We start from the raw sequence: 43,851 nt of genomic DNA, 5'->3' as shown, positions 1-43,851 counted from the left end.
GTGTCTTCTTCATCGGAATCTCCTCGTTCATCCTGCCGAGAAAATTCTACTTCCGCATCCCCTTAAGATCGGGGGGGATTACCATTGCGGGCGGTAGCCGTCCCTCGCCATGCCCCGAGCGAACGACCCTAGGGCGCGTCCGCTTGGCGCGTCGCCTAGGTCAGGCAGCAGAGCGCAGTGGCAAATTGACGACACGGCGCCCCAATTAAGAGGCGACGTTAGAAATGAATGCGCCCGACTCACCTAGGTTCAGGAAGTAGTTGGCTTATGCATCATGATAAATTCCTCTAAGATAGCACAATATTCAGGCAGTGCTTCAGCGCATCTCGGACTTCTCGATCCTCATAAGGCATCTGCTTATCCATTTCCGACAGCTGGCCATGATACTCGCGACACACACGTTTAGCATCTTCCGTCCGATTCCATGCGATAAGAGCCCTAGTGTGGGACATAGCAAGCGCGACTAATGGGTACTCATCTTCGGCGTTAGCCCTTGTCACAACTTGCGTCTTAAGCTCAGCAACACCTTCGGCCATCAAGGCCTCAAGGTATGGTGTCGGTTCTTTGAACTGGGAGCAGAGAATCAACTTTTGCTGCGCAAGCGAGTGCCTAGAGTAAGAGTTGTCGTATGCTTCAACTGATCTATTTAGGAATTGAAGCGCGGTCTCTTGGTTCTCTCTGCCGCCCGCATTGCGGTAGAACTTACCTCTCTGAAGCCAGTAATGGCCGTCACTTTGAAAATCATACTCAAGCTCTTCGTAGAGCTTTGAAACTAGATCATGATCCCCCCTGAATACCTGAGATAGAAACTGACCGCGCATCATGAACTTAAGAATGTTTCCTTTAACCTTCCCGGCATTAATCACAAACGGAACCTGGTATATGGTGAAGCTCCTGAATATCGCAAGGCACGCATCAAATATCGTTTGCGAATCAGCAGTGGCTGAAATTACGTGATTAAGATAGCTTTCATGCCTTCCTATTAGCATGCCTTGACCAGAGATCTCAACGATCCCCTCGAGCTGTGTCAAACAAGCAGCAAGTGACGACCGTAGGCCGAATTGGCTGGTGATCGCATGATAATCGGAAATTGAAAGCCTGGATCTGGTCATGGTAATTAAAGAAACGATACACAAGAAGGATCTAGCGGCTTCATCATCGATAGAAAAATATTCACTTTCGATTATTTCTTCAAATGGACGTTGTTTGGTGGCTTCGAGCATCAAAATAAGAAGTTGAGCTTTAGAGGCTTTTAACTGCTTGACTTGGTCCTTCCTGCTCATCTTTCTAAACTCTGGAGCCGTAGCAAAATTTTCAATTGCTTGGGCTAGCGTGTCGTAATCGGAAGTCATTAACCTCCCTAACTCTATGACTTTATCAGCGACCCTATGCTTGCGAAAGAAGCGACCAGACCAATCACTACTTCTCAGCTCACCCACAATTATACAGTTCGCAGACTTAGAAATTCTGGAGATCTTCTCAAACTCATCCGCATAAATCTGAATGTCGGGGAGCCATATCATGCAAGATACACCTGTCCAATCCGCGGGCTTCAGGTCTCGCAACGCCGATTCTAAGTCTTCTAGACCGCTGCCTATAAATTCGAACACCCTGCAATCGTCTTTCTCACCAATCGAGTAGAGTGAGCTCATAATGCTGGTTGTCTTTCCAGACCCCGCCTGCCCAACGACTACGCACAGGCCTTTCGAACCAGCCTCCTGAAAGCTCTTAATTGCAGACAGACAGGAGGAAATTACGGAAATTGGAGCTGGCCAATTTGAAGCTACACACTGCCAAGTGGGGTATACACCAGAGTAGAAATTTCTCCTGAGTCGGGTTGCTGTGAGCGCTGACTTGTCTATGTTTTTTGATATCCACTTAGGGCTTCCGACTTCGATAAGAGCATCATTTAGTGTTGCAGCGTCTCTACCAAATCGAAGCTTATTCCTCTGAAGCCAACGGATGAAATCTGATAGAGTTGACTTCTTGAATGTGATATTCAAGTCGCGAAGCTCCTCCTCATCCCGCTTGGCAATACTGCCAGGGGTTATGAGGAAAGACCTAGCAAAGGTCGAAACATCTTCTAACTCTTCCACATAAGCTTTAAATATTGGCTCATCAAGCTCGGTTCCGATAAAGACAAAAGTCTTGCTTGCATAGTCCGCTGCGCACCTCTCGTACCAAGGGTTTCTCTTTCGGATGCCGGAGCGAAATTCCTTATCCGTTAAAACTATTCCCTTCTCATACTTCAGGATAGATCCATTCAAATGGATAACCTGGAGTTCCTGCTCGCCGTGATTTTCCTCCACCTTTTCGGTGCTGCAAAAGTATTTGTGACGCTGAGCCCTACCCTTCCTTGGCACACCTTCAATTGTGTCATCGTAGTTGAGAGTGTAGCATCTGTTCCAGCTGTAGGAGAAGAGCTCTATCAAATCTTGAGAGGGGCGGGTCTCCATAAACTTGCCTTCCAGCTTTTTCTTGAGACCGTCATCCCCATAAATACGGCGAACATCTTTCCCCAACTGATCAAGACGTAAGTTCTCATCAGATTCACCGATAATTTCTCGGAAAAAGGAAGCCAGATCTTTGCCCAATGGGATATTGTCGCCAGAAGATGTTTCTGAACCATAGGAGGCCCCCGCACCAAGAAACAATACTACGTTATTCTCGCGAATAGCGCGGATCAAATACTCTTCTTCCGAAGCCTCAAACATTGGGCCTAGCCCTCCATAATATATCGCAACGGCGACCTTACCTTTTAAATGTGAGATGTCGAGGCAAACTTTATGGTAGACTTGGATCAACCGAGAGTTGCCATCGTGATTGTGCGATTGACTAAAGCCAATTCGTTTCGCGACTGGTGCATTTCCACCTTGCGCCGTAGGCTTCTCAAGCCTGCATCTGATGGCTGTCGCACAAAACCCTACCTCGCCGTTCATCTAGATCTGTCGCTGATCGTGGTGAGATCCAATAGAGGCAGGCAGCAACGGGCTGGTTGCTGCGGCTCTCCACTCTTGAGCATACGTTGCCAGAAGGGGCCGGTATGCATCTGGCCTGCCAATCGCTATAGGATGCTTGAGTGAGCTTCTGGGAGTGCCCGTAGGCTTTCTAATCCGTTCAATTGCTTCGCCAGGCTGTTGGTCAGGGCAATACGAAACCGACCATCCAGTGTTGTCTCACCACGCCGAAAATACACTCGCTTACAGACATTTCTTACCCAAGTATTTGACTAGAGTATGGGGCCCATGTTGGCGTGCTACACCATTAAATGATAGCAAATTGTACCTAACTTACTTTGGGAAACCAAACGCCGCTTTGGATTGGCTCCAGTCATCCGCTACACTTGACGCGATAGTCCGCCAGGACCGTGCGTGTCTCGACTGCGGGTCTTGGTACTTGACTTTGCAAGGTCAGGTTTCTGCGCTTCGCTGCCCCTGGAGCTGACCGCAGCATCAGCCAGGGCCGCCACCACCTGCAGAACGGCGGCTTTCGGGAAAGCGCTCGCGCTCGCAGCAGCGCCTTCGCTGCACCCTGCATGAATGTCGTGATTGGGCTGCTGGCGTCACCTGGCGGCTTGGATCCGGTGCGGGCTCGCCGCCACCCGGCTGCCGCAGCGCCGCAAGGCGGCTCTGAGCCCAAGTTGACCGATGCTGCGCGGCGCACAAAGGTCTGCTATGATGAAAAAATCGAAAAACTGCCTTTCTTCGTGGTTGGCAGTAGAAATTTCTAAGGGGCCGAGGATGCACGAACCGAAGGGTCGTCTGACCGACATATTCAGCCTTCCCAACGATGGTTCTGGGCAACCTCAGTCGGTTCTTATGCTTGATCAACTTACCCACGTTCCCGTGATTGGGGATGTGCTTCAGGTGGCAGATCGTAACTTGTCGATTGCACAAGTTGATAGACAGCGGATGCGAAGCTGCCTTACAGGTTGGCCGCTGATTGGCCTTGGCAGTATCGCAGTAATGGTCAACGAGCCAACGGAGGAATTGAAACCCTTAGCAAGGCATCCAAACCGTCTTTGGGTAACTTGGAAACCAAAAGCGGATTTGCCATGGCATTTCAAGACTGACGACCTCCCCAAGTTCATCCGACTGAATGATGACTGGAACGCTCATCCGAATGATGTGGATCTCAGGCTTGAAGAGCGCGGAGATGAGTTGATTGCCCGCATGAAACCAAATCCTTACGCCTATCGCCAATATGAGAACATCCCCGAAATCGCTGTCAGCTTCGTAAACTGCTCTAAATATCGCGTGACTTCAGTAAACGACGAAGGCTGGTATTCAGGCCAGTGCCGCTTCAGTGGGCTTGCGCCAGAATGGGGTGAGTTCTACGAAATATCAGGCAACGTCCAAGACAACATGAACTCTACGCCTTGGATTAAGATGGAAGGCGTCGGGGCAAAGCATTTTCATTTCTATTTGAAAGATGAAACCCTCGAAATCAAAGCACAAGATTGGGTGTTGAAGTCCGAAAGCTGACCTTCGGACGGCGACGTCCTACGGCAACAAAGTCTCGCATCCCTTCCGTCCGATGGTGCTTGTCGGTTGCACCTGCGGCGAAGGGCGGCTTTTGCGTTTGCGTGTGCGGCGTTCAGCCTAAGCCGTGCCGCCAGATCCCGCGACTTTGCAAATGGTGCTTTCTGCGCTTCGCTGCCGCTGGAGCTGACCGCAGCATCAGCCATGGCTGCCACCGCCTGCTGAACGGCGGCTTTCGGGAAAGCTCTTGCGCTCGCAGCAGCGCCTTCGCTGCGCCCTGCATGAATGTCGTGATTGGGCTGAACCGCCGACTGTTGCGGCATCCCCGCGCGGTCGGTTACGTCGGTCTGCGGGAGTTTAGGGCTTTTGATGCGAACTTAGAAATGACCTGACTTCGCGACGTCCACAAATGAAACTTCGGGAGGAATGCTCTCTTGGCAGAACATCCGTTGCCTGGCCAATTCTCGTACAAGTGCCAGAGCTTGTTGCGTTGCGGGTGAGCCTGCCGGAACCTGTGCTCCCAAAGGCCCTTTGAACTTATCTGGTCTCGTCCGGGCCTCTGCGATTTCAGTGAACCTTTCAGGATTTGCGAATATGAGAATTTTGATTTCGCCTACCAACACCCGCACAGTGTTGCGTCCGAAATGCTGCCGGTGTCATGCCCATGCGCCGCTTGAACTGCGTGTAGAAGTTGGACTTCGACCCGAATCCTGCGGCGTACATAATGTCTAACAGCGCGCGGTCCGGATCTTCGCTCATGAGGCGAGTGGCCAGAGCGATCCTTCTGTCATTGAGCAAATCAGAAAAGCTCTGACCGGTAACCCTGTTCACTGCAATGCTGATCGCGCGGGCCGGGACGCTCAGGCGTTTGCTCAAACGGCTGAGCGTCAAGGCATCGTCTGCAAGGATAGTCGGGTCCTCAAGGAATGAGTTGATGCGCTGGAGAAGCGCATGATCGGCGGGGCCGGGGGCCGACGTTGCGTCTGGCTCGTCCGGCAGAGGCGCCCGGTCAACGACTATGTCATACACATGCTCGAAAAGAGAAGGACGTCCCATTGCCCCAAGCAAAGCATATGACACGAGGCCAAAGAAGAGCGCGGTCGAGAGCAGGAGAGGCCGAGACGCCTCGATAGTCCCACCCCCGACCAGTTCGGTAAAGATCGCCACCTCAAGCGCCAGGCTGGCGCAAAGTACTGCGATCACGATGCGCAACCAGATGAGCGTCGTTGCCACGTCGGAGCCGAGACTACGGAAGTGGTGCGCACCGCGACCATGCAGGCGCAATAGGGCCCAAAGATATCCGCCATAGGTCATGAGCAAAATTGGGTCGATTGCCCAGAATGCGTTGACCAGAAGGGATGTTGCGACAGCCACCATCGGAACTATGTGAAGCAATTCTGCAGAGCGCGGGCGACGCCCGGGGTCCGACCCGAAGACGAAATGCAGGTAGAGCGCGGGGAGCGACGCTGCGCCCAATACAGCACGCCATTGTCGTAGAGACGTGTCCGGCCAAAGCAGCGTGGCGAGGAGGAGGCCTGCAGAGACGGTTGTGAGCCCGAAAAAGACGCCGAGCGCTGCTGAGGAGGCACCATAGCGCTCGGCCACAGCGATGCGGGCCATGAAAAGTGTCATCACGGTACTTAGGGACATTGTCGCCGCAAGAATTGCGATGTGCAGCACCGGCTTCCTCCTTTTGTCCGGCCCAGTCCGGCTGCGTTCTGGATCGCAACACAGAACCACAAAGAGCCGTCCTTGATCGCGTTTCAGGACGCCGGGTGATCGGTGTCCCTGTTAGGCCACTTGTGTTTCAAAAAAAAGGGCACCAACCATGAAACCTCTCTATTCACTTGCCATTTTGATCCTCGGCCTGACGTCTGGTGGCGTTCAGGCACAAGAGCATATTCCAGTCGCAGCCCAGCAGTATGAAGCCGGATTGAGCACGCTTACTGTTCTTGACGACCGACGCGACCGGGGCCTCGAAGGACTGATTTGGTATCCGACTGACGCCGCCGAACCGAGGCAGGAGGACTTCGAGAGCGCGGTTTGGGTTGGTGCGGAGGTCATCCGCGATGCAGACGCAGCCCCGGGGCCTTTCCCGCTCATTGTTCTGTCCCATGGCATGTTCGGAAACGCCCGAAACCAAGCATGGTTCGCTGCCAAGATGGCCCGGAGAGGATTCGTTGTGGCCGCAGTCGATCACCCGGGAACCTCAACCTGGTCGCGCGACGCGGACCAGCGGCGTGCGCTTTGGGAACGTCCGGGCGACATCATTCGGTTGATAGATTTCGCGGTCATGCCGGGCTCATTGCCGGTGCAGGTCGATCCCGATCAGGTCTTTATGGCGGGGCATTCACTTGGTGGCTTCACCGCGCTGGCGCTGGCGGGTGCCCGATATGACGCTCAGCGCCTTGAGCAGTTCTGCGATACCGCGCCAGGCGAATTGGCCTGCGGGATCTTTGCGGATTGGCAAATCGCGCAAACACCTGAGGACAGGGAACAGATGCAGGCCGATTTGGCGGATGAGAGAATTCGCGCATTCGCAATCTTCGATCTGGGCGGGACCCAGAGCTTTTCAGACGAAAGCCTGAATAAGATTGACAGGCCGCTGCTTGTATTCGGAGCCCCGATCATGAATTCGGGTTTGACGCTTGATATCGAGTCCCGCGCGCTGGTCAAAGAGCTGCCCTCAGAGACATTCCGATACATTGAGCCAGCCACTTTGAGCCATTTCGATTTCTTCAATCTGTGTAAACCAGCTGGCTACGAAATCCTGCTCAAGGAACTACCGGGAGACGAAGTCGTTTGTGAAAATGGTGGCGCCCACCGGGCTGACATGCATAATCTGATCCTTGATGAGGTGACAGCATTCTTTGTGCAAGTCCTTCAATGACTTAGCCATGAGCTAATAGACCGGTCCCGAGAAATTTACTTTTCATGGATGCTACTGGCCAACGATGCGCCCCAATGGATAGGCACATCGAAGCGCAGTACACTGCGCTTCGATGTCATCTGTGCCGCTCGAAGGTCCTCTCATGGGAAACCTTTGCAGATGCAGCAAAGCCTGTGCCGCAGGCTGAATGAATGTCGAGTTTGGGCTGGCTGGCGTCATCTGGCAGCGGAGACTAGGCGCGGTATCGTTGCAACTATGGTGCCGCAGCACCGCAAGTCGGCTTCGAGCCCACTTTGACCAATGCTGCGCGCTGTATGTCTGTCCGCTTTCAAGCCAAGTTCCACCGTAGTATGCAGAGGTTTAGAGTTCGACATTTTTTGGAAAAAGTAGTTGCTAGCACCACAAAGCCACGTCTTCCCTTTGTTCCTGACAACCGGCGCGAAGGAAGGGAGCAAACTGCCCTCATATTTGCTGAACAAGCAAATGCACATTCTTCTGGAGGCCGGTGTTTCATGGGACCGTCTCAACCCTGACCTTCGCGCCGCATTTTTACTCGGCTATTACCTCGGCAATGTTCGCAATGGGGGCCACAGCCAGTTCATGGGCAATGCCCGCAGTTACTATGACGGGGATCCCGGACGGTTTCTTAGCTGGGCGATGAAAGCTGCCGAACGCTACGAGATGCAGGAAACCTTGGCCATTATGCGTGAAGTACTGATCTGGATGTCGGATAACCCAGAAGAGGCCGCAACACAGACGGGCTTTACCCCCCACGTTTCTCCTGCACTCAAACCCTATGACACAGCCTTATTTTCGGCCGATACGGTGGACGAGCAGGCCTGGCTCGCCCGTGTAAACTCCTTGCCTGCGTGCCATGCACAAACATTCCTACGCATGTGCAGCTATGAGAAAGGATCTGTGCGTTTTCCCGCCATAATCTCCGAGATTGAAGAGCTCCGGCTTTTGGCCAATTTCGAGCCGGTGGCGATCGTTTCCGAAGACTCATTTGAGGCGGGGGTAAAGGCTGCTGCTTTCGCTGATCCGGTTGCAAAGGCAGCCCGCATGATTGCCCGCCTGGCCGACCTGGCGCAGTCTTTGCCTAAACCCGCAACATGTGCTGCCCTCAGTCTATTCACTGAAGGCGCGCACCTGCCACCTGCAGAGTGTTTGCGCGCAGGAGCCGCCAAGACCCGCCGTCCCAAGAAAACTGGTGTGCTGACAACAACAAGCGGCGATCAAGCCTTCATTGCAGAACTCGGAAAAGACAGCATTTCTGTCTTTGAAGCTACCGGCGACCCAGACGGTTTGCTTGAACATGGGATTGATTTTAATAGCTATGCTGCCAACCCTCCGCGTGGGCTCATCGCCAGCCTGCTCTATTTTACCGCTTCCAAATACCGCTACAAGCGGGCAATTAAACGCGCAATCCGCAAGCGCGCCCTTCGTAAAACGCGCATTCTGGGTAAGGTCTCCAAATCTGTCGGAGACGAAATAGCAGCGCTCAACAGGCGTTTTCACCTCCCAGAGGCTTTGGCGCTGTGGATGGAGCAAAGACAGGACAGTACTGCTCCGGCTAATTGGCGTCTCGATTTGGTCGAAGCCGACCGCATTTGCTGGCGCTTTAAAGTCAGCGGAACTCAACTGCGCGTCGTCGCCTCGGCGAAAGAGATACAGATTAGCTCAGGAGACAACACAATAGTGTATCCCTTTGAAGACTTGCACGCGGTGCGTCAAAGCTCAGGAGTCATGGCTTAAAGTATGTGCAGGGTGTAAATCGTTCCCGGAATTTTTTTCCGCATCTGAACGGTTCACAAAGGTGCTTGGAAAAGGTCTGTAACACGCGGGTTTACTGCAGTTTGTATCAAGAGCGTCAAAGTCTGCTCCGTCCCGCATCCCTTCCGCTCGATGATGTTTGTCGGTTGCACCTGCGGCGAAGGTCTGCTCCTTCCACTGCTCTTGCAGCGTGGGACCGCCGCCAGACTCGCAGGTGTCGCGACTTTGCAAATATCGCTAACTGCGCAAAGCCGCCATCGGCTCATCACGCGGCATCGGTCACATGGGCTCTTCGGTTGCATTAGCTGCAGACGACACGAACGGCTGCAATGCACGCTAGGTTCTTTCAATCAGGCCAGCACAGAAAAAGGGGAACCATGGCCCCACGGCTCCCCCTTCAGTGCAGATCGTCTAATCTCGTGCGTTGATCATGCGACCAGCGACAGACCACCACTCGCATCCCGATCCTGCTCACCGCTGTCGAAGAACGGGATGATCGAGAAGGTCTGACCACCGCGCTGTTCTTCGTTCTGCACGGCGTTGACGCGCAGGTCGCCATCGGGCGTGTTGATCAGCAGTGAAAGGTAGTCATTGCCCGTGCGGCTGCTCTTTGCCATCCAGGCCGAGCCAACGCGGATCGGCTTGCCCCGGGGCGAGCTGACCTCGATCCGGTAGTCGGGGTGGGTCTCCTCGGTCTTGTAGCTGTTCTCGATCAGCATGAACTCCAGATCGAACATCATGTTGGCGATGTAGCCGGTGAAGGCGTTGTCAGCGTCCATGGCGGTGAGCTCGCCCGAGATCGAGCCGAATTTCATCAGGCCGTTCGAGACCAGCGGGATGATCTCGAACGCGCCGCTTTGGGCCGCGCGCGCCTCTTTCGTCTGCACCGCGTTGACACGGAACGGGCCCAAGCCGACATCGATCTGCATCGAGATATACGGGTTGCCGCTGATCGTGCCGGTCTCGTTCCAGGCCGTACCGATGCGCACCTTGCGGCCCGACTTGTTGATTGCCGTGACGTCAAAATCCGGGCTGCGTTCGGACATCTTGGCCCGTGCCTCGAGCTGGATGGCGATGTCAAAGCGGGTCGAATGGATCATGCCCGTGTATTCGACGGCTGCGGTCTCGACGTTGCGGGTCAGGGTTCCTGCGAACATGGGATAGTTCCTTCTTGGATTGGCCGGTGCCTGACGTTCTTGCCAGCACATCCGGGATTGCTTTCTCGACCCCTCCTGGGATCACAAATCAGAAAGCCTGCTTTCCTTTCAGCCCCGCCCAAGGGTCAGAGCTGCCGTCCCAGTGGGAATTCCCCCGCGCCTCCGGGTGCTACGCCCCTCCCCTGCCCGTCTGGTCTTGATTGGTTGCCCGGAATTTCTGCGGCGTCCTCCGATCGCGCGATGAAGAACTCCGCCTCTTTTCCGTTCAACCGGTGCCCGCCCCGGTCGGTCAGGCCGATGCAGCTTCCGTTCAGCACATAGGTGATCAGGTACTGACCCAGCCGGTCCTTGTGGACAACGTAGCCGGTATTGGCCCAATGCACGGTCTGTCCTGCATCGACGGCCGCCTTGATATCTTCGAGTGTCATGCGATCCTTCTCAAGAAGAATGGTGGGGAAACGACGCAAGAAGCCCGGTCGTCCAACCGGGCTTCCGTGCGGCATTCGTTTGGCAAATGCCCCAGAGCTGTCAGGCGCTTTGCATGGCTGGCGTCGCGCGCGCCGCCATCCAATCCTTCAGGCCAAGAACCGTTCTGCCGGCCACGACCTCGGAGGCCCAGGCGGCCCTTGGGTCGCCGCAGGGCTCATCGCCAACATGCCGGTCGATATGGCCATTGGCCATCCATGGCTCAGGCTGGATCCGACGCAGCCAGTCCGCCATGCTCGGGATAAGGCATTGGCAGTCTTCACGGATATGCTGCTCGCCGATCCAGCGCACGGGGATCTGTCGACCCGCGCTATTGGTCAGGGTCAAGCCGAAGACACGTTCGGCTTCAAACAGGCCTTGGGCATGGTGACGCAAGGCGCGGTGCGTGAAGAGCGCGAGGTGCTCTTTCGAGGCGTCAAACCAATCGTGCACAGCCTGATAGTCAGACGGCACCCCGCCGAATTTCCGGGCCGAGCTTTCGGCATGATGAAGCGGATGCGCCATGTCAAAGCCCCTCGTCATAGCTGTGCGCGCATTCAACGTAGCGGTCCGCATGATCGAGCGTGATGCTGTCACCCATGATGTCCCAGGTCAGCGTGCCATAGCCGCCCTCGTTGTTTTCGAACCCCGGGTGATGGTGATAGGCGAGCGACCAGGCAAAATCTCCCACGGCGGTAACAAGCGCCTCCGGCAGTTTGACCTCTGCAGGCTGCACCGTCACGTCTTCGACATTGCCGGAGTCGCCGTAGCCCTCGTATTCAGCAGTGACCTCGCTTATGCCAAGCGCTCGTAGTTGCGCGAGCAGCTCCGCTCGGGATGCCTTCAAGGTGGTTTCGCGCTCCGCGCGCCACTGAACCGCCAGCGCGGCATAATCGATCTGGGGGTTGGTCATGGGTCTGTCGTTTTGTCTGAAGTTGGGGGCTGGACAGCGCATGGGCATGCCCGCGCCCGGGAAGCGCAGACCGGCCAAATCCCGATCCGCGACGCCCGACCCGAAGCCCGCTTTAACCTTTCAGGCGGCTTGGTCTGCCGTGATAGCGGGCCTCTGGCCCACGATCCGGGTCAGAATGTTCCCCGTGTCGACACCTTCCCCATGCGGCAGGAACACCCGCAGCTGGAAGGCGATGATCTCCGTGAAACACCCCATGGACTTGAGGCCTTCGATCATGCCCCGATCCGCACCGCACAGCTCGAGGCGCATCTCGCCTGCGACCCGGCGACGGGTCAGGGTGAGACCCCGGCCCAGATCGACTGGCGCGGTGGAGCCCGATGCGGCGGTCAGCATCTCCTGCGGTGTTTGCGGGTTGGAGACAAGGAAGCGGGCGCGGAGCGCGGCCGCCCCTTCTTCGCTCAACGTGCGCCCGATCATCGCCGTCGCCCCGTCGGGCGTGACCCTGTAGATGCGTTCATTCGTGGTCGGGATGTCCTTCCAGATCGGCAGCAAGAGCCCGGTCAGCAGGTAGAGCTTGGTCGTGGTGGTTTTTGGCAGGGACGCAGCCTCAGCATCCCAAAGCCCTGCAAACTCAGGCTTGCCGATCTCTTCCCAGGCGGAGGACTCGAACCGCGCCTCCTCCAGATAGCTCGACCCGTTTGGCCGCACCGCCTTGCGCATTAGCGTGACAATGTCCTCGTCATACATCTGCATGGGCCGCGCCGAAATGAGCGCCGCGCGACCGGAAGCGCGATTGACCATCGGCAGCTTGTCAGGATTACGCGACATGGCCTCGTCCGCGCCCAGGATATAGACTGGGTCGGTCACCTCGAGCCCGATGATCCGCGTCACCGCGCCGGATTTCGGGCAGGTCCAGAGGTCTTCGGTGGAAACCTGTTCGATCCTTTCGCCGCGCAGGGTTTCCACGCCGAGATCGAGCGTACCCGCCGCGCGCGCCCGTTCCGTCTGATCGGCGATCCGGTTCATGAACTCAGCAAAGAGCGCGTTCTGCATGCGGATGGGCAGCGCCAACACCCGGTTGAGAAACCGCTGGATCGGGGGAAGCTCCTCAAGGAGCACCCCGTCCTTGTCGATCAGCCGCAGGGCTGTCCAGTCGGTGAAGCTCTCGTAGCTCATCGCCGCTGCCCGCCCGGCAGCAAGATCGGCGAAATACCCGCGCAGCGCCGCCCGCGCGATCGGGCTTTCGAGATTGTCCTCCTCACGGAACATGCCTTGCGAGCCGGTCTCGCGCTGACCCTTGGTCAGGGCCCCCAGCTGATCGAGGCGTTTGGCAATCGTCGAGGTGAAACGTTTCTCGCCATGCACATCGGAGGTGCAGACCCGGAAGAAGGGCGCGCTGACCTGGGCCGATCGATGCGTGCGACCCAGCCCCTGGATCGCCGCATCGGCGCGCCAGCCGGGCTCCAGCAGATAATGCCGCCGCCGCTTCTGGTTCTTGGCCATTTGCGCCGCGTGATAGGATCGGCCCGTGCCGCCTGCATCGGAGAAGATCAGGATATTCTTCTCACCATCCATGAAGGCTTGGGTCTCGGAGGAATTGCTGCTGGGGCTGCGCTTTTCGATGAAGAGATGACCATCCGCGGCCTTGAGGGGCCGGATGGACCGCCCCGTGACCTCGGCGACAGCCTCGTCGCCAAAGGCCCAAAGGATCTGATCGAGCGCCGAGGGGATCGGAGCGAGCGTCATCAACTCCATCATGGCCGCATCGCGCAGGGCGAGCGCCTCCCGCGAGACCACCAGCGCACCGGTCTCATCCCTGAGCGGCTCGGCCACCATGTTGCCGTCGATTTCCACGAGCTTTTGCGCATGGATCGGGAAGGCCTGTTCGAGGTAGCCAGAACATAGTCGCGCGGCGTTAGCGCACCCTCGACCAGCTCGTCCTCGGGCTCCATCGCTTCAAGCCGACGCTTCAACAGGCTCTCACCCGTCGAGACCACCTGGATGACGCAGGCGTTGCCCGCCGCGAGGTCATCCTCGATGGCGCCGATGATGGTCGGGGCTTTCATGCCCATCAGGAGATGGTTGAAGAAGCGCTGCTTGGTGCTTTCAAACCGGGACTTGGCCGAGGCGCGTACGGCCGAGGCATTGGTCTCCCCCGAGGCATCGTTGACACCGGTTGCCGTCAGTGCCGCCTCGAGATTGTGGTGAATCGTCCGAAATGCGCCCGCATAGGCGTCGTAGATCTCGATCTGCGCCGGGGTCAGCGCGTGTTCTAGAACATCATATTCCACGCCATCAAAGCTGAGGGCACGCGCCGTGTAGAGCCCGAGCGTCTTGAGATCGCGCGCGACCACCTCCATGGCGGCGACACCGCCTGCCTCCATCGCCGAGACGAAACTCTCGCGGCTCGGGAAGGGGTATTCGGGTCCCTGCCCCCAGAGCCCCAGCCGCGCGGCATAGGCCAGGTTGTGTACACTCGTTGCACCCGTGGCCGAGATGTAGAATACGCGGGCGCGCGGAGCGGCAAGTTGCAGCCGCAGACCAGCAAGACCCTGCTGCGAGGGTTTGGCCCCCCTGCCCTGCTCGGACCCTGCCGCGTTCTGCATGGCATGGGCCTCATCAAAAGCGAGGACGCCGTCGAAATCTTCGCCCATCCAGTCGAGGATCTGGCTCAGCCGTGTGGTGCCGCATTTGCCCGCGGACCGCAGCGTGGCATAGGTGACGAAGAGGATACCGTCGCCCATCGGGATGGGCTGGTCCGGTTTCCATTTGGAGAGCGGCTGAATGTCGTTGTCGCAAAATAGCGCGCCACAGAGACAACTTCAGGCTATAAGGGGCAACAACGGATAGCGGCAAAATAATTTCCAATGGATGCCATTATTGTCTTGCGGGCCACATAGCGGCGCTCTATTACACTAGCAGGAGGCCAGAGCCATGGACAACGATTCGAACATAGAGCAGGAGATTATCGCCCGACTACGCCAAGCCATTACCGATGCTGAGAAGCGAGGTTATGAGCGCGGCGTACAGGATACGATGGAAAAAATCCAAAGTCTTGTCATGACAAGCGGAATGGGTGGCTCATCTAGCCCCCCCCCGAACGCGCTAGCGATCGATAATGACACACAGTCAGACGGATTTGGAGGCCCAGTCGACAGCAGCCAAGAGCGTCAGCGGGCGCCAAAAGGTCTTGCGCGTAAAGTCATCCAGCGCGCCCTTAACGAGAATCCGGGTTTAACTCCAGCAGAAATAGAAGAAACTGCACAAGACGATTTAGAGAAAATGATCCGCGCGAGCAGTTATCGGAATGAGCTACGTAAGGGCCGCGAAGCGGGACTTTACGAAGAGAGCGACGGGAAGTGGTTTCTTGTCGATAAGGAAAAGGCGGAGGAAGCCGGTCAAGCATCCCCTCCGCCTTTGGCGTAACAACGGAGAGGGGGTGATCCCAATGCCGCCGCCATAGACTTCCCGGCTTCATCCTGTCTGTGACAGGTTTAGTCGGCAGCCTCCAAAGGGAGGCAGGGCGTTCCTGCATTAAGGAACGCCCTTTCAATTATGGTGTAGATTTTTGAATTTGTAAAGTTTCTAACACCTTGTCTAAGACCATGAGCTGGGTTTCCACAGAGGTGCCGAGCTTGCGGTAAACTTGTCCCGGCATCGTGAGGGCCAAGCGCGGCGTCAGGAGACCGCAAGCCCGGGACCAATGCGCGGCATCACGCTCCGGGCTGAAGCCCGGCGGCATGATCGCCACCAGCCGCCCACCGGGTGCCAGGCGCTTTGCAGCCGCAATGAGATGTTTGGCAGCGATATGCTTGTCTCGGGAGCGATCGACCGAGGAGGCAAAGGGCGGGTTCATCACCACGACGTCGGGTAGAACCGGCGTCTGCAGCAGATCATCGATATGCTCCCCGTCATGGCCTGTCACCTCGCCGCCGTAGACCGCGCGCAGGAGGCTCTGGCGAAAAGGATCGATGTCATTGAGCACAAGCGAGGCACCGGCCCGGGCAGCGAAAGCTGCCAGGGCACCGGTACCAGCCGAGGGCTCCAGCACAGTCTCGCCCTTGCGGACCGCAGCCGCCCGTACGGCCAAGGCGGCAAATGGCAGCGGCGTAGAAAACTGCTGCAGCCGGATTTGCTGCTCTGACCGGCGGGTTTCCGTCAGGAGCCGGGACGCGAGCAGTTTCGCAGCGGCAATGTCACCTGCCGCGCCGTCCCCACGCAGCAGCACTCGGATGGCAGCCGCCTGCATCAGGTCATAGGCCATGCGCCAGTCCCAGGCGCCTCCGGCATCACTGCCAAGAAAGGTCTCGCGCATGATGCGCGCAAGCGCCGAGCTGCGCAGGGGTTGGTGGTCGATCTCCGCGCCGATTTGCGCCAGCGCAGAGGTGAGATCAGCGCCGGAGATTGAGAAAGGCGGGTTTGCCGGATTGGGCTTGGTCATGGGGGTTTTCCTTTGGATCAGGGTCTGAGTTCCAAAGGAGAAAAAGCCCACTTTCGCTTTTCCGGGGTGATGAGGTCAGACCGCGCTGACCTCCAAGGCTTGGTCAGGGCTTGGATTGGCCCTGGCGCTTCGCATCAATCAAAGCCTGCGCGGCTAGCATTCCCTGAACCTGTGAAGTTCCCGCGCGTGCATCCTCAAGCGCGGTCTGTACCTGCGCGCGAAACAACGCCTCATACGAATTGACATCAGCCGCCACGGAAATGCTCCTCGAAACCGAGGTGCGGCTGTTCCTTACCCGTTGGGTCCATTGCGCTTTCTCCGACCATGCTATGGGTCGATGCTACATCACCCACAGTGGTGCCGTAAACGGCAAGGCCGTAAGGTTCACAGCTAACGGGGCCACTTACCGATCGGTCGCCGCTTCAAGAGACGTCTCGAACCGCTTGTCCGCCGCCGCCGCTTCTTTCAAGAGCGCGTCGAAATTGTCAGGTGGATTGCCATCTTCCAGCATCCCTTTGAACGTCGCGTAGGCATCCGTCTTGCTGCCATAGGCGCGCAGGGTCTTGTCGTCGTTCACCCAGGCCACCACGATGACCTTTGCATCGCTGTTGAACCGGTAGAACAGCCGATACTGCTGAAAGAATTTCGCCCGGAACCAGTGCTTGCGGTGATCGCCGAGTGTGCCGCCTTGCCGGAAGGCGGCGGCACCCGGGTCCGCCGGTATGGCCTCGGTGACCAGCTTGAAGATGGCGGCCAGCCGTTTCGTCGGGTTTTTCTTGCGCCAGGTCTTTGGATCGCGAGCCTTACGCGCCTCGACCTCTTCGATCAGCCCTTCGAGCTGGTCCAGAAAGAGCGGATGCGCATAAATCGACCATCCGTTTACAACAAGGGGCGCCCCAGCGGGCACGCTATCGCCGTTCATTCATCCTCGAGCGATAGCGGCGCATCGAGATCGACGTCAACGTCTCCGACCAGTGCTGCAAGACGGTCATGCAAAGCCCCATCGAACGCTCGAATGCGATCCGGATGCGCCTTGATATCGGCCTCGACAAAATCGAGAAAGGCGCCGAGCGCGGGATCATCCTCGTCGCTGCGCACGGGCTCGATATAGACCCTGCCACTCGGCTCGGTACAGTAACGAATCTGGTCGCCCTTACCCAACTTTAGCTGTTTGCGCACCCCCGCCGGCACGGTCGTCTGATACCGGTCCGTGAGTTTCGAGACATCTTGTGCGAGCGCTGTCATGGCAGTCTCCTGAAAGAAAAGGGTCTTTGCTACCCGTGATAGGTAATGCATTTGCATTGTACTGTCAAGACAAGCCGCAGGATCTGCTGTCTCCGGGCAGGTCGATGAGCTGTCCGGCGAAGCACCTATTCTCGCCACGCGAAATACTCCGCCAGCACCGGGCTGGCCGCGCCTTTCGCGGAGTTGAGCAGCTCCGAGCCCGCAAGCGTCGCTTTAGACAGGCGCACGAGCCCGCCGGTTTCCTCGATGCGGTAGCATCGGCGTTTTTGCCGCCCACGCCTGTAGTGCGTCGCGGTGACGATCTGACAAGTGCTGCCATCGGTGAGCATCACAGGGGTGGCGAGTCTGATCTTGTCGCCTTCCTCGTAGTCCGGGACCGCAGCCCAATCCCGGCAGCGCTGACGCCAGTCCTGGGCGTAGCTGTCCGGGTCTTTCAGGTCGGAGAGGAGCTCGATCAGCCCAAGGGGAGCACGAGACTCGTTCGGGCCAGCGCTTTCCTCCATGTCCTTGTAACCCCAGCAGCCGTCATCGTACAGGGTGAGGAAGACAGCCCCGAAAGTGATGGAGCCGTCAGGATCGGTCACATAGGTCGCGTCTTCGACAGCGGTTCCGTCGAGATTGGTGACCCTTGCCGCCGCATACCAGGTGGAGCCAACCTTACAGGCCTTGACCAGGTCCGTTTTGCGCGTGTCGCCCTCAAAGGTGCAAAGCCGGGTGATCTCTGCTTTCTCATCCGCGTAGGTCTGGACGCGGCGGTCGGTGTAAAAGAGCCAACCCATTACGCCGCCCTCCGATCATCGAGTTCCCTCAGCGCATCGAGCGGCACGCGATAGGGCTGCATGGCGTCGAAATCCTCGCAGTTGCCGCAGTTCTGCACGATCGCGAAGGTGTCGCAGGCATCCTTGAGGATGACCCGGAAGGTGCCGCCGAGGCCCGAGGGCACCTCGTAGGTCCCGCCGATCAGATAGTCCGAGGCGCGACGCACGAAGACGCGGATGCTGTGGCCATCGGTGGCGAGCCGGGTCGCCCCCTGCCCCCGGTCGATGAGCACCTGCACATCGTCGAGAATGTCGGTGTAGAATTGCCCGGTCAGATCGCGAAACGCCATGCGGCGCTGCGCCATCCAATCGGCATCCCGAAACGGGTTCATGCCATCGGCGAAGGCGAAGGAGGGATCGGCCTGCTCGGTGGTGACAGTGCGCGTGGTCGTGCCGTCGATGCCGTTCGAGCGCAGATGCACGCCATTGCCGACGATGAGGATCAGGGCGGGCCTGTCCACGGGTCCGTTCCAGTTGGGCAGGAAGGTCTTGCAGGCGCGCGCATGGGCGATCTGCGCCGCGACGGCGGAAGCGGAGAACTTGAGAATAGCCATGGGGATGTCTTTCCGTTGGGTATGAGAAGATAGACCCGCGCAGGCGAAAGGGCTTGCGCGGGTCGCGTGAGGACTCAGGCCTCTTGCGCGATCTCGCTGTCAGGCTCGGGAGATTCCGACGCATGCTCCGCCTCATCACAGGCGACACCGTTGGTCTGCATCATAGGGGGGCACCAGGCGGCCACGGCAGCGCGCTGCGCGTCCGTGAGCGTCGCGAAGGGTTCGGCGAAGAGCTTGTCGCAGAAGGCGACGATCTCTTTCTTGCTCGACGAGGCCAGCGTCACCGCCTCCTGAGCGAGGTCCAGATCCTGGCCGAGGATTTTCAGGAGCCAGGCCTTCTTGAAGCGGTTGAAGAGCGCCGCATTCGGCGTCCAGTGGGCGCGGATGTCGGGCATGATCTCGATCTCGAAGTCATGCATCAGGCTGTCGCGCCGCGGGTCCCGGGCAAAGCAGGACTGCGTGGTGCTGGCGGTCGCATAGGCCACGAGCTTGGCCTTCTCGCCGGCCTCCAGCGCGCGAAACGCCGCGAACTGATCGGCGGGCGCGCGGGTGTCATCGAGCCATGAGAGGTCCAGCGCATCATGCGTCGACGCCACCTGCTCAAGCGAGGTAGCGTCGATCTCGTCCATCTTGGCATGGCTGCGGTATTCCTTGCGGGCATCGATCTTGATCGCCTGCGTGACACTCATGCCGCCGGCCACAACATCACTCACCAGCTTGAAGAGCGTCAGATCGAGCGTGGCCCCGGGATGCAGCGCCATCGCGGCCCCGAGCGCCATGGCTCGCTCGGTCTTGAGATCCTCGGCCAGCGAGGCCGGATAGGTGATTTCGCCAGCGTCGGGGGCCTCCTCTCCGGTGGTGTTGGTCGAGGAACTGGGCGCGCCTTTCTCTTTCACGGTGTCCTCCGGGCGGACGAGGCCCACATGGAGCGTGATCTGCCCGTTCGACCAAGACGCAATCACGCCTGCACGGACGAGATCCTCGGCGCTGTAAGCCTCCTGCAGATCGCGAGCTTCTTCTTCCACAGCGTCCACCCGGTCGTAGAGCGCATTGTAAGCGTCGTCTTCGAGCCCCTCATCCTCCATCTCGAGCTGCAATTTCTCAAGCTCGGCGGTGATCTCGTCGATGCGCTTCTGGGCCGCCTCATCTGGCTTGATCGGGCCGGGATAGACGCGGCCATAGTCGGCCATGGTCGCGTAATCATAGCGCACCAAAGCATCAGCCCAAGCAAAGCCCAGCCTCATACGGGCCTCTTCTGCGGCAGCACCGAGCTTCTCGAGCAGGATGGTCTCGACCAGCGCGGCGTCTTCCAGCACGGAATGCTCTTCCAGCAGATCGGCCGCAACCGCGCCGCCGCGGGCCTCATAGTCTTCACGCACAAAAGCCCCGATATCGTCGCTGACCTGCACGCCGCGGGATTTGAGAGACTGACGGACGGTGTAGGCCTGCAGATATCCGCCATCCTTCGTGAGCGCCTCGAAGACCTCGCGTTGCGCCTCCTGGCTTGGGTGCTCGGCAAAGGCCTTCATCGTGTCGAGCGTGATCACTTTGGCCCGGGCCGCGGCGCGGATATCGGGGTGGATCAGCCCGTAGCGCAACCGGCCTTTGACGGCGGTGACAGTGGTGCCAAAGGTCTTTGCGATGGTCTCGGGCGTCTGGCCGTCGACCTCCATCATCCGGGCGAAAGCCTCGAACTCGTCGATCGCGTTCATGGGGGCCTGGGTGACGTTCTCGGCGAGCGACAGGGCCGTGGTGACATCGCAATCCTCTGGCACGAGGCGGCAGTCGATCTTGGTCTTGGCGGTGAACCCCTTGGCGGCCCTGTCGGCGACCAGCTCCTTTAGCGCGGCATGGCGCCGGCCGCCGGCGAGGACGGCGTATTTGCCGTCGAGTTTCTGGACGAGGAGCGGCTGGAGCACACTCAGCACAGCGATGCTGGCTTTCAGATGCGCAATGTTCTCGGGGTCATAGGTTTCCGGGGATTTGCTGCGCACATTGACGGGATGCGGGACCAGATCGCCGATGGCGATGGTGAGAGGGGCAAAGTTCGTGGTCATGGGATATCCTTCCAGGTGGGTGACATGCGGCCCGCGCGCTTGCGCGTGGCCAATCCCCGGCTTCAGGGATCACCACGACAAAAGGCCCACTTTCCTTTTTCGGGGCAGCGGGCCTTCATCGTCTGAGATGACAGCGGGAGGCGTCCCCTGCCCCTCTACCAGTCGCGCGCCAGCATGATGGTCAGCACGCGCGTGGTGGTCGTGGGGTTGTCCGGGGTCTCGGCCCCGTACCGAAAATCCGACCCGGTCTCATAGAGATCGATTTTCCAGAACACGGTCTCGCCGCGGATCTCGACCGCCCCGAAATCATGCCAGCCTTCGGGATCATTCTCGGGCTCGAACGTGGCAAACTCACCGGTGGCCTTGACCGCCTCGGCCATGAAGCCATCACCGGCCTCCATAAGCGAGCGGGTGACATGCATGCGACCCTGGATGGGCTGCGCGGGCGGCACTCCAAGGCACGCGAGCTTGCGGAACGCGTCGTTCTGCGCGGCGATCGCACTCGGATCCGGGCATTCTGTCTGGGGCTGTACAGCGATGGTCATTGGGCTCTCCTTTGAGAAGTTGAAACACCCATCTCAAAGCCTGCTTTTTCTTTTCTGTTTTTCGGAAGGACCGAAGCAGAAGGCGCCCTACCGGAACAGCCCCTTGGGTCTGTAATTCGGGTTGGGGATGGTTTCGATCCAGCCGCCCTAGTTCGTGATGCTCTCGAGCGCTGCCGAGAACGGATAAGCGCCCTAGGACGGGCTCCACCAATAAGCACCGCGTTTGAAGGTGATGATCTTGCGGCGGCCATCTTCGAAGCAGGCCACCCGCAGCGTCTTGGGTTCCTTGCGTGACATGCGAGTCTCCGTTCTCCGTGTGGTCAGGCGGCCTCGGCACTGCGCCCTGCCCTGCCCGTCTCCGATCTGGCGATCAGATAGTCGCAGGCACGTTGCGCATCAGCGGCGTGGCGGAAGATCGCGCCCTTATCTGAGCGAAGGACACGCAACCAATTGTGCAGGTAGGCGGCATTCATCTCGAGCGTATGGGCCGTGAAGCCGAGCGTTTGTCCCAGGAACACCGAGGTCAGTTCTGCGACGATCTCTTCGCGCGCGTAGGAGGTGTTGCCGAACTTCGAGAACCCAAAATCGCGGTTCAGCCGATGCGGGGCTTTCGTGGCATGGGCCAGTTCATGCGCCCAGACCCCATAGAAATTGCGCGGATCGTGGAACCGCGTGATCGACGGCATGTAGACCTTGTCCACGGGCGGCAAATAATACGCCTCCGTGCCCGTGAAGACGGTCGTGATGTCGATGGCGTCGAAAAACGCCTGCATATGCGGGATGGGATGGGACGGCGGATGCTCGGGCACGGGCTCCGGGTCAGGGTAGAATCTGTCGGGCAAGCCCTCGATCTGGCAGGCGTTGAACACGCGGTAGGATTTCTGGAAACGGAAGATGCGGACCTCCTCGTAGCGATCATCGCTCTCCTCGTGGTCGTCCTCGCCGCCCGCGTCTTTCCGGCTTTGGCCGTAATAGACGACGACAGAGGACTTCTCGCCCTTGCGCACCTTCGCGTCCAAGGCATTGGCCTGCGGCAGCGTCATCCAGAAGGGTGAGCTGTGGCCCGCCATCACGGTGCGCATGGTCAGCAGGAAGTTGTTGACCCCCTGGTAAGGCTCACCGCCCACGCGCAGGGGACGAGAGCTGCCACCTGCGGTCCAGGGCTTGCGCCATGGCAGAACGCCGCGCTCGATGATGCGGATGATTTCGTTTGTGATGACCTCCGAGGCATCGAATTTGGGCGTGCGGGAACGGGCCATGGCTGGCCTCCTTTCGAGTTTTGGTGATAGGGAATGGTGATCAGGCTGGCTTACGGGAGCGCGGATCGTTGGCGATCCTGGCACCGAGGGCTTCAACCATGTCGATGTAGGTGGTCAGCGAGACGGACCTGCCAGGACCGCAAGGGTCAGGGTCGACCGATCCGTCCCGCGCCACGCGCGGCAGGTTCGCGAAGGCGGTGACATCTTTAACGGGTCGAATATCGATGAAGGGCGTCCCTCGTGCGACGGCAGTGCGGCCAAGGGAAAGCGCTCGATCGGCTCAAAGGTCGACACGGTGGTCCAGCCGAGATGGAGGAACGTCCCACCCTCCCCACAGATCACATGCGCATTTGGCAATGACGCCGCCTGCTTCAGATAGCCGAGATCGCGCAGGACGGTCTGGCGTTCGAGCCGCTGTGCCAGCAACGTCTGGCCGGTTCGGCGTAGTTCCTTGTGCCGCCGCCACGAGGCAGCGGTCGCGCGTAACACGCGCAAGACACCTGTTTGCATTGGAATGCCCTTCATCCGGAACGGCAGACCGGAACCCGGCCCGGACCCATCCGAGGGACCCCAAAGGCCCTCATCCATCAGTCACAAAACCCGAAGAACACTTTTGCTTTTCCCGGGTACGGACCCTGTCCTTTTCAATAACCAACGGGTTCTCACCAAACGGCTCAACACCGGACCGTCTCCAGAAACCGTTGATTTGGAACAGCAAATTCAGATCGGCAACGAATATCGGCAAAATCTTGCCTCTAAGCCCACAATGTGTATATTTTTCAATTGCTTTGCAAACATAGAAGATCGGCAAAAATGCTGAAAACACCCGCCAGAATCGAACCCTGCTTTTTCGAGGAGCATGTTCCTACAGAATTGGCGGACCTTTCGGTCGACATCCAGAGGGAAGCCACCGGGCTGGGACAACGGCTGCATCCTGACAGCGCAGCCGAGCTTGCCGATCTCGTCCGCGTGATGAACTGCTACTACTCCAACCTGATCGAAGGACACAACACACGGCCCCGCGACATCGAAAGGGCGCTAGCTGGCGCCGAGCTTGAGGAAGAAACGCGCCCTCTCGCCCTTGAAGCCCGGGCGCACGTCATCGTTCAACGGGCCATCGATGAGATGCATCGCAAGGGCACCCTGCCCCGCCCCACATCTGTCGAATTCCTGACATGGGTCCATAAGAGCTTCTACGACGAGATGCCTGACGAGTTTCTGGTCATCGAACATCCCGACGGCACACAGGAGCCCATCGTTCCGGGACGTATGCGCCAGGAAGGCGATCGGGAAGTTGCGGTCGGGCGCCACCTACCTCCATCATCTTCGCGCGTTGCGGCGTTCATGGATCACTTTGACAAACGGTTTCAAATTGCGGCGCGGTCTTCGAGCGGACGGATCATCGCGATCGCGTCTGCACATCACCGGCTGAACTACATCCACCCTTTCCCGGATGGCAACGGTCGTGTCAGCAGATTGATGTCTCATGCCATGGCCCTCACTGCAGGGATCGGTGGCCAGGGGCTCTGGTCCGTTTCGCGTGGGCTGGCTCGCGGACTGACTGATCGGGGCGAGTACAAACGGATGATGGATCTGGCCGACATCCCACGCCGCGGAGACCGAGACGGGCGCGGCAACCTGTCAGAGGCGGCACTAAAGACGTTCAGCGAATGGTTTCTGAAAGTGACGCTCGACCAGATCACGTTCTCCGCGAAGCTGTTCGATCTCGGTGGACTGAACCAACGGTATCGTCGTCTTGTTGCAGATACCATTGATGACAAGCGAGCGCCGGAACTGATTTCGGCGGTTCTTCGGCATGGCGCGCTGGAACGTGGCGACGCGCAAATTGCGCTCAAGACGTCCGAGCGCACGGGACGCAATACGCTGAGCAAACTGACCGCCGCTGGATACCTGATTTCCGCCTCGCCGAAGACGCCCGTTCGGTTGGCGTTTCCGTTGGACTATCGAGAGCGGCTCTTTCCAAACCTCTTTGGAGATGGTGACCTGCCACAATAACGTTAGGGATTTAGGGGCTCTGTTGCACAAATTGGCTGATGGCCGGGGTTCCCCTTTCCCCGGACAGACTTATCCCACGGGCTCTGTGACAGGGATGCCGAGCGCGGTGTAGCCGTTCAGAACGGCGATACGGACCTGAAGCTCCGCGACCTGTCGGTCGAAGCCCCGAGCCATGAGGCGCTGCCTCGGCAGTTTCACGCAGTGCATCTTCGTTTCGTGCGACCGCGCCGACGGTGACGGTCTTCCACGGTTTGGCATTCTTGCGAGGCGGGATGACAGCGTGGGCGCCGCGGTCAGCGATTGCATCGTGGCATTTGCGGGTGTCGTAGGTACCGTCGGCAGTGACGCTGCTGATCTGCTCGTACGCCGTGATCTGGTTGAGCAGGTCGGGGAACACCGGCGCGTCGCCGATATGGTTCCCTGTGATCTCTACGGCCCGAACCTCCAGCGTTTCCTCATCAATCCCCAAGTGGATCTTGCGCCAGACGCGCCGCTTCGGACCACCATGCTTGCGGGCGTGCCACTCGCCTTCGCCCTCCACCTTGATCCCGGTGCTATCGACTAACAGGTGCAGCGGGCCCTTCGGGCCACAGTAGGGGATGTTGACGGCCAGTGTTCGATGAGCTTACGCGGCCCCACCGGGGCCACGCTCCCATCGGCGGGACAGGGTGCTGAAGTCGGGCACCGCCCAGTCGAGGCCGACCAGCCGCAGCAGGCTTTCGACGAAGCCCGTTCGCCAGTGGGCTCGAACCAATGGCGCCTTCACTGGCTCACTCTGCCGAAGCGCCGTGCCGAACAGCACCTTCATCGAAAGGTATGTCTGGAGGGCGGCATCGCTGTAGGTCTGCTGGCGGCCACGCCTGCCTGTCGGCGCGGCATTCCAGCTACCACGCTGGATTCATGAGGTGAATCCCACACGGGATTTGTGCAACAAAGCCGGTCAAATCTCTGAACAACATTATCCGCAAGGGTCAAATCCCAGCGTATGACGCAAGCGCCTTCCTGACCTTTGCGAGCTTTGCAGCATAATTATGTCCAGCGACCAGCTCCTAAAATCTTACCGAAAAGTTTGCGACATAACCCGTTTGATCGGCAGGCTCACGGGGCGGCGTCGATCACCTTGCGAAACCTACCGATCTCCTGGCCGACATAGTTGAGGAAATCCGGGCTTGCAGGATCGTCGTCCTGTGCCGCCTGCTGGAACAGATCAATCAGCGCCGTGGCCACGATCACCCCGTCAGCTACCCGACCGACATCTGCGGCCATGGCCGGGGTCTTGACTCCAAAGCCGACCATCACCGGCAACGAGCTTTCCGCCAGGCAGCGGGCCACCCCTTCGGCAATGGCATTAATCGAGGCAGAGGGACCACCGGTGGGCCCCACGACCGGGATGCAATAAAGAAAGCCCCCCACCGCCGGGTGCTCCGATGTGAAATCCTTGGGCGCCAGCGTCGGCGCCGCCATCGGGATCAGATACAGGCCATGGTGCGCCAGCGCATCCAGCAAAGGCCCGGCTTCCCGCAGCGGGAAATCCCCGGCAATCAGGCCGTCCACCCCCGCAGCCGCCGCGCGTGCGGCGAAGCGTTCGTACCCCATCACCGCCAGAGGATTGGCGTATCCCATCAGAATAAGCGGTGTGGTGGTATCCTGTGTGCGAAAGGCAGCGCAGAGTTCCAGTGTCCGCTCCAGATTGCCGCCCGCCGACAATGCCCGGATATTGGCTTGCTGAATTGTGGCCCCATCGAGGATCGGATCTGAAAACGGGTGGCCGATTTCGATCATATCGATGCCTGACGCCACGAATTGATGCAGCCGCGCAAGGCAGGCCTCAAAGGACGGATCCCCTGCCACCGTATACGTGACAAAGGCCGGTCGTTGCGCGTCGTTCAAACGCCGGAACATGGCCGCGATTCGTTGCGTTTCCGGCGTAGTTTGCTCGCAGGGAATCGACGCGCTCATTCTGTCGTCTCCTCGGTCAGAGTTTCGATATCCTTGTCCCCGGACGATTGCGCCATCACGACAACCGATTGGTCCGGCCCCATTTCCAAGGCCAAACGTTCTGCCGCAGCCAGCGCGTGACCGGCCTCAAGGCACAACAGAATGCCTTCGCGCTGCGCAAGTCTCAGGACAGCCTCTTTGGCTGCAGCATCGGAAATCGCCATGGTTTCGACCCGACCGCTCTGGACCAGATCCGCCAGTTGCGGGGCTGAACCGGGATAGGACAGCCCCGGCGCGATAGAGCGCGTCGGCAGGATTTGCCCCTGCGCATCTGACAGCACGAGCGTCTCCGCCCCGTGAAATATGCCCCGCCGCCCGCGTGACAGCCGCGCGGCATGTGCGGCAAAGCCATCGTTCGCCCCGGCCCCTTCGACGGCGATCAGACGCACTTGCGGATCGCCCCAGAAGGCCGAAAACAATCCGATGGTCGAAGACCCACCGCCGACGGCCGAGACATAGGCCGAAGGGGCCAGCCCGTGATCGATCAGCTGCAAGCGGGTTTCACGACCGATCACTGCCTGAAACGCCGCCACCATCGCGGGATAGGGATGCGGGCCGATGGGGGCCCCTGCGACATAGGCCGTGGTGTCGCTCGTGCCCATCCAATGCCGCATAGCCGCGCTTAGGGCGGCGCTCAGGGTCTGATCGGCATCGTCCACGACCTTCACCTCGGCGCCGAACAGGCGCATTTTCTTGACGGCCGTGGGTTGCCGGGCTGCGTCGCTGGCCCCGATGTAGATCGTGCATCCCATGCCAAAGCGCGCCGCCACGGCAGCGGTCGCAATGCCGTTCTGCCCCGAGCCAGTCTCACAGACCACGGCCTCCAGCCCCATGCGCTTGGCCAGCAGACATTGCCCGACGGCGGAGTTGGCATAGTTGCCGCCATTGAATGTCAGGTCATCGCGCTTGAGCACGATCTGTGCCCCGCCCGCCTCACGCGGGAAGGCAGGGATGTCGAACAGCGGCGTCGGACGCCCGACATAGCGGTTCAGCAAAAGCGTCAGCCTGTCCCGGAACGCGGGATCGGCCCAGGCGTCATGAAACCCGTCTTCAAGCCGGTCCAGAACCGGCAGCAATACCGGGGCCACGAATTGCCCGCCAAAACTGCCGAACCGTCCTGTTTGGGTTGCAATATGTGCATCCAGTCCCATGATCTGTCCCTGTCTCAGCGGCTTTGCGTTCCGGTGCGACGCACCAGAACGGCGGCGAGGATGATCATCCCAGTGATGATGTCCTGCATAAAGGTCGACACCCCCAGAATGGTCAGGCCGTTGCCGACAACGGCGATGATGGCCGCACCGACAAGCGTGCCCGGGACATTGGCTTCGCCTTCGCGAAAGGCGGTCATGCCCAGAAAAACGGCGGCATAGGCCGACAGCAGGAAACCGCCTCCGCCCGTCGGGTTGGCGCTGCCGATCCGTGCGGTCAAAAGCATCCCGACCAGTGCCGACAACATGGCCGAGCCGATGAAGGCCACCATTGTGTTCGACACGATGCGCACCCCGGCAAGCCGTGCCGCCTCGCGGTTGCCGCCGATGGCATAAAGCCTGCGACCGATTTCCACCTTGTCGAGCACCACCCAGGCCACGACGGCCACGCCGATTAGCCAGAAGGTCAGCGTCGGGATGCCAGAGATCTTGCCCCGCGCCAGATCACGAAAGCCCACCGGGATGTCCCCGAACAGGGTCGCGCCGTCGGACAGCCAGAAGGTGATCCCCCCGATGATGGTTCCGACGGCCAGCGTGGTGATGAAGGACAACACCTCAAAGCGGGCGACGATAAACCCGGACACCGCACCGAACACCCCGGCCGCAGCCAGAACCGCCAGACAGGCCAGCGGTGCGGGCACTCCCGCCTTTAACAGAAAGACCACGAAGATCCCGCCAAAGGACACAACCGCCGCCGTCGACAGGTCGAATTCTCCGACCGCCATCACAAGCGTGGCCCCGATTGCGACGATCGCCAGAAGCGTCATCTGTTGCGTGATATTGATCAGGTTGTTGGGGGTGCCAAAGGCGATTGGGGAGGCGATGGAAAAGGCGATGATGATCACCAAAAGGGCCACCAAGGTCCCGTAGCGCCGGACAAAGGAAGTCATGCGTGAGTCTCTTTTTCTGTCTGTGAGTCTGTATCGGAGATCTCTGACTGGTGCTGAAAGGCCGCGTCGATCACCCGTGCCGGTGTCAGGCTGTTACCGGAAAGCTCTGCGGTGATGTCACCACCGGCCATCACCAGCACCCGGGCGCTCAACGCCATGAGTTCATCCATGTCACTTGTCGTCATCAACACCGCCGCGCCATCACGGGCAAACTGGCGGGCCAAGGCGTGAATTTCCGCCTTGGCGCCGACATCGACGCCTCGGCTGGGTTCATCCAAGATCAAAAGCCGTGTCGGTTCTCCGAACCAGCGTCCGAACAAAAGCTTCTGCTGGTTTCCGCCCGACAGAGTCAGAGGGCCATGCCAGGGTGATCCCATCTTGACGGACAGCATGGATTGCACCGTCGCGCTGCGCTCCGCCATCTTGCGACGGCTGGTCCATGGCATCTGCGGCCGGGCACGCACCTGCGACAGATGCGCCACCGCCAGATTATCCGCAATCGATCGGCTGGTGATCAGCCCCTCGTTCCGGCGATCTTCGGGCACATAGGCCGCTCCGCACGAAATCCTGTCCCCGATCCGTCCCGGGCGCAGCGGCACGCCGTCCAGTTCGATCTGCCCTCCGGCATGTGGCGCAGCGCCCCAGATCAGCTTCATCAGAGAGGAGCGCCCGGCGCCGACAAGCCCGTAAAGGCCAAGGATTTCTCCGGCGCAAATATCAAAGGACACCGACTGTCCGCACGTGCCAAAGGGCAAATCCCGCACCTTAAGCACAACAGGGCTGTCCACCGGCGGGGTCTCGGCAGCCCCCAGCACCTCTTCGCGCCCGGACATCAGATGCACCAGTCCGGCCCGGTCGATCTGGTTGATGCGACCCGCACCAACCGTGCAGCCATTGCGCAGCACTGTGAAACTGTCGCAAATCTCCATCACCTCATCGAGACGGTGCGAGATGAAAATAACCGCCACGCCGGTGTCGGACAGACGTTTGACCGCCTTGTGCAGGCGCGCGGCCTCCCCATCCGACAACGAGGCCGTAGGTTCATCCATCACCACCAGACGCGCGGGCGCGCCGATCAGGGCGCGAATGATTTCAACCAGTTGCTTTTGCCCGGTCGTCATCTGCCCCACCGGAATATCCAGCGGCAAATCCGGCGCGATATCACGCGCGGTGTCTTCGATGGCCTGACGCATCGCCCGACGATCAATAAAGGGGCCTTTGCGCGGATAGGGACGTCCGATGAATGCGTTTTCCACTGCCGTGAAATGCGGCACGAGGCTCAACTCCTGATGAATGAAGCGAAAGCCCAGAGCCTCGGCCTGTTGCACCCCCGCGATCTCAACGGGCTGGCCATCGATCAAAATGTCGCCCGCATCCGGCTCGATCAGCCCCGACAGAATTTTGATCAGGGTCGACTTCCCGGCCCCGTTTTCGCCAACAAGGCTGTGAACGGAGCCGGCCTCCACCAAAAGGTCAGCACCATCGAGCGCCTTGGCGCCGCCAAAGTGTTTTTTGACACCGCGCAGGGACAGGAAACTCTGCCCCTGCTGTGCCATGTGGTCCGGCTCCGTGTGTGTCATTCGCAGCTGACCCCAAGGCTGTCTGCGGTGATCGGCACGGCCGGAACAAAAATCTCGTCACTGTCCGGGCTTTCACCGTTCAGGATCTTTTCAAGCTGCTCCACACCGATCTTGGCCATGCCCGGAAAATCCTGGCGCAGTGTCAAAGCATAGTGCGTGCAGGACGCGATCATATCGACGGCCTGTTCATTGCCATCGATCCCCATGATGATTGCATCCGAGTCCGGCGCTTCGGATTCGAACGCCAGTTCCGCACCAATACCCGGATCATCAAAGGCCGCCCAGACACCGTCGATCTCATCGCCATACTGGCGCAGGATGTTTTCCATGGCCACGCGCCCGTCATCGACCGGCCCCGGCACCTGCACGAAATGCTCCGCAATCACGTTGATATCGGGGTAGTTTTCCAAAGTCGCATCCAGCCCGAGTTCCCGCTGGTGCACGCCGGGGTGGGCGGAGTGAAAGAATTTGACGATATTGCCCTTGCCGCTCAGCGCAGTGAACAGCGCCTCGGACAATTGCACCCCGAGATCGAAATTGTTCGAGGTGACATTGACCGCCACATTTTCTGCCTTTACCCCGTCCAGAGACACCACTGGGATGCCAGCCTCCGCCGCCATGGCGACCTGATCGGCCACCAGTTCGGCCGAGGTGGACACCAGCACGATCGCATCGGCGCCCGCGTTCACAGTATCTTCCATCCGGGATGCAAGCTGGCCAAAATCGTTGCGAGTGTCGATCACGGTCACATCCCAGCCAAGGGCTTCGCCCTCAGCTTTGAATGCCTGCACCATATCGTTGGTCGGAATGGAGCTCATATAGGGCGTCACGACGTTCACATCCGTGGCCAGAGCCGGCAGACTGGTGCTCGCCAAAAGCGTCAGCGCAGTCAAAGACAGTTTCAGGTTGGTCATCACAAGTATCCTCATCTGTTGCGTTAGGACGGCATCTTTTCGCGATGCTCTTTGCTGTTAAAAAGGGCAATGGGTTCAAGCGCCTCCATGGCGCGCAGATAGGCGTCGAACATCGCATCATAGCGCGGCTTCTGCGCCGGATCAGGTTCGAACACGGCTTCGACTTGGGTCATCTTGGGTACCGCGCTCTTGATGTCGGGGAAGGCCCCCAGGCCGACCGCCGCCATGATTGCCGCCCCAAGACAGCCGACGTCCCCATATTCGAAACGATGCAGCGGAATGCCGAGCGCATCTGCGCGAATCTGGCTCCACAGATCCGAGCGGGCGCCACCTCCGCCATAGAGCAGATACTCCGGACGGCAGCCTGCGGCCTCGGTCAGCGCCTCAAAGAGATGCCGGGCCGACATGGCGACCCCTTCCAGCACGGCAAGCGCGAACTCCGGCCCCGCCGTGCGGCTGTCCAAACCGATGAAAGAGCCGCGAATGTTCGAATTCCAGATCGGCGCGCGTTCGCCCTCAAGTTGCGGCAGGAACAGGACATTGCTATTGGCGCGGTCTACCTGCTGGGCCATCTCGACCAGCTCTACCGGCGACTTCCCGACCGTTTCCCCCCACCAACGCAGGCTGTCCGCCCCGCTTTGCGTGGGTCCTGCGTTCACCACCAGATCCTCGACGGTGGCAAAGGTCACGATCCCTGGCGCCCCGATGCGCGCAGCCCCGACCACCGCCAGAATTTCACTGGTGCCGCTGACATACATGCCCTGCCCCGGCGCAAAGACGCCACAGCCGAACAGATTGCCCCAAGCGTCCATCGTGCCCGTCACCACGGGAACCAACCGGCCGCAGCTGCCCAATGACATCTCGCCGACAATATCGGTGAAAAAGCGCAGGGCAGGCAGGCGCTCTGCCGCGCCCGGCATTAACTGCAACAGCGGCTCGATATAAGCCAGATCCAGCCCCACCTGACCAAAGGCGGAAATCGGATCGGTGACCGCCTGCCCGGTGAGTTTAAGCAGGCAATAATCCTTCGGTGATAACACATAGCGCGTGCGCGCCCAGAGGTCGGGATGGTTGTCCGCCATCCATTGCATCTTGGCCATCACATGACTGGCCCCGATGGGCATATCCGCCCCCCACCAGGCCAGTTTATCTTCGGCTGAAATACGCGCGTTCAGAGCATCCGCCTGAGGGGCTGCGCGTACATCCTGCCAAGTGATGGCGGGAAACAGCGGCGCACCCTCGGCATCCACGAAAACCTCGGTGTTGACCTGACTGCACATGCCGACGGCAGCGACACGCGCCGGATCCCGCCCCTTGAGCAAGGCGTCGATCGCATCGTACACCCCATTTAGCCAATGTTGCGGGTCCTGTTCGACCAGCCCCGGGCGGGGGCGTTGTGTGGGATAGCTGCGGCTCCAGTGATCCACCACGGTGCCATCCACTCCAAAGAGACCCGCCTTGACGGCAGTGGAGCCGATGTCAAAGCCAATCACCCATGTCTCTTCTGCACATGACTCTTCAGGCATCGAGACCTCCTCGCAAATCTTTCAACAGCGCGGCCAGGCAGCGCGCGCCTTGCAGCGCCGCGCGCAGCACCTGTGAGCCAACAATGACGCCATCCGCCCCTAGTGCCCGCGCAGCCTTGGCCTGCGTGCCATTTGAAATTCCAAAACCCAACAGGATCGGCGCGCTGACACCCCCGGCGCGCAGGTGATCAATGCGCCCCCGGTTGTCGGGATCAAGCGACGTTCGCGGGCCCGTCAACCCAGCGCCCGCCTGCAGCATGACATAGAAGGACGCCGCACGGCTCGCTGTCAGAGCCGCGTCACCCAAAGGCAGGCCAATGAATTCGGAAGGGGCCACACCGGCGGCAACGGCCTGCGCCCGCAAACCCTGAGCCAGAGGATCGCCCGGCTGCGCGACGATCAGGCAACTGTCCAGTCCCTGCCAGAACCCAGGCGCCTCATGAGCCGGATGATCGGCATCCGCATAACACATCAATAGGGCTTTCGGCGCATTGCGATGGCGGGCCAGACGTTCCAGAACCGCCTCCAGATCCCGCTGCGCGCGCGCTCGGTCGGCCCGTGCCATCGAAGCACGTACATCGGCGCCATCCATGAACGGGTACGAGGAGGCCAGTCCAATCTCCAGCACATCAACCCCCTGCTCCGCATAGACGTCGATCATCTCTACCGGCACCTCTGGATCGCCGAGCGGGAAGTAGCAGCTCAACAGCGCGTTTCCATCTTGACGTTTCAGTGGGCTGTCCACAAAGGACGCAGGGGAGGCGCGCATCGTATTCCTTTCTGTGTCCGCAACAAACGGACATGTCTGTGCGATGGCTCATACAGACCGAAGCCTTCATGCTCCGGTCAAGGCGTCCTGCGCTGCGCGCGCGACATTTCTGCAGGATGCGGATAAAACGCCGATGAGGCGTTACGATTTTAGGCCAATGGCCTGCCGGCGGTCTTCGAGCGGTCTCAGACCGAAGCTCTTTTTATACTGTGCCGAAAAGCGCCCCTGATGCGCCATGCCCACGCGCCGGGCCACATCGGCAAGCGACAGATCTCCAGCCCGGACAAGCACGCGAGCGTGCTCCATGCGAATCCGCATCAGGACCTCATAGGGCGGTTTCTGGTAATAGCGCTGGAACCCATCATAAAGCGCGCGCTCAGACACGCCGATGTCATCGGCAAGGTCTGCCACGGACAGCGGGCCCGCAAAGCGATCCTGCATAATGTCCATCGCCCGGCGCACGTGGCGCGGCGTCGCATGCAACCGCTGCGGCACGGGTGATCCGTTCCGAAAATAGGGCAGATTCGCCACCAGAAGCGACACCACAGCGTCAATCTGTTTCTGAAAGCTGTCTGTGAGCTGCGCGTCAAACGCGTCGGAGGTCGCCGCCAGCCGCTGCATGGACTGCAACAGGGCGCGCCCATGTTCTGACCGCAGATCGATCACCGGATCGAAAACGATATCGTCGGCGACCCGGCGACGGGCTCGCTGTTCAAAGGCGGCCTCAATCGCGCCCCGGCTGATCTGCAACATCCATTGATAGGTGTCCTGGCGCCAGCGTGATCGGAACCATTGCCCGGGCGACAGACACAATGCATGTCCCGGCGCAGACCGGGCCTGCTGCTGACCGATTTCAATATCGACACCACCGCGCAACGGCATTTCGAACATATAGAAATCTTCGAGGCCCTTGGCCTGCACTTCGATTTCGGCCCCGTAACTGAGCGTGTTGAAGGCGTTCGCTCCCAAGGCTGCGGCAGAATGGGTAAACTGCACGGCACGGGTGCCGCAAGGCACCAACTGGTGGCGGCAGAATGATTGCGTAAGATGCGCTTGGGCGTCTTCGAAACGCCCGCTGGTAAAGGTTAGAATGCCCGCCATGGCTCCCCATTGGACAGGTATACAGCACAGATCGTGCCCCTGCGTAGCGCGATTATGACGTGGCGCGGGCGCGTTGCAAGCCTGACGTGATGCCCGCCTTGGTCACTCCGGCAGGCTTATCAGAATAGACGCAATGCAGAGGCAGAGTTGATCTTGCCAGCAGATCCGCTTGATGCCTTGGCCTCAATCCTGTCTGGACCTGTCGCGGTTTGATGCCGCTCCTTTGATAGCATTTACTGCAACAAAGGAGACTGACTATGGGATTGAAACGGACGGACGAATTCCGCCAGGATGCGGTGCGTATCGCGCTGACCAGTGGGCTAAAGCGTAAGCAGGTGGTTGATGATTTGGGTGTCGGGATGTCGACGCTGAACAAATGGATCACAGCGCACCGAGATACAGATGTGGTTTCGAAAGAGGATTTGAGCCTCACCCAAGAGAACGACCGGCTCCGGCGCGTGACCCGCATTCTCAAGGAGGAGAGGGAGATCTTAAAAAAGCAACGCAGTTCTTCGCGGGCCAAAAGCCATGAGGTTCAGGTTCATTGAAGAACACGCGGGGACTTTCGAAATGGCGCGTCTTTGCAAGGTCATGGATGTCAGCTCACGTGGTTTGCGTGCATTCCGCAATGGCCGGGCCAGTCGCAGACAGCGGTCTGATTTGGTCACGCTGGCCCACATCAAGGAGAAGTCCCGTCTCAGTCTGGGCAGTTATGGCCGACCACGCATGACCGAAGAACTGAAAGAGATCGGCTTGGATGTCGGTCACCGTCGTGTCGGACGTTTGATGCGTCGGAACGGCATATCTGTTGTAAGAACGCGCAAACACACGGTCACAACCGACAGCGATCACAAGTTCAACATTGCACCGAACCTGTTGGATCGCGACTTCAACGCCGACAAGACCGATCAGAAATGGGCTGGCGATATCAGCTCTGTCTGGACACGCGAGGGGTGGCTTTATCTCGCAGTGATCCTGGACCTGCATTCCCGTCGTGTCATTGGATGGGCTGAAAGCAACCGGATGAAACGTGACCTGGCGATCCGGGCGTTGAAAATGGCAATCGCGTTCCGACAACCACCAAAGGACTGCAGTCATCACACGGATCGCGGGTCGCAATATTGTTCGCACGACGACCAGAAGATCCTGCGCCAGAACGGGTTCAAGGTGTCGATGAGCGGCAAGGGGAACTGCTATGACAACGCGGCTGTCGAAACCTTCTTCAAAACCATCAAGTCAGAACTGATCTGGCGGCATTCATGGGACACACGGCGGAAGGCAGAGATGGCGATCTTCGAATACATGCACGGGTTCTACAATCCGCGCCGCCGACACGCAGCACTAGGCTGGAAAAGCCCGGTCGCTTTTGAACGGAAGGTGGCTTAAACGAGCACTTGGAACGGCACAACAGCGTGACAGGTCCACATCGGCCTGGCGCAGCTCGCGAACCTCACTTTCCAGTGCCTTGATCCGGTCTCGTTCTTCGGTTGTCACGCCGTCGCATATGCCGCTGTCTTTTTCGGCCTGCTTGCCCCATCCGCTCAAGATTTGAGGAATACAGCCGATCTTGGGTGCAATGGCCGCTATCGCGCCCGCCTGAGTTTCGTAGGAGCCTTGATGCTCGAACATCGGACCGCGCGAGTGCGGACCTCAGGAGAGTAGCGATTTGACATCTTGCTTTTTTGTCATGGCCATCATCCTTACTTAAGTTGATGGGCTCCGACAGACCCGGGGGCGATTCAGACAACACCCATTCGATGGGAGAGGAGTTTGGTATGGAAAGCGAAATTCCGCCCCACATGTCCGAGCTGATGGAGCTTTTGCCGAACGACGCCCTTTCTCGGCTCGTCGAAGAGCTGGCCATGCTCGGCGCGCAGGCGGGCAACTTGGACTTTCCACAGAAGGTCGCGGACTGGGTGCGCCGATGGGTTCCAACGCAGTCGATCTCACTCTTCGAGTTCGAAGAAGGGATGCAGCCGCGAACGCTCTATGCCCATTCATTACACCACGATCCGAACATGGTGGAATACAGCAACGGGATTTACCTGCTCGACCCGATGTACAGTCTGTTTGCGGAAGAGCGGTACTTTGGCACGGTTTTGCTCGACCTGACGGGCAATGAGACCCGCGAGATGCCAGAGACCTTTGCCCGATACTGGATCAAGGTGTCGGCCAGTCATGAAATCGGCACCTTGATGGAAGTTACGCCCGACCGCTGTGTGCACCTGTCGATCTATGTGTCTCTCGGGGACCGCATTCAGGAGGCAGTGAATTTCGTTAAACTCGTGCATCCGGTTCTGACCACTGCGTTTCGCAGACATCTGCGCCCGCAGGTTGCGCCCGACACCTCGGCCGAGGTGGCGCGGCGACGGGTGCATGAAGCCATCTCGACGGTGATGAGTGAATTTGGCGCAGGTGTGCTGACCGAGCGCGAGCGGGAAATTTCCCGCCTGCTGCTCAAGGGGCATTCGTCGAAATCCATTGCGCGGCTACTGGATATTGCGCCGGGGACGGCGGCGATCCATCGGTCAAACATCTACCGCAAGCTCGGTGTGGTCGGACAGGGCGAGATGTTCTCGATGTTCATCGCTAGGCTGATCGACGGCAAATAGCGCCCGGTCTGGGCGCTAAAGTGTCAACAGGGCGCGATCTAGTGTCTCGACAAGTAAATCCACGTGCTCTTTGGCAAAGACGAGCGGCGGGCGAATTTTCATGATGTTGCCCTCGGTACCGATACGCGACACCAAGACGCCGTTGTCCTTCATCCACTCGACCGCCGTCAGGCAGGCGTCGCCATCAGGGGTCTTGTCTGCCTTGTCGCGCACGAACTCCAGCGCGATGAAGAATCCCTTGCCACGCAGATCCCCGATGATCGGGTGTTTGTCTGCGATGACGCGCAGCCGTGTCATCAGATAGTCGGAGGTCTCTTTGACGTGGCTCAACAGGTTTTCCTGTTCGACAATCCGAAGCACCGCTTTGCCTACTTCGGCAGACACCGGGTTTCCTGCGAAGGTGTTGAAATACTCGCCGCCTTTGTCGACGTAGGCTTTCATGATGTCGGGGGTTGTGGCGGTTACGGCCAAAGGGTGACCGTCGCCCATTGGCTTTCCCATCGTGATGATGTCGGGCACCACGCCGCTGTCCATCACGCCCCAATAGTGATCGCCCAGCCGGCATAGGCCCGATTGGACCTCGTCCGCGATGATCAGGCCGCCCGCCGCGCGCACCTGTGCAAAGAGCTCCCGCTGATAAGAGGGCGGCGGGGCAAAAATCCCCGGCCCATCATAGATCGAGTCGATCAATAGGGCGGCCACTCCATGTCCGCGCGCCTGAAGTTTGCCGATGGCGGTTTTGATCTGATCTTTGTGATGGGCGAGAAAGGCGGCCGGATCGTCCGCGCCGGGTCCACGATAGGTGTCTGGGACGTCGATTTCATAGACGTAGTCGGGGCAAGGCTCCGGCCTGATCGCGGGGGACAACTCGCGCACCAAGGTCGTGGCCCCGTGGTAGGTGTCTTTCAGTATGATCAGTCCGGTATTGCCCGTGACCTTGCGGGCAATCTGACAGGCCAGATCATTGGCTTCGGACCCGGTGCACACGATGTTCGACACCGAAATATCGCCGGGCATAATGTCGGCCAGCATCTCTGCATACTCCACCACCGACGCGTGCAAGTAGCGTGTATGCGTGTTCAGGCGCTGCGCCTGAGTGTGCAGCGCCTCGACCACGGCGGGATGACAATGGCCGACGGAGGCCACATTGTTGTAGCAATCGAGGTATTTGCGGCCGTCGTCGTCCCACATCCACACACCTTCACCGCGCACCAGATGCACCGGATCACGATAGAAATGGGCATAGGCCGGGCCGAGCGCCTTGCGTCTGCGCTCAAGAAGCGTCTGGTTTGCCTGAGTCAGGGCCATAGGGTCACTCCGTCTGGCTGACCGCATCCATGATGCGGCGGATAAAGTCTTGGGGGTCCATTTCGAGCTGACGTTCGAGCGCGCGGATGGACCGGGGCAATTCGGTCTGCTCCAAAGCTTCGGCTTCGGAGAGGTCATGTCGGATGCGGAAGGTCAGTAGTTCTACGGTCAGGATCAGGCGCGCAAGGATCGCGTCATGCAGATAGGGCAGCTGATCGAGCGGAATGGGATGGGCTTTTGCAAAACCGCCCAGGAGCGCGACGCTGATGCCAACAGGGTCGGCCCCGTGTTCGATCAAGCTGGCGAGCGGTGTGGCCAAATCCTGAAGGATCGGTCCGGCGATCATATCGCCAAAGTCGATCAAACCGCAGACCTCGTCAGCATTGTCGCGCGCAATCAGAACGTTGCCAGAATGGCTATCGTAGTGGATCACCGCGTGGGGCATGTCGCGCATGGCTGGCAAGCTGACGCGAGCCAAGCGGTCGATCACCGGGGCGCAGGCGTGCTGCAAATGGTCGGGCAGATAGGCATCTGCAAGCTGAGGCGACTCCAAAAGCCCGTTCAATGTGTTCCACGGCATAAATTTGGTGGCCGCCGGATGCGAAAAGCCGGCGAAGGCGTGGTTTATCTGGCCGAGCACCTGGCCAAGGCTCTGAGCCAGTTGCTCCGTGACATGCCCGGACAGGCTCAAGGGCGTACCAGGAACGTAGCTGAGCAGGCGAACAACATGGGTTTCGCCCTCGTGAACGACCTTAACAGTCATTTCACCGGTCTGGCTGGGGATCATCCGGGGGATCGGCAGATCCGGGTCGCGCTGTGCGAGGTGAAGCAACGATTCGATCTGAAAGTCGATCAACGCAGGATCTTCCGCCGGACTGGCAACTTTGAGCAGATACTCCGTGTCATCCTTCGTGCGGACACGAAGGTTCTGGTCACGCTCTCCCGAAAGACGCTTGAACATGCCGTCGATCCCGTAGTCCCGCAAGAGTGTCTCTTGAAGCACAGGCAAAGGCAGGTCGGGCGGCACGAACAGCAGGTCGTCGGTGGACAATGTGCCAAGGGGTGATGTGGTTGGGCGTTGCATACGCTCAAGGAACCCGGTCCGCCCGTGGAATTCTATATTGAATATTGTATAGAACCGGCGACCTCCATGCGCCCTCCTGAGCGGGCGTTAGGTCATGTTGACAAATGGCGTATCCACAGGCGGATGAACGTGATGTCGACAAAGCCGAGATAGTCGGAGGTTTGCCCAGCGTAGATCTCGGTCCTCATCGGCAGCCCGGCGGCATTGCATAGGAGGTGGATCTTAGTCGAGAAACCATCGGTATCAACGTTGATCGCTCCACTGTATATTACTGGGTCCAGAAATTTGGACCTGTATTGACCAATCAAACCGAGAAGCATCTACGCAAAGCAAGTGTCGATTGGCATGTCGATGAAACCTAACATCCGAATGGGTGGCAAGTGGCGAAACAATCGGGTCGAGAGTGATCCTGAGCCTGGATAGATTAACGCAACAGTCCCGGCCCTGCCCCCCTCTCGGTGTCGAGAAAACAGGTCGCAGGCCACGGCGTTAAATCTGCTGGCCTTTGCGCGCGGCTGCGGTATAGGGTCAGGCCATGATCCAGGGGTTGCGCCAAAATCTGATCTTCTGCCTCGCGGCAACGCTGCTGTTTGTCGCCAGCGTGTTTTCTGCTGCGGCCATGGCGCCCGAGCGTGAAGATGCGGTGCGTGCCGAGATCCTGCACATGGGCTTTCGAGCGGATGACCTTTGCGCCGACGGACATGGCGCGCATGATCACGCCTGTCCCTTCTGTACATTGTTGCCAGAGGCCGACATTCCCCGCCTGCCCGACGTCGCGCTCGCCTTGGTGCCTTATATGCTTTGGCGGCGGGCTGATGACCTCTATCGGGCGTCACAGGCGCGCGACTATGCGCGCTCGCCCCGCGCGCCTCCCGTTCTGATCTGATCGCCGCCCTCTGCCCCGTTAAACGGAGAGGGTCTTTCATCCAGATTTCGCGGCGCATCCCGCCGCCAGATAGCGCAGGCTGCGGTGCGTCCGCGCGCGCTGACGTGGAGCATACTCATGAAACATTTCGCACTTGCCGGCGCCTTTGCGCTCTTGGCCGGATCCGCTTTCGCCCATAGCACCCTCGAGCAGAAAGAAGCCGCTGCGGGCAGCACCACCAAGATCACCCTGCGCGTTCCGCATGGCTGCAACGGAGAGGCCACCCACACCGTGCGCCTGACCCTGCCTGACGGGTTTTATGCCGCAAAACCAATGCCCAAGGCGGGTTGGGAGCTGAGCACCGCCAAGGGCGCCTACGCCACGCCCTACAACAATCACGGCACCGAGATGACCGAGGGCCTGCGCGAGGTGACCTGGTCCGGCGGTCATCTGGAAAGCGACTGGTATGATGAATTCACCGTGCGCGGCACCTTTGGCGCAGAGATCGCGCCCGGCACGGTGATGTACTTCCCGGCTCTTCAAACCTGTGCCAATGGGGTCGCGGATTGGACGGATGTCTCCGGCGCCCATAACGTTGCCAACCCCGCGCCGAAAATCACCATCGTTGCAGGCGATATGGCGCATGGTCACGGGCACGGACAGGGGAACGGGCATGACCACGGATCAGATCACAGCTCTGCCGCGCCTGTCACGCTCGGCCCGCTCGAAATCACCGGCGCCTTTTCCCGCGCGACCCTGCCCAATGCGCCCGTTGCCGGCGGCTTCATGACCATCACCAACACCGGCGAGTCCGCTGACCGGTTGGTCAGTGCCCGCACCGATGTCTCAGACCACATGGAAGTCCACGAGATGGCGATGAATGGTGACGTCATGCAGATGCGGGAGCTGGCGGACGGGCTGGAGATCCCGGCAGGCGAGACAGTGACACTGAAACCCGGCAGCTTTCATCTGATGTTCATGGGGCTCAAGGCGCCGCTCGTCGAAGGGGAAACCGTCATGGTGACACTGACATTCGAGCACGCCGGTGAGGTCTCGTTGCCGCTCAGCATCGGTGCGATCAACGCCAAGACGCCTGCGCATCACGGCGATCACGGCCACGCGTCGAACTGAGGTACACCATGACCACCCGACACAAATATATGGTGATCGGGGGGCTTTGGGGGCTGGTTCTGCTGGCCCTCATCCCCTTTGCCTGGAACCGCTGGGGCGCTGCCGGGCTGAACCAGAGCCTCGCCAACAGCATCGGCCCGGGCGACTATCACCTGACCACCACCTCTGGCGCGCCTTTCACCGAGGACACGCTGAAGGGGTCGCCTTCGGCCGTGTTCTTCGGCTTCACCCATTGCCCGGAGGTCTGCCCGACCACCCTCGGCGATATTGCGACGTTTCAGGACGAACTCGGCCCCGACGCGCAGCTCCGCGTGTTCTTTGTCACTGTGGACCCGGAGCGCGACAAGCTGGAACAGCTCCGCGACTATGTGACCTGGGCACCGGGCGTCGAAGGCGTGTCTGGCAGCCGGGAGGAGATCGACAAGGCAATCCGCGCCTTCCGTATCTTTGCACGCAAGGTCCCGCTGAAGGACGGCGGCTATACCATGGATCACTCGGCCAATATCCTGCTGTTTGATCGCAAGGGCCGTTTCTTTGAACCGATCGGCTATCAGGAAGCCACCGACCGCGTGCTGGAGAAAATCCGCCGCCTCAACAACATCTGATACGGACGGCCCGTCGATGCGCCATGCCCACCTGACCCTGCGGCTGTTGCTGCTGGTCGCGCTCCTGTTTGCAGGCACCGTGCCTGCGGGCATGATGCCTGTGTCCGCAGCCGATGGCGACGGCATGCGCCTGGTGCTTTGCACAGACGAGGGCCCGCGCGAGGTCTGGCTCGCGGCGGATGGCACCGTCACTGAGGCCACGGACAGCGAGGACGATGGCCACAGATCCTACCATTGCGTGCAGGTCAGCCTCTTTACACCGGATTGGGCGCTCCCGGACCCTGAACCGCTCGCCACGCTGCTGCGGCCTGCCGAGCGGCGCGCGCACCGGCATCAGGTTGCATGCGCCCTGCGCCTCTCCCGCGGCCATCCCTGCCGCGCACCACCCGTCTCTGCCTAAGGACGTTTCCCTGACGCAGAGACGGGCGGGGGCCACCTTCCCCAACCGTCTCCCGAACGACTGACCCCGGCTGCGCAAAATGCAGATCGGCCCCTTTCGGAGATCTTATCCATGACCCTTCACACCGCCTTCCCCTGGGGCGCGGAGGCCCTTGTGCCGCCCCCTTTACCCGAGGCTCCCGAGGCTGCCTGCTGGAAATCACACGCTCTGTTTCGAGGTTTGACAGAGGAGGAGAGGACGCTCGTCACCCGCTATTTCACCGCCGAGACGCTTGTCGCAGGCGAGGTGCTAAGACCGATAGACCGCAACCAAGGCCATGTCGGGATCGTCCTGACGGGTGCGCTGCGCGAAGACGCCAACCGCAGCCAATGCGAAACCGATCTGCTGGGCGTGGTCTTTGGCGGTGGGCTTTTGTGCCCCACCGGCCCACGTCTGCCGCAGCTTACCGAGACGGCACTCTGTGATACCCAGGTCTGGATCTGTCCGCAGGACGACTTCGCGCTACTCGCGGACCAGATCCCTCGCCTCGTTACCAACCTCGTAACCGAGACCCAAAATCGGCTGAGCGAGGCAATCGCGCTCTATCAGCTGCGCGGAAGCCAGACCGCGCTGGCGCGGGTCGCGGGCCTGATCGCCCATTTTGCCGCGCGTCAGGGCCAGCCTGAGGTCGTCGCGCTTCATCTCAGCCGACAAGACCTTGGCGCGCTGGCAGCCCTTACGCCTGAAACTGTCTCTCGCAAGATCAAGGCGCTGGAGCGAGCCGACATCCTGTCCCTGGTCGCGCCGAGCCGCCTGGTGATCCGCGATTCCAGGCGGCTTTTGGCCGCAACCTGGGCCAATGGGCCCCGAGCGCGCGCCGCCTGAGGTGCTCTCTATGATGCTGGCCGATCCGATCTTGGCGCTGATCTCCCTCGGGCGCGGTCGCAAACCGCAAGCCGCCTGATACCGGTCCCTGGCTCGAAAGGGCCGGGGATTTCGCGGGACTGTCACGAAACAGACGCCAGAGCCGTCGTCACCCGCACGGCACGCGGCGTTTGTGACCGCGGGTTTCAGATTGCTGATCGTCGTCGCCCGAGCAGCCAGACAAAGAACATGCCGCCAACCAGGCCCGTGATAATCCCGATGGGCATATCCTCAGGGGCCAGAACCGTCCGGGCCGCCATGTCGGCCCAAAGAAGGAAGATCGCCCCGATCATTGCCGACGCGGGGAGCACGCGGCGGTAATCTCCACCGACGAGCATGCGGG

The 43,851-nt window shown here is 59.7% G+C and carries 37 protein-coding genes and 7 pseudogenes; 12 read left to right on the top strand and 32 right to left on the bottom strand.

The window, feature by feature from the left end; all coding sequences use genetic code 11:
- Positions 1-287: 287 nt before the first annotated feature.
- Positions 288-2,714 (bottom strand): SIR2 family protein, encoded by a 2,427-nt coding sequence (locus HCZ87_RS06380; protein WP_167642936.1) that lies wholly within the window; start codon positions 2,712-2,714, stop codon positions 288-290.
- 963 nt (positions 2,715-3,677) lie between these two features.
- Here HCZ87_RS06380 and HCZ87_RS06375 point away from each other — a divergent pair.
- A complete protein-coding gene (locus tag HCZ87_RS06375) occupies positions 3,678-4,484 on the top strand; it encodes a hypothetical protein (RefSeq protein WP_167642935.1) in 807 nt (268 codons plus the stop codon).
- Between the two features lie 576 nt (positions 4,485-5,060).
- Here the strand turns inward: HCZ87_RS06375 and HCZ87_RS06370 are convergent.
- Entirely contained in the window at positions 5,061-6,161 is a 1,101-nt protein-coding gene (locus tag HCZ87_RS06370; RefSeq protein WP_167642934.1) for a helix-turn-helix domain-containing protein, read from the bottom strand.
- Positions 6,162-6,309: 148 nt separating this feature from the next.
- On the opposite strand from HCZ87_RS06370, the gene HCZ87_RS06365 reads away from it, so the two are divergent.
- Positions 6,310-7,371, top strand: a complete 1,062-nt coding sequence (locus HCZ87_RS06365; RefSeq protein WP_167642933.1) for an alpha/beta fold hydrolase — start codon at positions 6,310-6,312, stop codon at positions 7,369-7,371.
- Positions 7,372-7,761: 390 nt separating this feature from the next.
- Positions 7,762-9,126, top strand: coding sequence for a DMP19 family protein (locus HCZ87_RS06360; RefSeq protein WP_167642932.1), 1,365 nt, complete (start codon positions 7,762-7,764; stop codon positions 9,124-9,126).
- 446 nt (positions 9,127-9,572) lie between these two features.
- Here the strand turns inward: HCZ87_RS06360 and HCZ87_RS06355 are convergent, their stop codons facing one another.
- The 5 genes and pseudogenes from HCZ87_RS06355 to HCZ87_RS06335 form a co-directional block, all read right to left on the bottom strand.
- A complete protein-coding gene (locus HCZ87_RS06355) occupies positions 9,573-10,301 on the bottom strand; it encodes a DUF736 family protein (protein WP_167642931.1) in 729 nt (242 codons plus the stop codon).
- 125 nt (positions 10,302-10,426) lie between these two features.
- Positions 10,427-10,729 carry a hypothetical protein gene (locus tag HCZ87_RS06350; RefSeq protein WP_167642930.1) on the bottom strand — a complete coding sequence of 101 codons (303 nt, stop codon included), beginning with the start codon at positions 10,727-10,729 and terminating at the stop codon, positions 10,427-10,429.
- Positions 10,730-10,829: 100 nt separating this feature from the next.
- Positions 10,830-11,291, bottom strand: a complete 462-nt coding sequence (locus tag HCZ87_RS06345) for a hypothetical protein (protein ID WP_167642929.1) — start codon at positions 11,289-11,291, stop codon at positions 10,830-10,832.
- Between the two features lies 1 nt (position 11,292).
- Positions 11,293-11,679: a DUF6878 family protein gene (locus tag HCZ87_RS06340; protein ID WP_167642928.1), complete on the bottom strand. Its 387-nt coding sequence runs from the start codon at positions 11,677-11,679 to the stop codon at positions 11,293-11,295.
- A gap of 120 nt (positions 11,680-11,799) precedes the next feature.
- A pseudogene (locus tag HCZ87_RS06335) lies at positions 11,800-14,468 on the bottom strand (strawberry notch family protein); the annotation flags it as partial.
- Between the two features lie 145 nt (positions 14,469-14,613).
- Here HCZ87_RS06335 and HCZ87_RS06325 point away from each other — a divergent pair.
- Positions 14,614-15,105: a hypothetical protein gene (locus HCZ87_RS06325; protein ID WP_167642927.1), complete on the top strand. Its 492-nt coding sequence runs from the start codon at positions 14,614-14,616 to the stop codon at positions 15,103-15,105.
- A 133-nt stretch (positions 15,106-15,238) separates the two neighbouring features.
- Here the strand turns inward: HCZ87_RS06325 and HCZ87_RS06320 are convergent.
- The 11 genes and pseudogenes from HCZ87_RS06320 to HCZ87_RS06275 form a co-directional block, all read right to left on the bottom strand.
- Positions 15,239-16,120, bottom strand: a pseudogene (locus HCZ87_RS06320) (methyltransferase); the annotation flags it as partial.
- Between the two features lie 103 nt (positions 16,121-16,223).
- Positions 16,224-16,376, bottom strand: coding sequence for a StaA (locus HCZ87_RS06315; RefSeq protein WP_167642926.1), 153 nt, complete (start codon positions 16,374-16,376; stop codon positions 16,224-16,226).
- 147 nt (positions 16,377-16,523) lie between these two features.
- Positions 16,524-17,042, bottom strand: a complete 519-nt coding sequence (locus HCZ87_RS06310) for a type II toxin-antitoxin system YhaV family toxin (RefSeq protein WP_167642925.1) — start codon at positions 17,040-17,042, stop codon at positions 16,524-16,526.
- Entirely contained in the window at positions 17,039-17,365 is a 327-nt protein-coding gene (locus HCZ87_RS06305) for a type II toxin-antitoxin system PrlF family antitoxin (protein ID WP_036562940.1), read from the bottom strand. The genes HCZ87_RS06310 and HCZ87_RS06305 overlap by 4 nt, the downstream gene beginning before the upstream one ends.
- 125 nt (positions 17,366-17,490) lie before the next feature.
- Positions 17,491-18,144: a hypothetical protein gene (locus HCZ87_RS06300; protein WP_167642924.1), complete on the bottom strand. Its 654-nt coding sequence runs from the start codon at positions 18,142-18,144 to the stop codon at positions 17,491-17,493.
- Entirely contained in the window at positions 18,144-18,737 is a 594-nt protein-coding gene (locus HCZ87_RS06295; protein ID WP_167642923.1) for a regulator, read from the bottom strand. The genes HCZ87_RS06300 and HCZ87_RS06295 overlap by 1 nt, the downstream gene beginning before the upstream one ends.
- Positions 18,738-18,811: 74 nt before the next feature.
- Complete coding sequence (locus HCZ87_RS06290) at positions 18,812-20,794, bottom strand: ParB/RepB/Spo0J family partition protein (RefSeq protein WP_167642922.1); 1,983 nt, start codon at positions 20,792-20,794, stop codon at positions 18,812-18,814.
- A 155-nt stretch (positions 20,795-20,949) separates the two neighbouring features.
- Positions 20,950-21,339, bottom strand: coding sequence for a DUF3768 domain-containing protein (locus HCZ87_RS06285; protein ID WP_167642921.1), 390 nt, complete (start codon positions 21,337-21,339; stop codon positions 20,950-20,952).
- Positions 21,340-21,426: 87 nt separating this feature from the next.
- A pseudogene (locus HCZ87_RS21190) lies at positions 21,427-21,636 on the bottom strand (DUF6330 family protein).
- Between the two features lie 23 nt (positions 21,637-21,659).
- On the bottom strand, positions 21,660-22,598 hold the full coding sequence (locus HCZ87_RS06280) for an ArdC family protein (protein ID WP_167642920.1): 939 nt from the start codon (positions 22,596-22,598) through the stop codon (positions 21,660-21,662).
- Between the two features lie 40 nt (positions 22,599-22,638).
- Positions 22,639-23,123 (bottom strand): annotated as a pseudogene (locus HCZ87_RS06275) (hypothetical protein).
- Positions 23,124-23,411: 288 nt separating this feature from the next.
- On the opposite strand from HCZ87_RS06275, the gene HCZ87_RS06270 reads away from it, so the two are divergent.
- Entirely contained in the window at positions 23,412-24,614 is a 1,203-nt protein-coding gene (locus tag HCZ87_RS06270) for a Fic family protein (RefSeq protein WP_167642919.1), read from the top strand.
- Between the two features lie 69 nt (positions 24,615-24,683).
- Here the strand turns inward: HCZ87_RS06270 and HCZ87_RS06265 are convergent.
- The 9 genes and pseudogenes from HCZ87_RS06265 to HCZ87_RS06225 form a co-directional block, all read right to left on the bottom strand.
- Positions 24,684-25,497, bottom strand: a pseudogene (locus HCZ87_RS06265) (IS5 family transposase); the annotation flags it as partial.
- 215 nt (positions 25,498-25,712) lie between these two features.
- Positions 25,713-26,573, bottom strand: coding sequence for a tryptophan synthase subunit alpha (trpA, locus tag HCZ87_RS06260; protein WP_167642918.1), 861 nt, complete (start codon positions 26,571-26,573; stop codon positions 25,713-25,715).
- A complete protein-coding gene (trpB, locus tag HCZ87_RS06255; protein ID WP_167642917.1) occupies positions 26,570-27,763 on the bottom strand; it encodes a tryptophan synthase subunit beta in 1,194 nt (397 codons plus the stop codon). Before trpB ends, trpA begins: the two co-directional genes overlap by 4 nt.
- Positions 27,764-27,777: 14 nt before the next feature.
- On the bottom strand, positions 27,778-28,710 hold the full coding sequence (locus HCZ87_RS06250) for an ABC transporter permease (protein ID WP_167642916.1): 933 nt from the start codon (positions 28,708-28,710) through the stop codon (positions 27,778-27,780).
- Positions 28,707-30,266 carry a sugar ABC transporter ATP-binding protein gene (locus tag HCZ87_RS06245; protein ID WP_167642915.1) on the bottom strand — a complete coding sequence of 520 codons (1,560 nt, stop codon included), beginning with the start codon at positions 30,264-30,266 and terminating at the stop codon, positions 28,707-28,709. Before HCZ87_RS06245 ends, HCZ87_RS06250 begins: the two co-directional genes overlap by 4 nt.
- Positions 30,267-30,286: 20 nt before the next feature.
- Entirely contained in the window at positions 30,287-31,204 is a 918-nt protein-coding gene (locus HCZ87_RS06240; RefSeq protein WP_167642914.1) for a sugar ABC transporter substrate-binding protein, read from the bottom strand.
- Between the two features lie 23 nt (positions 31,205-31,227).
- The gene (locus tag HCZ87_RS06235; RefSeq protein ID WP_167642913.1) at positions 31,228-32,730 is read right to left on the bottom strand and encodes an FGGY-family carbohydrate kinase; all 1,503 of its coding nucleotides are present in this window, start codon (positions 32,728-32,730) and stop codon (positions 31,228-31,230) included.
- Positions 32,723-33,499, bottom strand: a complete 777-nt coding sequence (locus HCZ87_RS06230) for a tryptophan synthase subunit alpha (protein ID WP_167642912.1) — start codon at positions 33,497-33,499, stop codon at positions 32,723-32,725. Before HCZ87_RS06230 ends, HCZ87_RS06235 begins: the two co-directional genes overlap by 8 nt.
- A 141-nt stretch (positions 33,500-33,640) precedes the next feature.
- On the bottom strand, positions 33,641-34,600 hold the full coding sequence (locus HCZ87_RS06225) for an AraC family transcriptional regulator (protein ID WP_167642911.1): 960 nt from the start codon (positions 34,598-34,600) through the stop codon (positions 33,641-33,643).
- A 257-nt stretch (positions 34,601-34,857) separates the two neighbouring features.
- Here HCZ87_RS06225 and HCZ87_RS06220 point away from each other — a divergent pair.
- Positions 34,858-35,986, top strand: a protein-coding gene (locus HCZ87_RS06220; RefSeq protein ID WP_167642910.1) for an IS3 family transposase whose coding sequence is annotated in 2 segments (ribosomal slippage) — positions 34,858-35,102 and positions 35,101-35,986 — 1,131 coding nt in all. Because the reading frame shifts where the segments join, the coding sequence is not laid out codon by codon here.
- 39 nt (positions 35,987-36,025) lie between these two features.
- Here HCZ87_RS06220 and HCZ87_RS06215 read toward each other — a convergent pair.
- Positions 36,026-36,273: pseudogene (locus HCZ87_RS06215) on the bottom strand (transposase); the annotation flags it as partial.
- A 102-nt stretch (positions 36,274-36,375) separates the two neighbouring features.
- Between HCZ87_RS06215 and HCZ87_RS06210 the strand changes: the two are divergent.
- The gene (locus HCZ87_RS06210) at positions 36,376-37,212 is read left to right on the top strand and encodes a LuxR C-terminal-related transcriptional regulator (protein ID WP_167642909.1); all 837 of its coding nucleotides are present in this window, start codon (positions 36,376-36,378) and stop codon (positions 37,210-37,212) included.
- 15 nt (positions 37,213-37,227) lie between these two features.
- Here the strand turns inward: HCZ87_RS06210 and HCZ87_RS06205 are convergent, their stop codons facing one another.
- The 3 genes and pseudogenes from HCZ87_RS06205 to HCZ87_RS20960 form a co-directional block, all read right to left on the bottom strand.
- The gene (locus HCZ87_RS06205) at positions 37,228-38,520 is read right to left on the bottom strand and encodes an aspartate aminotransferase family protein (protein WP_167642908.1); all 1,293 of its coding nucleotides are present in this window, start codon (positions 38,518-38,520) and stop codon (positions 37,228-37,230) included.
- A gap of 4 nt (positions 38,521-38,524) precedes the next feature.
- On the bottom strand, positions 38,525-39,604 hold the full coding sequence (locus HCZ87_RS06200) for a phosphotransferase (RefSeq protein ID WP_167642907.1): 1,080 nt from the start codon (positions 39,602-39,604) through the stop codon (positions 38,525-38,527).
- Between the two features lie 140 nt (positions 39,605-39,744).
- A pseudogene (locus HCZ87_RS20960) lies at positions 39,745-39,840 on the bottom strand (IS5/IS1182 family transposase); the annotation flags it as partial.
- A gap of 299 nt (positions 39,841-40,139) precedes the next feature.
- Between HCZ87_RS20960 and HCZ87_RS06195 the strand changes: the two are divergent.
- The 5 genes from HCZ87_RS06195 (at position 40,140) to HCZ87_RS06175 (ending at position 43,469) form a co-directional block, all read left to right on the top strand.
- The gene (locus HCZ87_RS06195) at positions 40,140-40,490 is read left to right on the top strand and encodes a hypothetical protein (protein WP_167642906.1); all 351 of its coding nucleotides are present in this window, start codon (positions 40,140-40,142) and stop codon (positions 40,488-40,490) included.
- A gap of 117 nt (positions 40,491-40,607) precedes the next feature.
- The gene (locus HCZ87_RS06190; protein WP_167642905.1) at positions 40,608-41,600 is read left to right on the top strand and encodes a DUF1775 domain-containing protein; all 993 of its coding nucleotides are present in this window, start codon (positions 40,608-40,610) and stop codon (positions 41,598-41,600) included.
- Between the two features lie 8 nt (positions 41,601-41,608).
- Positions 41,609-42,205, top strand: coding sequence for an SCO family protein (locus tag HCZ87_RS06185; RefSeq protein WP_167642904.1), 597 nt, complete (start codon positions 41,609-41,611; stop codon positions 42,203-42,205).
- Between the two features lie 16 nt (positions 42,206-42,221).
- On the top strand, positions 42,222-42,605 hold the full coding sequence (locus HCZ87_RS06180; RefSeq protein ID WP_167642903.1) for a hypothetical protein: 384 nt from the start codon (positions 42,222-42,224) through the stop codon (positions 42,603-42,605).
- A gap of 111 nt (positions 42,606-42,716) precedes the next feature.
- The gene (locus HCZ87_RS06175; protein WP_167642902.1) at positions 42,717-43,469 is read left to right on the top strand and encodes a Crp/Fnr family transcriptional regulator; all 753 of its coding nucleotides are present in this window, start codon (positions 42,717-42,719) and stop codon (positions 43,467-43,469) included.
- A gap of 185 nt (positions 43,470-43,654) precedes the next feature.
- Here HCZ87_RS06175 and HCZ87_RS06170 read toward each other — a convergent pair.
- A partial coding sequence (locus tag HCZ87_RS06170) for an iron chelate uptake ABC transporter family permease subunit (RefSeq protein WP_167642901.1) occupies positions 43,655-43,851 on the bottom strand: 197 nt, incomplete at its 5' end.

Origin of the sequence: Phaeobacter sp. HF9A (assembly GCF_011806385.1) — a bacterium.
In the GTDB taxonomy this organism is placed as follows: domain Bacteria; phylum Pseudomonadota; class Alphaproteobacteria; order Rhodobacterales; family Rhodobacteraceae; genus Epibacterium.
This window is presented reverse-complemented; position numbering and strand designations above follow the sequence as displayed.

Excerpts from the sequence above, each read along its gene's own strand:
- HCZ87_RS06185 (WP_167642904.1), top strand. The coding sequence starts at position 41,609 with ATGACCACCCGACACAAATATATGGTGATCGGGGGGCTTTGGGGGCTG.
- HCZ87_RS06230 (WP_167642912.1), bottom strand. The coding sequence starts at position 33,499 with ATGCGCGCCTCCCCTGCGTCCTTTGTGGACAGCCCACTGAAACGTCAA.
- HCZ87_RS06290 (WP_167642922.1), bottom strand. The coding sequence starts at position 20,794 with ATGACCACGAACTTTGCCCCTCTCACCATCGCCATCGGCGATCTGGTC.
- HCZ87_RS06195 (WP_167642906.1), top strand. The coding sequence starts at position 40,140 with ATGATCCAGGGGTTGCGCCAAAATCTGATCTTCTGCCTCGCGGCAACG.
- HCZ87_RS06310 (WP_167642925.1), bottom strand. The coding sequence starts at position 17,042 with ATGAACGGCGATAGCGTGCCCGCTGGGGCGCCCCTTGTTGTAAACGGA.
- HCZ87_RS06375 (WP_167642935.1), top strand. The coding sequence starts at position 3,678 with ATGAAAAAATCGAAAAACTGCCTTTCTTCGTGGTTGGCAGTAGAAATT.
- HCZ87_RS06205 (WP_167642908.1), bottom strand. The coding sequence starts at position 38,520 with ATGGCCCTGACTCAGGCAAACCAGACGCTTCTTGAGCGCAGACGCAAG.
- trpB (WP_167642917.1), bottom strand. The coding sequence starts at position 27,763 with ATGGGACTGGATGCACATATTGCAACCCAAACAGGACGGTTCGGCAGT.
- HCZ87_RS06365 (WP_167642933.1), top strand. The coding sequence starts at position 6,310 with ATGAAACCTCTCTATTCACTTGCCATTTTGATCCTCGGCCTGACGTCT.
- HCZ87_RS06295 (WP_167642923.1), bottom strand. The coding sequence starts at position 18,737 with ATGGCTATTCTCAAGTTCTCCGCTTCCGCCGTCGCGGCGCAGATCGCC.
- HCZ87_RS06200 (WP_167642907.1), bottom strand. The coding sequence starts at position 39,604 with ATGCAACGCCCAACCACATCACCCCTTGGCACATTGTCCACCGACGAC.
- HCZ87_RS06305 (WP_036562940.1), bottom strand. The coding sequence starts at position 17,365 with ATGACAGCGCTCGCACAAGATGTCTCGAAACTCACGGACCGGTATCAG.
- HCZ87_RS06190 (WP_167642905.1), top strand. The coding sequence starts at position 40,608 with ATGAAACATTTCGCACTTGCCGGCGCCTTTGCGCTCTTGGCCGGATCC.
- HCZ87_RS06240 (WP_167642914.1), bottom strand. The coding sequence starts at position 31,204 with ATGACCAACCTGAAACTGTCTTTGACTGCGCTGACGCTTTTGGCGAGC.
- HCZ87_RS06280 (WP_167642920.1), bottom strand. The coding sequence starts at position 22,598 with ATGGCCCGTTCCCGCACGCCCAAATTCGATGCCTCGGAGGTCATCACA.
- HCZ87_RS06225 (WP_167642911.1), bottom strand. The coding sequence starts at position 34,600 with ATGGCGGGCATTCTAACCTTTACCAGCGGGCGTTTCGAAGACGCCCAA.
- HCZ87_RS06325 (WP_167642927.1), top strand. The coding sequence starts at position 14,614 with ATGGACAACGATTCGAACATAGAGCAGGAGATTATCGCCCGACTACGC.
- HCZ87_RS06380 (WP_167642936.1), bottom strand. The coding sequence starts at position 2,714 with ATGTTTGAGGCTTCGGAAGAAGAGTATTTGATCCGCGCTATTCGCGAG.
- HCZ87_RS06250 (WP_167642916.1), bottom strand. The coding sequence starts at position 28,710 with ATGACTTCCTTTGTCCGGCGCTACGGGACCTTGGTGGCCCTTTTGGTG.
- HCZ87_RS06175 (WP_167642902.1), top strand. The coding sequence starts at position 42,717 with ATGACCCTTCACACCGCCTTCCCCTGGGGCGCGGAGGCCCTTGTGCCG.
- HCZ87_RS06210 (WP_167642909.1), top strand. The coding sequence starts at position 36,376 with ATGGAAAGCGAAATTCCGCCCCACATGTCCGAGCTGATGGAGCTTTTG.
- HCZ87_RS06180 (WP_167642903.1), top strand. The coding sequence starts at position 42,222 with ATGCGCCATGCCCACCTGACCCTGCGGCTGTTGCTGCTGGTCGCGCTC.
- HCZ87_RS06245 (WP_167642915.1), bottom strand. The coding sequence starts at position 30,266 with ATGGCACAGCAGGGGCAGAGTTTCCTGTCCCTGCGCGGTGTCAAAAAA.
- HCZ87_RS06235 (WP_167642913.1), bottom strand. The coding sequence starts at position 32,730 with ATGCCTGAAGAGTCATGTGCAGAAGAGACATGGGTGATTGGCTTTGAC.
- HCZ87_RS06285 (WP_167642921.1), bottom strand. The coding sequence starts at position 21,339 with ATGACCATCGCTGTACAGCCCCAGACAGAATGCCCGGATCCGAGTGCG.
- HCZ87_RS06350 (WP_167642930.1), bottom strand. The coding sequence starts at position 10,729 with ATGACACTCGAAGATATCAAGGCGGCCGTCGATGCAGGACAGACCGTG.
- HCZ87_RS06345 (WP_167642929.1), bottom strand. The coding sequence starts at position 11,291 with ATGGCGCATCCGCTTCATCATGCCGAAAGCTCGGCCCGGAAATTCGGC.
- trpA (WP_167642918.1), bottom strand. The coding sequence starts at position 26,573 with ATGAGCGCGTCGATTCCCTGCGAGCAAACTACGCCGGAAACGCAACGA.
- HCZ87_RS06270 (WP_167642919.1), top strand. The coding sequence starts at position 23,412 with ATGCTGAAAACACCCGCCAGAATCGAACCCTGCTTTTTCGAGGAGCAT.
- HCZ87_RS06340 (WP_167642928.1), bottom strand. The coding sequence starts at position 11,679 with ATGACCAACCCCCAGATCGATTATGCCGCGCTGGCGGTTCAGTGGCGC.
- HCZ87_RS06300 (WP_167642924.1), bottom strand. The coding sequence starts at position 18,144 with ATGGGTTGGCTCTTTTACACCGACCGCCGCGTCCAGACCTACGCGGAT.
- HCZ87_RS06355 (WP_167642931.1), bottom strand. The coding sequence starts at position 10,301 with ATGTTCGCAGGAACCCTGACCCGCAACGTCGAGACCGCAGCCGTCGAA.